This is a genomic window from Arthrobacter senegalensis, from assembly GCF_059091765.1.
Genome location: NZ_JBNHGZ010000001.1, coordinates 285,482 through 342,608, shown reverse-complemented (window position 1 = coordinate 342,608; position 57,127 = coordinate 285,482). Strand labels below are relative to the sequence as shown.

The 57,127-nt window shown below is 68.5% G+C and carries 49 protein-coding genes and 1 tRNA gene (1 of these 50 only partly in view); 26 read left to right on the top strand and 24 right to left on the bottom strand.

The features are described 5' to 3' along the window. Positions 1–92: 92 nt before the first annotated feature. Both AC5RVG_RS01570 and AC5RVG_RS01565 read right to left on the bottom strand, forming a co-directional pair. On the bottom strand, positions 93–464 hold the full coding sequence (locus AC5RVG_RS01570; RefSeq protein ID WP_494012464.1) for a hypothetical protein: 372 nt from the start codon (positions 462–464) through the stop codon (positions 93–95). Positions 465–553: 89 nt separating this feature from the next. Next, entirely contained in the window at positions 554–4,690 is a 4,137-nt protein-coding gene (locus AC5RVG_RS01565; RefSeq protein WP_494012463.1) for a Pls/PosA family non-ribosomal peptide synthetase, read from the bottom strand. A gap of 354 nt (positions 4,691–5,044) precedes the next feature. Here AC5RVG_RS01565 and AC5RVG_RS01560 point away from each other — a divergent pair, with 354 nt between their 5' ends. Next, complete coding sequence (locus AC5RVG_RS01560) at positions 5,045–5,803, top strand: AfsR/SARP family transcriptional regulator (RefSeq protein WP_494012462.1); 759 nt, start codon at positions 5,045–5,047, stop codon at positions 5,801–5,803. 19 nt (positions 5,804–5,822) lie between these two features. On the opposite strand, the gene AC5RVG_RS01555 is transcribed toward AC5RVG_RS01560, so the two are convergent. From AC5RVG_RS01555 to AC5RVG_RS01500, 12 genes are all read right to left on the bottom strand, one after another. Next, complete coding sequence (locus AC5RVG_RS01555; RefSeq protein ID WP_494000171.1) at positions 5,823–6,923, bottom strand: carboxylate-amine ligase; 1,101 nt, start codon at positions 6,921–6,923, stop codon at positions 5,823–5,825. Positions 6,924–7,046: 123 nt separating this feature from the next. Then, complete coding sequence (locus AC5RVG_RS01550) at positions 7,047–7,469, bottom strand: fluoride efflux transporter FluC (RefSeq protein WP_494012461.1); 423 nt, start codon at positions 7,467–7,469, stop codon at positions 7,047–7,049. After that, a complete protein-coding gene (locus tag AC5RVG_RS01545) occupies positions 7,466–7,924 on the bottom strand; it encodes a fluoride efflux transporter FluC (protein ID WP_494000169.1) in 459 nt (152 codons plus the stop codon). The genes AC5RVG_RS01550 and AC5RVG_RS01545 overlap by 4 nt, the downstream gene beginning before the upstream one ends. Continuing rightward, positions 7,921–8,646 carry a metal-dependent transcriptional regulator gene (locus AC5RVG_RS01540; protein ID WP_494000168.1) on the bottom strand — a complete coding sequence of 242 codons (726 nt, stop codon included), beginning with the start codon at positions 8,644–8,646 and terminating at the stop codon, positions 7,921–7,923. Before AC5RVG_RS01540 ends, AC5RVG_RS01545 begins: the two co-directional genes overlap by 4 nt. Positions 8,647–8,671: 25 nt before the next feature. After that, a complete protein-coding gene (locus AC5RVG_RS01535; protein ID WP_494000167.1) occupies positions 8,672–9,571 on the bottom strand; it encodes a metal ABC transporter permease in 900 nt (299 codons plus the stop codon). Continuing rightward, the gene (locus AC5RVG_RS01530) at positions 9,558–10,337 is read right to left on the bottom strand and encodes a metal ABC transporter ATP-binding protein (RefSeq protein WP_494000166.1); all 780 of its coding nucleotides are present in this window, start codon (positions 10,335–10,337) and stop codon (positions 9,558–9,560) included. The genes AC5RVG_RS01535 and AC5RVG_RS01530 overlap by 14 nt, the downstream gene beginning before the upstream one ends. Then, positions 10,334–11,242, bottom strand: coding sequence for a metal ABC transporter substrate-binding protein (locus AC5RVG_RS01525; RefSeq protein ID WP_494012460.1), 909 nt, complete (start codon positions 11,240–11,242; stop codon positions 10,334–10,336). The genes AC5RVG_RS01530 and AC5RVG_RS01525 overlap by 4 nt, the downstream gene beginning before the upstream one ends. 65 nt (positions 11,243–11,307) lie before the next feature. Continuing rightward, positions 11,308–12,066 carry a class I SAM-dependent methyltransferase gene (locus AC5RVG_RS01520; protein ID WP_494012459.1) on the bottom strand — a complete coding sequence of 253 codons (759 nt, stop codon included), beginning with the start codon at positions 12,064–12,066 and terminating at the stop codon, positions 11,308–11,310. Positions 12,067–12,091: 25 nt separating this feature from the next. Next, positions 12,092–12,976 carry a histidinol-phosphatase gene (gene hisN, locus AC5RVG_RS01515; RefSeq protein ID WP_494000163.1) on the bottom strand — a complete coding sequence of 295 codons (885 nt, stop codon included), beginning with the start codon at positions 12,974–12,976 and terminating at the stop codon, positions 12,092–12,094. Between the two features lie 67 nt (positions 12,977–13,043). Then, the gene (rsgA, locus tag AC5RVG_RS01510) at positions 13,044–14,147 is read right to left on the bottom strand and encodes a ribosome small subunit-dependent GTPase A (protein ID WP_494012458.1); all 1,104 of its coding nucleotides are present in this window, start codon (positions 14,145–14,147) and stop codon (positions 13,044–13,046) included. Between the two features lie 2 nt (positions 14,148–14,149). Beyond that, a complete protein-coding gene (gene aroA / locus AC5RVG_RS01505; RefSeq protein ID WP_494012457.1) occupies positions 14,150–15,481 on the bottom strand; it encodes a 3-phosphoshikimate 1-carboxyvinyltransferase in 1,332 nt (443 codons plus the stop codon). Positions 15,482–15,486: 5 nt separating this feature from the next. Continuing rightward, on the bottom strand, positions 15,487–16,068 hold the full coding sequence (locus AC5RVG_RS01500) for a DoxX family protein (RefSeq protein WP_494012456.1): 582 nt from the start codon (positions 16,066–16,068) through the stop codon (positions 15,487–15,489). A gap of 327 nt (positions 16,069–16,395) precedes the next feature. On the opposite strand from AC5RVG_RS01500, the gene AC5RVG_RS01495 reads away from it, so the two are divergent. Both AC5RVG_RS01495 and rsrA read left to right on the top strand, forming a co-directional pair. Continuing rightward, a complete protein-coding gene (locus tag AC5RVG_RS01495; protein ID WP_494012455.1) occupies positions 16,396–17,100 on the top strand; it encodes a sigma-70 family RNA polymerase sigma factor in 705 nt (234 codons plus the stop codon). After that, a complete protein-coding gene (gene rsrA, locus AC5RVG_RS01490) occupies positions 17,097–17,360 on the top strand; it encodes a mycothiol system anti-sigma-R factor (RefSeq protein WP_493979048.1) in 264 nt (87 codons plus the stop codon). The genes AC5RVG_RS01495 and rsrA overlap by 4 nt, the downstream gene beginning before the upstream one ends. 123 nt (positions 17,361–17,483) lie before the next feature. Here the strand turns inward: rsrA and AC5RVG_RS01485 are convergent, their stop codons facing one another. The 5 genes from AC5RVG_RS01485 to AC5RVG_RS01465 all read right to left on the bottom strand — a co-directional run bounded on the left by AC5RVG_RS01485 (position 17,484) and on the right by AC5RVG_RS01465 (position 23,770). After that, a complete protein-coding gene (locus tag AC5RVG_RS01485; protein ID WP_369299106.1) occupies positions 17,484–17,558 on the bottom strand; it encodes a 50S ribosomal protein bL37 in 75 nt (24 codons plus the stop codon). Positions 17,559–17,648: 90 nt separating this feature from the next. Continuing rightward, positions 17,649–18,245 carry a PadR family transcriptional regulator gene (locus AC5RVG_RS01480; RefSeq protein ID WP_494012454.1) on the bottom strand — a complete coding sequence of 199 codons (597 nt, stop codon included), beginning with the start codon at positions 18,243–18,245 and terminating at the stop codon, positions 17,649–17,651. Next, positions 18,245–19,069, bottom strand: coding sequence for a DUF4097 family beta strand repeat-containing protein (locus AC5RVG_RS01475; RefSeq protein WP_494012453.1), 825 nt, complete (start codon positions 19,067–19,069; stop codon positions 18,245–18,247). The genes AC5RVG_RS01480 and AC5RVG_RS01475 overlap by 1 nt, the downstream gene beginning before the upstream one ends. A gap of 196 nt (positions 19,070–19,265) precedes the next feature. Then, entirely contained in the window at positions 19,266–19,865 is a 600-nt protein-coding gene (locus tag AC5RVG_RS01470; RefSeq protein WP_494000156.1) for a GDSL-type esterase/lipase family protein, read from the bottom strand. An 86-nt stretch (positions 19,866–19,951) separates the two neighbouring features. Further along, positions 19,952–23,770 carry a multifunctional oxoglutarate decarboxylase/oxoglutarate dehydrogenase thiamine pyrophosphate-binding subunit/dihydrolipoyllysine-residue succinyltransferase subunit gene (locus tag AC5RVG_RS01465; protein WP_494012452.1) on the bottom strand — a complete coding sequence of 1,273 codons (3,819 nt, stop codon included), beginning with the start codon at positions 23,768–23,770 and terminating at the stop codon, positions 19,952–19,954. A 400-nt stretch (positions 23,771–24,170) separates the two neighbouring features. Here AC5RVG_RS01465 and guaB1 point away from each other — a divergent pair, with 400 nt between their 5' ends. The 6 genes from guaB1 to AC5RVG_RS01435 all read left to right on the top strand — a co-directional run bounded on the left by guaB1 (position 24,171) and on the right by AC5RVG_RS01435 (position 31,502). After that, the gene (guaB1, locus tag AC5RVG_RS01460) at positions 24,171–25,625 is read left to right on the top strand and encodes a GMP reductase (protein ID WP_494012451.1); all 1,455 of its coding nucleotides are present in this window, start codon (positions 24,171–24,173) and stop codon (positions 25,623–25,625) included. 331 nt (positions 25,626–25,956) lie between these two features. Continuing rightward, positions 25,957–27,300 carry a hemolysin family protein gene (locus AC5RVG_RS01455; protein WP_494012450.1) on the top strand — a complete coding sequence of 448 codons (1,344 nt, stop codon included), beginning with the start codon at positions 25,957–25,959 and terminating at the stop codon, positions 27,298–27,300. An 8-nt stretch (positions 27,301–27,308) separates the two neighbouring features. Further along, positions 27,309–28,358 (top strand): hemolysin family protein, encoded by a 1,050-nt coding sequence (locus AC5RVG_RS01450; RefSeq protein WP_494012449.1) that lies wholly within the window; start codon positions 27,309–27,311, stop codon positions 28,356–28,358. 381 nt (positions 28,359–28,739) lie between these two features. After that, positions 28,740–29,699 (top strand): metal ABC transporter solute-binding protein, Zn/Mn family, encoded by a 960-nt coding sequence (locus AC5RVG_RS01445; RefSeq protein WP_494012448.1) that lies wholly within the window; start codon positions 28,740–28,742, stop codon positions 29,697–29,699. Positions 29,700–29,811: 112 nt separating this feature from the next. Beyond that, entirely contained in the window at positions 29,812–30,606 is a 795-nt protein-coding gene (locus tag AC5RVG_RS01440) for a metal ABC transporter ATP-binding protein (protein WP_494012447.1), read from the top strand. Between the two features lie 2 nt (positions 30,607–30,608). Then, entirely contained in the window at positions 30,609–31,502 is an 894-nt protein-coding gene (locus AC5RVG_RS01435) for a metal ABC transporter permease (protein WP_493979038.1), read from the top strand. A 46-nt stretch (positions 31,503–31,548) separates the two neighbouring features. Here AC5RVG_RS01435 and AC5RVG_RS01430 read toward each other — a convergent pair whose 3' ends face one another. Next, the gene (locus AC5RVG_RS01430) at positions 31,549–31,992 is read right to left on the bottom strand and encodes a Fur family transcriptional regulator (protein ID WP_494000149.1); all 444 of its coding nucleotides are present in this window, start codon (positions 31,990–31,992) and stop codon (positions 31,549–31,551) included. A 144-nt stretch (positions 31,993–32,136) separates the two neighbouring features. Here AC5RVG_RS01430 and AC5RVG_RS01425 point away from each other — a divergent pair, with 144 nt between their 5' ends. From AC5RVG_RS01425 to AC5RVG_RS01410, 4 genes are all read left to right on the top strand, one after another. After that, positions 32,137–32,796, top strand: coding sequence for an MBL fold metallo-hydrolase (locus AC5RVG_RS01425; protein ID WP_494012446.1), 660 nt, complete (start codon positions 32,137–32,139; stop codon positions 32,794–32,796). A 109-nt stretch (positions 32,797–32,905) separates the two neighbouring features. Next, positions 32,906–33,739, top strand: a complete 834-nt coding sequence (locus AC5RVG_RS01420; RefSeq protein WP_494012445.1) for a sulfurtransferase — start codon at positions 32,906–32,908, stop codon at positions 33,737–33,739. A gap of 109 nt (positions 33,740–33,848) precedes the next feature. Continuing rightward, positions 33,849–35,009 carry an NAD(P)-dependent alcohol dehydrogenase gene (locus tag AC5RVG_RS01415; protein WP_494012444.1) on the top strand — a complete coding sequence of 387 codons (1,161 nt, stop codon included), beginning with the start codon at positions 33,849–33,851 and terminating at the stop codon, positions 35,007–35,009. Between the two features lie 160 nt (positions 35,010–35,169). Continuing rightward, the gene (locus AC5RVG_RS01410; RefSeq protein ID WP_494012443.1) at positions 35,170–35,598 is read left to right on the top strand and encodes an HIT family protein; all 429 of its coding nucleotides are present in this window, start codon (positions 35,170–35,172) and stop codon (positions 35,596–35,598) included. A 10-nt stretch (positions 35,599–35,608) separates the two neighbouring features. On the opposite strand, the gene hrpA is transcribed toward AC5RVG_RS01410, so the two are convergent. Further along, positions 35,609–39,598, bottom strand: a complete 3,990-nt coding sequence (gene hrpA, locus AC5RVG_RS01405; protein WP_494012442.1) for an ATP-dependent RNA helicase HrpA — start codon at positions 39,596–39,598, stop codon at positions 35,609–35,611. Between the two features lie 370 nt (positions 39,599–39,968). On the opposite strand from hrpA, the gene AC5RVG_RS01400 reads away from it, so the two are divergent. The 3 genes from AC5RVG_RS01400 to AC5RVG_RS01390 all read left to right on the top strand — a co-directional run bounded on the left by AC5RVG_RS01400 (position 39,969) and on the right by AC5RVG_RS01390 (position 42,750). Then, positions 39,969–40,958 carry an ABC transporter substrate-binding protein gene (locus AC5RVG_RS01400; protein ID WP_494012991.1) on the top strand — a complete coding sequence of 330 codons (990 nt, stop codon included), beginning with the start codon at positions 39,969–39,971 and terminating at the stop codon, positions 40,956–40,958. A gap of 102 nt (positions 40,959–41,060) precedes the next feature. Further along, positions 41,061–41,960, top strand: coding sequence for an ABC transporter permease (locus tag AC5RVG_RS01395; RefSeq protein ID WP_494012441.1), 900 nt, complete (start codon positions 41,061–41,063; stop codon positions 41,958–41,960). A gap of 1 nt (position 41,961) precedes the next feature. Next, positions 41,962–42,750 carry an ABC transporter ATP-binding protein gene (locus AC5RVG_RS01390; protein WP_494012440.1) on the top strand — a complete coding sequence of 263 codons (789 nt, stop codon included), beginning with the start codon at positions 41,962–41,964 and terminating at the stop codon, positions 42,748–42,750. A gap of 62 nt (positions 42,751–42,812) precedes the next feature. Here the strand turns inward: AC5RVG_RS01390 and AC5RVG_RS01385 are convergent, their stop codons facing one another. Next, a complete protein-coding gene (locus AC5RVG_RS01385; protein WP_494000142.1) occupies positions 42,813–43,790 on the bottom strand; it encodes a helix-turn-helix transcriptional regulator in 978 nt (325 codons plus the stop codon). Between the two features lie 246 nt (positions 43,791–44,036). Between AC5RVG_RS01385 and AC5RVG_RS01380 the strand changes: the two genes are divergently transcribed. Further along, complete coding sequence (locus tag AC5RVG_RS01380; RefSeq protein WP_494012439.1) at positions 44,037–44,594, top strand: DinB family protein; 558 nt, start codon at positions 44,037–44,039, stop codon at positions 44,592–44,594. A gap of 113 nt (positions 44,595–44,707) precedes the next feature. Here the strand turns inward: AC5RVG_RS01380 and AC5RVG_RS01375 are convergent, their stop codons facing one another. Next, positions 44,708–44,875 (bottom strand): hypothetical protein, encoded by a 168-nt coding sequence (locus AC5RVG_RS01375; protein WP_494000140.1) that lies wholly within the window; start codon positions 44,873–44,875, stop codon positions 44,708–44,710. An 81-nt stretch (positions 44,876–44,956) separates the two neighbouring features. Here AC5RVG_RS01375 and AC5RVG_RS01370 point away from each other — a divergent pair, with 81 nt between their 5' ends. Together AC5RVG_RS01370 and AC5RVG_RS01365 are read left to right on the top strand one after the other, a co-directional pair. Beyond that, the gene (locus AC5RVG_RS01370) at positions 44,957–45,955 is read left to right on the top strand and encodes a GlxA family transcriptional regulator (RefSeq protein WP_494012438.1); all 999 of its coding nucleotides are present in this window, start codon (positions 44,957–44,959) and stop codon (positions 45,953–45,955) included. A 168-nt stretch (positions 45,956–46,123) separates the two neighbouring features. After that, positions 46,124–46,753, top strand: coding sequence for a hypothetical protein (locus AC5RVG_RS01365; protein ID WP_494012437.1), 630 nt, complete (start codon positions 46,124–46,126; stop codon positions 46,751–46,753). 84 nt (positions 46,754–46,837) lie between these two features. Here the strand turns inward: AC5RVG_RS01365 and AC5RVG_RS01360 are convergent. Beyond that, positions 46,838–46,910 (bottom strand) — tRNA-Arg (locus tag AC5RVG_RS01360). A 204-nt stretch (positions 46,911–47,114) separates the two neighbouring features. Between AC5RVG_RS01360 and argS the strand changes: the two genes are divergently transcribed. From argS to prfA, 7 genes are all read left to right on the top strand, one after another. Then, on the top strand, positions 47,115–48,758 hold the full coding sequence (gene argS / locus AC5RVG_RS01355; RefSeq protein WP_494012436.1) for an arginine--tRNA ligase: 1,644 nt from the start codon (positions 47,115–47,117) through the stop codon (positions 48,756–48,758). Then, positions 48,758–50,230: a diaminopimelate decarboxylase gene (gene lysA / locus AC5RVG_RS01350; protein ID WP_494012435.1), complete on the top strand. Its 1,473-nt coding sequence runs from the start codon at positions 48,758–48,760 to the stop codon at positions 50,228–50,230. Before argS ends, lysA begins: the two co-directional genes overlap by 1 nt. Before the next feature lie 56 nt (positions 50,231–50,286). After that, the gene (locus tag AC5RVG_RS01345) at positions 50,287–51,612 is read left to right on the top strand and encodes a homoserine dehydrogenase (RefSeq protein ID WP_494012990.1); all 1,326 of its coding nucleotides are present in this window, start codon (positions 50,287–50,289) and stop codon (positions 51,610–51,612) included. After that, the gene (gene thrC, locus AC5RVG_RS01340; RefSeq protein WP_494012434.1) at positions 51,613–52,713 is read left to right on the top strand and encodes a threonine synthase; all 1,101 of its coding nucleotides are present in this window, start codon (positions 51,613–51,615) and stop codon (positions 52,711–52,713) included. It begins immediately after the preceding gene. After that, the gene (gene thrB, locus AC5RVG_RS01335; protein ID WP_494012433.1) at positions 52,706–53,692 is read left to right on the top strand and encodes a homoserine kinase; all 987 of its coding nucleotides are present in this window, start codon (positions 52,706–52,708) and stop codon (positions 53,690–53,692) included. The genes thrC and thrB overlap by 8 nt, the downstream gene beginning before the upstream one ends. 320 nt (positions 53,693–54,012) lie before the next feature. Beyond that, positions 54,013–56,151 (top strand): transcription termination factor Rho, encoded by a 2,139-nt coding sequence (gene rho, locus AC5RVG_RS01330; protein WP_494012432.1) that lies wholly within the window; start codon positions 54,013–54,015, stop codon positions 56,149–56,151. Positions 56,152–56,356: 205 nt separating this feature from the next. Continuing rightward, positions 56,357–57,127 carry the 5' portion of a peptide chain release factor 1 gene (prfA, locus tag AC5RVG_RS01325; RefSeq protein ID WP_494000132.1) on the top strand. 309 nt of this gene lie beyond the right edge of the window, so 771 of the gene's 1,080 nt are visible here — the first part of the coding sequence; the start codon lies at positions 56,357–56,359; its stop codon lies beyond the right edge, outside the window.

Genomic DNA, 57,127 nt, shown 5'->3' with positions numbered 1-57,127 from the left:
CCGGCCGAGTCCGGCGCAGGGACCGGCGGCGACTCGCCTTGCGATTCGGCTTTCTTCTAAGCCTCTAGCCCAGCAGCGCCCGTCGCCAGGGGTCAGTCTCCGGGAAGCGCCACGTCGACGATTCCGGTGAACCTGGTGCCGATGCCGTCATACTCGCTGCGGACCCATCCCGCGGGCAGCTCGGGCAGCTCCGCGGGATCATGGTGCCGGCAGTAAACATAGGTGAATTCGGGCCACCATTTCTTGGGCCGGGCAGACTCGGTAAAGCCGCAAATGAAGCACCGCAGCGGTGTCCAGACAGGCCTCTTGCCCGTGCGATTGGCACGCGACTGGGCCAGCCAGGCCGGTGGGTCCGCGTCCATCGCGGCGAGTTCCTCCTCGGAGATGCGGGAGGGGATTCCGTGGCGTTTCGCCATCTCCGGTGGGATATCGAGGAACTGGGCTGCTTCGCGTCTGGTAATCATCACCTACCACCATGGACCGGGAGTCCAGCTGCAGCAACTTCGTGCAGTGCGCCCGCGCCGGGCGCACTGCTCCGCGCCCGTTTACTTCATCAACCTTGCGCCGCGCCGGTCAACCGCCTGGGTCTGGCGGTGTCCGTCGTGTCGCGGGCCGGGTTGCCGGCATAGATGGCGTTCTCCGGCACGTCTTCTCCCTTCATGAGCAACGAGTCGGCCTCGAGTGAGACGCCGTCGCCCACCACGGCGCCGTAATTGACGAAGGACTCGACGCCAAAGGAACACCGGTTCCCCACCGCGATGTAGTCCGACTTGAATGTACCGTCTTCCATCGAGTGGCCTTGAAGGGCCGTGCCTTCGTTCAGGGCGCAGTCGTCGCCGATTGAGACAAGTGTTTTCTCGGGGATGTTGCAGCCGGCGTCGTAGAGACGCTTGCCCACCTTAACGCCGAGCATCCTCCAGACGAGTGATTTGAAGGGCGTGCCGTTGAAGGGTGGAGTGGCGAGCATCTTCCACAGACGTTCGTGGTGCCAGAAGTACGGGTCGTAGATCGAGCAGTACTGCGGCTTCAACCTGCGGAAGCCCATCACCAGGCGCTCGACGAGGACGGTCAGCAGGACAAGGTAAATGACGAAGCCCAACGTTCCTACGGCAACAGCCAACGCGCCGAATTCATCGTAGATTGTTACGGAGGCTGCGGCGATGAGCGTCCCGGAGAAAAACAGGAACCAGCGCACACCGAGGAAGATTCCCATGGACGCGACATTGTGGCGGTTCTTGGCCGGCAGCCGCCTGTTCTTCGCCTCTTCGATCTTCAGCTCATCGAACCGGCCGTCCCGCTGAACGGAGCGCGGAATCTCGAACGGAGGGGATCCCAGCAAGCCGGTATTTTTCCGGACCGGGCCGTCGATCGGGATCATGACCTTGGTTGCCAGCAAGACGTTCTCGCCAACCCGTGCCTCGAGCGGGAAGGTGAGGTCGTTTCCCAGAAAGTTGCGGCCCGCGATCCTGACACGGGACAGCCGGAACGAGGTGCTCGAGTAATCGGCGTTCATCATGTTCAGGCCGTCGGAGACCATGGTCCCGTATCCGATGGTATTCAGGTAGGGCGAATCGTGTGACACCTCGGGGCCGAAGTTCGACCCTGTCTGCTCCACCTTCTTGCCGAGGTTGTAGCCCAGTGCCTTCAGGTAATGCACGATGTACGAGCTGTCGCCGAAAACATCCTTGTACAGCTTGACGTTCGTCAGCCCGGCAACCATCCGCTGGAGCGTGAAATGCACGCCGTACAGCGGGTAGACCTTGTCCGGCTTGAGAGCGAGGTTCAGGAGCCGGGGGATGGTCAGGACCGCGATGAGGCCGCCGAAGAAGGAGGCCAGGAACAGGGTCAGGGTGATGAGCAGGGTGTCGAGGTAGAAGAACGGATTGTCCATTTTCAGGTGTTCGCTGTCGAGATAGGGCGGCAGCATCGCTGACAGGGCGATGAGTCCGACCGGCGCGACCAGGACCAGCCGGTTGAAAAGCTGCAGCAGGGTGAAAATGACCCTGCGGCGGGTGCTGCAGCGTACCGGCGGAACCCTGAGGTAGTTCGTTGCCGTAGGGACCGCGGGGGAGCCGTGCCAGCGCTGACCGTCCGGTACCGCCTGGCCCGTTTGCAGCGAAGACGCATGGCCCAGCTGAGCGCCGTCGCCCATGGCCGTGTCGATGTCCAGCGTCGTCTTTTGCGACACCAGGACATCGCGGCCCAGCGTCACCGTGCCCGTTTCGATGACGCCGCTGCGGGCGCGGTAGGCGAGGAAGAATGAATTTTTGTGAATGACCGTGCCGTCGCCGATGCTGACCAGGTCGGTGCACACCGGCACCATGCGCGAGAAAATGGCAACGCCCTTGCCGATTTTTGCCCCAAGCGCCCGGAGGTAGAGAACGTAAAGGGGCGAGCCGACGAACAGAACGAGGGGATTGCTCCGATTGAGCGTCTTGACGACCCAGAACCGGATGTAGGCCCAGCTCCACAGGGGGATGTCCTGACGCTTCCAGCGGCCGACCAGAACCCATTTCAGGACAATAGGGGTGACGGACAGTATCAGGAACATCGCGGCGCCGAATCCGACGGATCGCAGCCACATGTCGATCAAGCCGGTTCCATCGGAAACCCATACGAACGACATGACGAGCAAAGAGGCAGCGTAGGTGGTGTAGCCCAGGAAGAACATCAACTGCGCGACGCCGCACAAGATGTGCCGGAGCGCGCTGGGCGCAGGCCGCAGGGCCGGCTCCGTCTGGCCCGCAGGGGTTCCCGACGGCTCGGCCGCGGCCTGGGCAGCCGAGAGGACGACGGCGAGCCGGCGGACAGTGGGATGCTGGTAGATGTCCTGCATGGCCACCGGCGGCAGCGCAGCCCGGCGCCGGACGGCGGCCGAAAAACCGGCCATGAGCAGCGAATTGGCGCCGAGATCGTTGAAAAAGTGTGCCGTGGCGGAGACTTTCTCCACGCCCAGGACCCCCGCGAGGCAACCGGCCAGTATCTCCTCCGCCTCCGTTGCCGGTGCGCTGTACTCGTGAGTGCCGCCGGTGAGCCGGGGTTTGCCGGGCTGCGGCAGCTTCTTCCGGTCGGCCTTGCCGCTGGGCATGACGGGGATTTCGGTGCAGCGTTCGAGGTAGGCCGGGACCATGTAGCCGGGCAGGGTCTCGCTCAGTTTTTCGGCGATGTCGGCCTCGTCGACCGCCGCGGTGTCCTGGCGCAGTGTGTAGTAGGCGACCAGCTCCACGAGTCCGGGGGATGGCTCGTAGGTGCTCACTACCGCCTGGGCGATGCCGGGCACCTGCAGCAGGACGGACTCGATTTCAGTAAGTTCGATGCGGTAACCACGGACTTTGACCTGCGTATCGATCCGGCCGTGGTACTCGATGGTTCCACTCTCGGTGAACCGCCCCAGGTCGCCCGAGCGGTAGATCCGGCCCGAGGGATTGTTATCGATGCCAAGGAAGTCGTGGATAAAGGCCCGCTCGGTCAGATCGTCACGGTTGATGTATCCGCGGGCCAGCCCGATCCCGGCGATTCCGATTTCGCCCAGTTCCCCCGGTGGCAGCGCTCGCGGTTCATCCGGATCGAGGACCACCACCGAGTACGTGGGCAGGGGAGTGCCCAGGGTCACCGGTTTGTCCGGATGGACCGCGTCCCAGGTCGCAGTGACGGTTGCTTCCGTTGGGCCGTAGACGTTCAGGAACCTGCGGCCCGGCCGGTGCCATCGCGTAATGAGGTCACGCGGGCAGGCCTCGCCGGAGACCAGTAGGAACCGCAGGTCGGGCAGGTCCTCGTCGAGGGTGGCCAGCAGCGTTGGAACGCAGCACATGGCGCTCACCCGCTGGTCCCGCAGGAACTGGCCCAGTTCCATGCCAAGCAGGCTGACGCCGCCGGGCTTGGGCACCAGGGTTGCACCGGCCATCCACGGGACCCAGATCTCCTCCACCGAAAAGTCGAAGGCGATCGTCATCCCTTGGTAGACGCGGTCCGTCGGCTGATAGCCGTAGACTTCGGCTGCCACGAGCACGAAGTTGCAGATGCTGGGATGGTCGATGGCCACACCCTTGGGGCGGCCCGTCGAGCCGGAGGTGTAGATGATGTAAGCCAGGTCGCCCGGCGGCCCCGCCTGTTCTCCCCGGGGCAGGCGCGAGGAATCCTGCGCGGCCACCAGCGGGTCCTCCTCGTCGAGGCAGAGGATGGTCGCACCCGTTTGGGGCATCCGGTCCCGAAGGTGGGACAGCGACAGGACAAGCCTCACGCCGGCATCCTCGACAATGTAGGCCAGACGGTCGGAGGGGTATCCGGCGTCCAGCGGGACATATGCGGCACCGGCCTTCAAGACCGCCAGAATGGCCGTGTAGGACCGGGTTGGCTGGTCAAAGAGCAGCGCGATCCGGTCGCCCGCCCGCGTGCCGCGCGAGATCAGGTACCGCGCCAGCTGGTTCGCCCGGGCGTCGAGCTGATCGTAGGTCAGCGACGACCCAACGCCGTCGACGGCGAGCCGTTCCCCCTCGCCGTCGAGCCGCAGTTCGTCGCAACGGTCCTCGAAGAGCCGTTCCAGCCTGTCCCCATCGTGCCAACGTACCCTTCCGTTGCTGGGGGCGCCGGTGAGGATGGTGCTGGCAGCCTCGGCGCGGCTGGAAGATTTCGGCCGGTGGCCTGTCTCGGTCAGGCGGCGCCGGGCGCTGCGCCCTGCCGGAGCGCTCATGCCGCTCCCCGCTGTCCCCGTTGCCGGACCGCCTGTACCAGGAAGCCGCAGGCGGCGTGCGTCTCCTGGGCGGGCGTGGGGAAGTGCACATGTGCCGCCATGGCAGTCCTCCTAGCCTCGGGAGTCGACGACGTGCCGGGCAGTGCGTCGAGCCATGTGCGACGGTCTAGCCATGTGCGACGACGGGCCCCTAGACGACATTGGACGACGTCCGGTGTTACGGCGGCGTTACCGGCCTGACTGCCGCCGACGAGGGCCGCATTGACAACGTTGAACACGGTGGGAAGCTGTAATCGGGGAGAAGCGGGGCAGTTGCTTGGGGGCTACTTGATGCCCTTGGGGGAGGGCACGGAAATGAATGCAACAGAACGTCCGTGGGAGGTCCAACTCCTGGGGGGATGGCAGATTCGCCAGGGAACACTTCCCGTCAGGGTCACCATCCGGCAGCAGCGCCTGATTGCCGCCCTGGCCCTTCACGGCAGCGAGCCACGCGCGTTCCTGGCCGGCCTGCTGTGGCCGGACAGTTCGGAGAGGCAGGCGGCGGGTAGCCTGCGGGAGGCGATCTGGATGATTTCCCACCAGCTGCCGGGACTGCTGGAGGAGAGCAGGGATCCGCTGGCACTCGCTCCGGACGTCACAGTGGACGTTCACGAAGTCCGCCGGCGGCTGGCCGCCCTCGACGGGGACCGCGGGGTCAGCCAGCGGCCGGCCCTGCTCGACCTGCTGCGCACGGCCGAACTGCTGCCCGGGTGGTATGAGGATTGGGTCATGGCCGAGCAGGAGCGGTGGAGGCAGCTGAGGCTGAAGGCCCTGGAACGCCTCGCCGGCCAGTATCTGGAGCGCGGTGAGATCGACCGGGCTACGGACGCAGCGGGAATCGCCGTCGCCATTGAGCCGCTGCGCGAAAGCGCGCAGCGGCTGTTGCTCCAGGCGCAGATCGCCGAGGGCAATTATGCCCAGGCGCTGCGGGCGTTCGAGGCCTTCAGTTCCCGGCTGCGGAAGGATTATGGGGTGGAGCCTTCGGCCAAGATCATGAACCTCATGGCACCCCTGCTCGCGCCGCCGGCTGCGGCGGACGGCAGATCGGGGCCGGGCAGCCGGCCGCCCGCCTGAAGGACCAGTGCGCCGCGGGCTATGGCTCCGCGGTCAGGGACGAGGCGTACAAATCCATCAGCGCCGGCAGCCCGCCGGATTCCATGGCCCTGCGCTGCCGGTCGGCGCCGGTGCCCGTGGCGAAGAGCCGCTCGATGCTGGCATCCACCCACGCCGAGTCGCCCTCTTCCTCGAGTGCGGGCCGGATGTAGCGCAGCAGCATGCCCACCACATCCCGTGCCGGCAGCAGCACGCCGGACTCAGGATCCACCAGCCGGTCGGACAGGCCCTGCCGTCCGGCCTGCCAGACGGCGGCGTCCAGAAGCTCCGGCTCGGGCTGCAGGAAGGACCGGGAGGAAGCCTCATCGGTCAGCACCGTGGAGATCAGTCCCCGGACAACCGCCGCGATCAGCACGGAGTCCTGGGCCTCGAGCTGCACGTCGGCGGCACGGACTTCAAGGGTGGGGTAGCGGTCGGACAGCCGTGCCAGCCACGTAATGACACCCCGGTCGATGACCACGCCTGAGTCGACCAGGCGCTGGATCCGGCGCTCGTAGTCCGCCGCGTCGCGGAAGACCGGCGCGCAGCCCTGGATGGGCCAGCGGCGGTAGTGGACGATCCGCCAGCTGCCGAAGCCGCTGTCCCGGTCCAGCCAGTACGGTGAGTTGGCGCCCAGCGCCACCACCGCCGGCAGCCACGGCCTGATCCGGTTCAAGGCCTGCACCCCGGCCTCCTTGTCGGGGACGGACACATGCACGTGCTGGCCGTTGACGAACTGGTCGGCCACGATGCCCTTCGCGCTGGCCTTGAGCTGGTGGTAGCGCTCCTTGTCCGTGACCTCGGGGTAGTCGTCCTGGATCCGCGGGGCCGTGCCGGTGGCCGCCGCGCGCACGCCGGTCTTCCGGGCGGCGGTATCGAGCTCGCGGCGGAAGTTGAGCAGCGACTCCTCGGCCTCGGTGAGCGTGGAGCAGACCGCGGTGGCAGTTTCAATCTGGCAAGTGAGCAACTCCCGCTGGATCTCATCCCTGGCTACTTGTACCGAGCCTTCAAGGTTTTCGGCGACCCTGTCCGCCACCGGGGCGGGTAAGCCGGTGGCCGGATCCAGCAGCAGGTATTCTTCCTCAATTCCCAGAGTTGCCATGGGGCACCTTTCTTCTGCCGACGCTCAGACAAGCCGAGCCTAACCGATCTGCGGGCGGTCATGCTCGCGGCCGGGACCGTCCGAACCCTGCCGGACAGCCGTCTAGTGAGGGGCACGGATTGCTCAGGACAGTGGCACGGTCAGGCCAGTTGCCGCGAGCCCGAGCGCCGCGGCGGCGGTGCCCAGCAGCAGATTCGCCGCGAGATTGACGACGGCGGCGCCCGCCCGCCGCTCTGCCCACAGCTTAACCGTGGCGACGGTGAAGGAACTGAAGGTGGTCAGTCCGCCGGCCAGGCCGCTGGCCAGCGCCAGTCGCCAGGGCTCGGCCAGGCGCCACGTTTCCGCCAGGCCCGGCTCCTGGCCCACCACGCCGCCGGCGACGACCCCGAGGATGAACGACCCGGTGACATTGACCAGCAGGGTGGCCCACGGCCAGTGCTGCTCCGGCCGCCGGCGGGCTGCCTGCCGGCGGGCGAGCCAGGTGTCGGCGGCGAAGCGCAGCAGGGCTCCGGCGGCGCCGAACAGCCCGACGAGCAGCGCCGTCACGCGGCGGCCGCCCGGGTGATCCGGCGGCCCAGCGTGCGGCCGGCGTGCAGCCCGGCGACGGCGGCGGCCAGGCCCGCGGCCAGGGACAGGCCCAGATACAGCAGCCAGTCGGCGTGGCGGCCCTGCGCCGCCAACTGGTCGACGGCCAGCGCAACGGCGGAGAACGTCGTGAACGAGGCGAGCAGCCCCGGGCCCAGCGCGGCGCGGAGCCAGAACGCGGTGCCGGGACGTTCGGTCCAGAGCGCCGTGAGGACGCCCAGCAGCAGGCTGCCGGCCACGTTGATGGCCAGCGTGGTCCACGGGATGGAGCCGTCTTCGGGGAAGGCGACGCCCAGCAGGTAGCGCGCCTCGGCGCCCGCGAAGCCGCCGACGGCGACGGCGGCCCAGGCGCCCGGGCCCGGCAGCGCAGACGGCGCCGCCGCGATGCGAAGCCGCCCGCGCGGCGTCGTGCTCACGAAGCGAGCCGGCAGCCGGGGTGCGGATCGCCGTGCACCCACAGGGCGGCGGCGGCCTGGTCGCCCAGGTCCAGCTCCCGGCCCGCCCCGTCCGGGCCGAACCGGACCACCAGCGCACCGCCGAAGGGGCGCCGGCCGACCACTTCCACCCGGTCGTCGAGTCCGATCCGCTCGGCGCTGAAGAAGCGCAGGAGGTCGGCATCGGCGTCGCTGATCCGGGTGATCCGGCCGGTGTGTCCGCCGTCGAGTTCTTCCAGCTGCACCGCGCTGGGGACGTGGACGGTGCCGTCCGCCGCCGGGATGGGGTCGCCGTGCGGATCGCGCTGCGGGTGGCCCAGCTTGGCCGCCATCCGGTCGATGAACATGTCGGAGACGGTGTGTTCGAGCAGCTCGGCTTCGTCGTGGACTTCGTCCCAGGCATAGCCGAGTTCCTGCACCAGGAAGGTCTCCAGGACCCGGTGCCGGCGGACCATGGTCAGGGCCAGCCGGCGGCCGGCGTCGGTCAGTTCGATGGCGCTGTACGGCCGGTGGTCCACCAGCTGCAGTTCCACCAGCTTGCGTACCATCTCTGAGACCGAGGAATTGGCCACTCCGAGCCGGCCGGCCAGCTGCGAGGAGGTGATGGGCTTGTCCTGCCACTCGGTGAAGGCGTAGATGACCTTGACGTAGTCCTGCACGCTGGATGAGCCGCTGCTCAGCGCGGTTTTCCTGGCCGGGGGCATGCGTCTCACTCTCTCGTCGAACGTGTCAGGACGGCAGGTTGGCGGCGGCGGAGCCGGGCTGCGCAGGGGAGCCCCGCCCCGTGCGGCGCCGGGCCAACTGCCAGATTACCCCGGTCCGCGGCGCGCCCAGGTAGACCACGAGGAAGACCAGGGCCTGGGCCAGGACCACCGCCGCGCCGGTGGCGACGTCCAGGTAGTAGCTGGCGTAGATGCCGGCGACCGAGGCGGCGGCGGTGACGGAGGCAGCGATCGCCAGCATGGCATCGAACCTGCGGGTCAGCAGGAACGCGGTCGCCCCCGGCGTGATGAGCATGGCCACCACCAGCACGATGCCGACCGCCTGCAGCCCGACGACGACGGTGATCGCCAGCAGCCCGAGCAGCAGCACCGACAGCCAGCGGGTGCTGAGCCCGATGGCGTGGGCGTGGATGCGGTCGAAGGCGAACAGCGTCAGGTCGCGGCGCTTGAACAGCAGCACGCACAGCGCCACGGCGCCGAGGATGAGCACCTGCAGCAGTTCGCCGTCGCTGACGCCCAGCACGTTGCCGAAGAGGATGTGCTGCAGGTCGGTCTGGCTGGGCGTCTTGGAGATGATGGCCAGCCCGGCCGCGAAGAACGCCGTGAACACCACGCCGATCACGGTGTCGCCCTTCAGGCGGGTGGAGGATCGCACGCCGCCGATCAGCGCCACCGCCGCGGCGCCGAAGATGAAGGCGCCCAGCGAGAACGGCACCCCGACGATGTATGCCAGGGCGACGCCGGGGAGCACCGCGTGGGAGACCGCGTCGCCCATCAGCGACCAACCCATCAGGATCAGCCAGCAGGACAGCACTGCCGACACGACGGAGGCGGCCAGCGTTACCACCAGGGCGCGGGTAAGGAACCCGTACTGCAGGGGTTCCAGCAACCAGTTAAACAGCTCCACTGCGTGTTCCTTCCCCAGGACCGGCCAGCGCGGAGCCGAAGGCCAGGGCCAGGTTTTCGTTGGTGAGCACGTCTGCGGGCCGGCCGTGCGCGAGTATTTTCTGGTGCAGCAGGATGGCCTCGTCGCACAGCTGCGGGATGCCGGCCAGGTCGTGGGTGGAGATCAGGATCGTCCTGCCCTCGTCGCGCAGTTCCTTCAGCAGGGCGATCAGGACCGCCTCGGAGGCCTTGTCCACCCCGGCGAAGGGCTCATCGAGCAGCAGCAGGCCGGCGTGCTGGGCTATGCCGCGGGCCACGAAGGCGCGCTTGCGCTGGCCGCCGGAGAGTTCGCCGATCTGCCGGTGCTGCAGGTGGCTTAGGCCGGTGCGTTCCAGGGCTGCGTCGACCGCCTCGCGGTCCCGGCGGCGGGGGCGGCGCATGGGTCCGAGCCGGCCGTAGCGGCCCATCATCACGACGTCGCGCACGGAGACCGGAAAAGTCCAGTCGACGTCTTCGGACTGCGGCACGTAACTGGCCAGGTTCAGCTTCCGCGACTGCCGGGGCGACAGCCCAAACAGTTCCACCGTGCCCGACGCCGGGTGGACGAGTCCCATCAGCGACTTGAACAGGGTGGACTTCCCGGAGCCGTTGACCCCGATCAGGCCGCAGATGGTTCCCGGTGCCACCGTGGCGGAGACGCGGTCCAGGGCGACGACGTCGTTGTAGGCCACGGTGAGGCCGAGCACGGAGATGGCGGCGGCGCCGGGCGGGAGGTCGGGGGTGCTCACGGGGCCAGTCCTTCCTTGATCAGGGAGATGTCGTGCCGGATCAGCTCCAGGTGGGTGGGCACCGGGCCGTCCGGTCCCGAGAGGGAGTCCACGTACAGCGGCGTGATGAGGCGGGCGCCGGTGGCGGCGGCGACCTGCTGCATCGATTCCGGGTTGACGGTCGATTCGCAGAACACCGCCGGGATCCGGTGCTCGGAGACCTGGCCGATCACGTCCCTGATTTGCCGGGGTGTGCCCTCGGCATCGGAGTTCACCGGCCAGAGATAGGCCTCACGCAACCCGGCGTCGCGGGCCAGGTAGGAGAAGGCGCCTTCACAGCTGACCAAAGCCGGAACGGCCGACGGATCGGCGAAGGCCGACTCCAGGCCGGCCATCAGCACGTCCAGCTCCCGTTGGTATTCCGCGCCGTTGCGGCGAAAGTCGGCGGCGTGTGCGGGCAGCAGGCGGCTGAAGGCGTCCACGATGTTGTCCACATAGACCTTCGCCGCCTTCGGGGACATCCACGCGTGCGGGTTCGGCTTCCCGGCATAATTCCCGGCGGTGATGCCCACCGGCTCCACGCCGTCGCTGAGGACCACGTGCGGGGCCGGGACTGCATTCAGGAAGCGTGCGAACCAGCGTTCGAGGCCCAGCCCGTTGTCCAGGATGAGGTCCGCGTCCTGCGCCCGCACCAGGTCCGACGGCGTGGGCTGGTAGCCGTGGATCTCCGCGCCGACCTTGGTGATGGACGCGACCTCCACGTGGCCGCCGCCGATTGTGTCGGCCATGTCGGCCAGCACGGTGAACGTGGTCAGCACCAGCGGCCGCTCCGACGCGGCGGCGGACTGCGGCGGCGCCGCACAGCCGGTCGCCGCCAGCACGATGGCAACGGCCAGCAGGAACCCCCTCGCCCAAAGTTTCGGCATGCCTAAATTTTGCAGGACGGCCAGCCTAAAAACAACCGCGGGAGAAAAATGTCCGGGGACCGGGGTCAGATCTTCCTGGCCCGCCAGCTATGGGTCAGGTAGGGCAGGTCGATCATTGCCCCGGGGGAGTGGCCCAGATGGTCGTGCAGGTACCAGTCGAGGTTGCCCAGGACTTTCGCCCGGGTGGCCTCCGTCGCGCGCAGGTAGTAGCTGCGGGTTTTGACCAGCTCCATCACGTCGCCGGTGCTGAGCCGGTCCCGCCACCGGGTCTCGTGCCCTTCCGGCGGGTCGAACTCCGGGCCGACTCGGGGGCGGAAACCGGGCTTGAGCACGTCGCCGGCATGCATGATGCGCGAGAGGCGGTGCACCCACGGCACGCCGGTATCCAACTGGTTCCACACCAGGCCCAGGGTCCCGCCGGGCTTGAGGATGCGGGCGGCCTCGGTGCTCGCCCGCAACGGATCGGTCCAGTGCCAGGCCTGGGCCACGGTGACCACGTCCATGCCGGCGTCGGGGAGGCCGGTGTCCTCGGCGGTGCCCACCACGGTGGCCACGCCCGGAAGGTTCCGCTGCAGCTGCGCGAGCATGTCGGCCGAGGGATCCACCGCAACCACCCGCAGTCCGCGTGCGGCCAGGGCGGCGGTGTACTTTCCGGTGCCGGCTCCCACGTCGGCGGCATCCCGTGCGCCGGCCGGCAGCAGCCAGTCGACGGCGTCGTCGGGGTAGCCGGGACGGATGCGGTCGTAGTGTTCGCCGCCCTGCTGGAAGGTGTCGGCGTAGGCGCGCCGCCGCTCATCGTCCATCCGGGGGCCGCTGTGTGCCACGTGGTGCTCCTGGTGCGGCGGCGTGCTACCGGCCCTCGCCGGCGGCCTCGATGCTGCCGGCCGCTTCGTCGTCGTACGCTGCCGCGGCTGACCCGGCGGGGCGCTGTCCGCGCAGTTCGGGGTTCAGGCGGTGCAGGGCCTCGACGTGGAGCAGGCCGTTGGTGGCCAGCGCGTTGCCGCCGAACGGGCCGTCTTCGCCCTCCAGCGAGCTGAACCGCCCGCCGGCTTCGGTCACGATCGGCACCAGGGCGGCCATGTCGTAGAGGTTCAGTTCCGGTTCGCAGGCGATGTCCACGGCGCCCTCGGCCACCAGGCAGTAGGACCAGAAATCGCCGAAGGCCCGCGTGCGCCAGACGGATTCGGTCAGGCCAAGGAAGTCGTCCAGGTTCCCGCGTTCCTTCCAGCCGCCCAGGCTGGAGTAGGACAGCGACGCGTTCTCCAGCCGGTCCACGGCGGAGACCTGGAGCCGGGTCGCGGTGGCCAGCGAACGTCCCGTGTAGGCGCCGGTTCCCTTGGCGGCCCACCAGCGCTTGCCCAATGCCGGCGCGCTGACCAGCCCGACTACCGGCTGCCCCTCGTCCACCAACGCGATCAGGGTGGCCCAGACCGGCACGCCCCGGACAAAGTTCTTGGTGCCGTCAATCGGGTCGATGATCCAGCGGCGGGCGCCGTGGCCGCTGCTGCCGAATTCTTCGCCGAGCACGGCGTCGCGCGGGCGGGAGCGGGAGAGCTGCCCGCGGATTGCCTCTTCGGCGGCGCGGTCGGCGTCCGTGACCGGCGTCAGGTCCGGCTTGGTCTCCACCTTCAGGTCGAGGGCCTTGAAGCGGGCCATGGTCTGCGCGTCGACGGAGTCGGCCATCACATGGGCCAGGCGCAGGTCGTCGTTGTAGCTTTGCGAAGCGTGGGTCATAGGTTTCAACCTATCGGTAAGTGAAGTGCGGACGCGGGAGGCGGAGCTGCAGCCCGGCCGGCGGCCCTTAGACGGTGCCGAGTTCTTTGGCCTCGGGGCGCTCTTCGGCGCCCAGCAGGCGGCGCAGCGACGCAAGCCTCGCCGCCCCGGCGTCGCCGGCCCCGCCGTCAGCGACGTAGGGGTCCAGCCCGCAGCCCACGGCGGCGGCGTCGTGCTTGCAGCCGCGCGGACAGTCGGCGGTGCCGGGCTCCAGGTCGGGGAAGGCGGACAAGATCCGGTCGGGGTCCACATAGGCCAGACCGAAGGAACGGATACCCGGGGTGTCGATGATCCAGGTGCCGGCGGGCGAGTCCTGGACCTTCAGCGCCAGCGCCGACGACGACGTGTGCCGGCCGCGCCCGGTGACGGCGTTGACCCCGCCGGTGGCGCGCTGGGCCCCGGTGAGCGCATTGACCATGGTGGACTTGCCGACGCCCGAGTGGCCGAGAGTGACGGTGACCTTGCCGTCGAGATAACCGCGCAGCGCGGCCACGGCCTCGGTATCGAGCCGCGCGGACAGGCCCTCGTCGGAGCGGGTGTCCACACCGAGGGCGTCGGCAGCGGCGGTGCGGCTGACGATCACCGGCAGCTCCAGGTGCTCGTAATTGGACAGCAGCTCGGCGGGGTCCTTCAGGTCGGCCTTGGTGACGCACAGCAGCGGGCGGATCCCGGCGTCGTACGCGGCCACGAGCGCCCGGTCGATGAACCCGGTGCGGGGTTCGGGGTTCGCCGCCGCCACCACGATGACCAGCTGGTCGGCATTGGCCACCACCGCGCGTTCAACCGGATCGGTGTCGTCGGCGCTGCGGCGCAGCAGGGTGCGCCGTTCCTCCACCCGGACCAGCCGGGCGAGGCTGTCGGGTTCGCCGGAAACATCGCCGACCAGTGCCACGAAGTCTCCCGTGACCACGGGGGTGCGGCGCAACTCGCGGGCCCGGGCCGCGACGACGGTGCGCTCGCGGGGAGTGTCTTCATCGACGACGGCGGTGTAGCGGCCGCGGTCGACGGTGACGATCCGCCCGAGCTCCGCATCCTCGTGGGCCGGGCGGTCCTTGGTGCGCGGACGGGAACCGCGCTTGTTCGGGCGGATGCGCACATCCGATTCGTCCCAGCTGCCGGTGCTGCGCGACACCGTCAGCCCTCGCTGGCCGAGGCCGCCGGGGCAACGGTGAACATGTCCTGCCACAGCTGCGGGAACTCGGGCATCGTCTTCGCCGTGGTGCCGATGTCCTCGACCTCCACGCCGCGCACGGCCAACCCGAGGATGGCGCCGGCGGTCGCCATGCGGTGGTCTTCGTAGGAATGGAACAGGCCGCCGTGCAGCGGCTTGGGCCGGATGAGCAAACCGTCTTCCGTTTCCTCGGCGTCGCCGCCCAGCCGGTTGATTTCCGCCACCAGGGCCGCCAAGCGGTCCGTCTCATGGCCGCGCAGGTGGGCAATGCCGCTCAGGCGGGACTCGCCGTCGGCCAACGCGCACAGCGCCGCCGCGGTCGGCGCCAGCTCGCTGGTGTCGGCGAGGTCGGCGCCGGTGATCGAGGCGCCGCCGGTGACGGTCAGGGTGCCGTCCTCCAGCGTGACCGTGGCGCCCAGCCGCGGCAGGATGTCCCGCCAGGCGTCGCCCACCTGGGTGGTGGCAGTGGGCCAGTTGGGGATCCTGACCCGGCCGCGGGTGGCCAGGGCGGCGGCCAGGAACGGGCCGGCGTTGGAAAGATCCTGCTCGATCCGGGTATCGAAGGCACGGATCGGGCCCGGGGAGACCACCCAGTGGTTGGGGGTGGAGTCGTCGACGCGCACGCCCAGGTCCCGCAGCAGCCGCACCGTCATGGAAATGTGGTCCAGGCTCGGCACGCGGTCGCCGGTGTGCTCGAGGTGCAGTCCGTCGCGGAAACGGGGACCGACCAGCAGGAGGGCGGAAACGAACTGCGAGGAGGCGCTGGCATCGATCGCCAGGTGGCCTCCGGCCACTTCACCCGCGCCGGTGACGCGGAACGGCAGGCTGCCGAGCCCGCGGTCGTCCACGTCCACGTCCACGCCCAGCCGGCGCAGTGCGTCGATGGTGGGGGACATGGGCCGGCGCCGCGCCGCCGGGTCGCCGTCGAACTCCACGGCGCCGCTGCACAGCGCCGCCAGGGGCGGCACGAACCGCATGACCGTGCCTGCCAGTCCGCAGTCGATGCGGGCAGCGCCCAGCGGGCGCGCCGGGTCGATCGGTTCCACCAACAGGTCCGGGCCGAACCGGCCGTCGCCCTCCGTCTCCGTGATGCCGGCCCCCAGGGACCGCAGCGCCTCCACCATCAGAACGGTGTCCCGCGAGTGCAGCGGGGAGCGCAGCCGGGAGGGGCCGTCGGCCAGCGCGGCGAGCACCAGGTAACGGTTGGTGAGGGACTTGGAGGCGGGGACTTCTACTGTTGCATCGATCGGCCGCTCCGCGAAGGGGGCGGGCCAGTGGTTGGCAGCGTGGGGCATTGCGTTCAGGATGCCACCACGTCCGCCGTGGCTTCGCGCACCGCGCGCTCGGCCTTCTTCAGCTGCTTCCGGGCGTCATGGCCGATAGAACCGGCATTGCGGCGGGCGTCTTTGCCGATGGAGCGGACGTTGCGCCGGGCGTCAGCGGCAAGGTGCTCGGCCCGCCACACCAGGCCGGGCCGGCCATTGGTATCCACAGCGGCGAGCAGGACCGCACCGATCAAGGACAGATTCTTCAAGAGTTGGTTGCGGCGGGTGCGCCTGGCTTCCGGCGTTGCGGAATCGGCGGCGCGGTAATCCACCACGGTATTGAGGGCTGTGGTGCCGGCCAGTACGGCAGCCGCGAGCCGCGAGAACTTGCCCATGCCCAAGAGCACACCTGCTCCCACCTGGGCCGCGCCGATAGCGCGGGCCATCAGCTTCTCCTGCCCGGCCAGGGCGCCAGCCGCGGGAAGGACGGATTCTGTCTGCTGGACCAGCGGCCGCAGGGACACCGCGGTTTCGTCGGTGTGGCGCAGACGGTCTATTCCGGTAGCTACAAAGCTTGTGGCCAGCAGCGGGCGGGCGGCAAGGCGGACGATTGACATGGAAGCCTCCTGGCTGTCAGCGTGCGTCGAAGGATCTGCGCCTTTCCCGGAGCCAGGCCCCGGGAAGGTGGCACTGGACACTAGTCTGGCACTTTTGTTGGCACCGCACACCTTGCGGGGCCGTTTACCGCGGCCGGCGGGGAATAGTTGCGGCTCGTCGGCGGTTAGCCATGAGAGGAAGGCCGGTGCGTTGTCTCCGGCCGGCAAGGTGTCGAAACGGAGGGAGATCCTGTGCCTACAGCGCTTGCCGAACGGGGCCGCGCAGGCCCGGTTGCCGGCGCTGCGTCCGCCCCGGCGTCAGGGCAGCCCAGCGTAGACTGGGAGCCAATGACGACTGAGAATTCGGACGCCACCCAGGACCGCGCCAACCCCGCCACGGCGGGGGAGCCGGATCAGGTCGACGTCCAGACGGAAACCGCCGACCAGCGCCGTGCCCGGTTCGAACGCGACGCCATGCAGTATGTGGACCAGCTCTATTCGGCGGCGATGCGGATGGCACGCAATCCCAGCGACGCCGAGGACCTGGTGCAGGAGGCCTACACCAAGGCGTTTTCGGCCTTCCACCAGTACAAGCCGGGCACCAATCTGAAGGCCTGGCTCTACCGGATCCTGACCAATACGTACATCAACCTCTACCGGAAGCGGCAGCGCGAGCCGCAGCAGTCCAACACGGACCAGGTCGAGGACTGGCAGATGTTCCAGGCTGCCGCGCACACCTCCTCCGGGCTCCGCTCGGCGGAAGCGGAGGCGCTGGACCACCTGCCGGACTCGGACGTGAAGAACGCCCTTCAGGCGATCCCGGAGGAATTCCGGCTGGCCGTCTACTTTTCGGACGTGGAGGGCTTCGCGTACAAGGAAATATCGGAAATCATGAACACCCCCATCGGCACCGTGATGTCCCGCCTGCACCGGGGACGCAAATTGCTGCGCGAACTGCTCGCAGATTATGCGCACGAACGTGGCATGTCAGGCACCAAGGACAAGAAAAACGCCGCGGCGGCGGTGGGGACACAACAGGAGAACGGCACATGAGCGACTGCCACGGACTGGGCGACTGCGAAGACGACCGGATGCAGCGGATCTACGAGTACGTCGACGGCGCACTCTCCCGCGATGACCTAGCGGAGATCAAGGCGCATCTGGACAGCTGTCCCGAATGCGCCGAAGAACACAACCTGGAGTGCCTGATCCGCTCGGTGGTGAAGCGCTCCTGCCAGGAGCACGCACCACAGACGCTGAAGGAACGGATCCTGGACAGGATCAGCCACATCAGGGAAACCGACACCGTGTAACGGACCTGCCGCGTCCTGGCTGCAGGGAACGCGCAGGCAACAACGAAAGAACCCCCGCCGCCCAAACCGGGTGCGGGGGTTCTTGTCTCAGCAGCCTCAGCCGCGCGGGCTGTTGGCGACTGCTTAGGTGTTGGGGCGCTTGCCGTGGTTTGCGCCGCCGCGCTTACGGTCGCGGCGCTTGCGTGCTCGCTTGCTCATGGGCTGCCTCCTTTGCTGGACGAAAAAGAACTGCGCACCAGTCTGTCATATGCCTGCCCCACCTCCTAACCGGCGAAGGGTCCGGAGCGGTCAGCGCAGGGCCGCCGTGATGGAGGCCTTGGCCTGCTCCAGCACGGTCCTGATGGTCTGCACGGCGACTTCGTCCACGGTGCCAGCCGCGGTCCGCCGGCGCAGGCGCACCCTCACGTCGTCGCGGAAATCGTTGAGCAGGTGTTCCAGTTCCTTCACCGTGCGCTGCCCGGCGGCCTCGGCCGCCCGAGGCGACTTCCGGGCGTTGGTGCGGGCGGCCTCGGCCGAGGCGGCAAGGTCGGCCCGCAGCCCCTTCATCGAACTGCGCAGTTCCTCCCGCAGTTCGTCCGCGAGCCGCCGCACCGAGGCAGAGATGTCGGCTTCGACTCCGGCCAGCTCTTCCCGGCGGGCAGCCAGCTCCGCCCGCCCGGCGTCGGTGATGCTGTACACCGTGCGCCGGCCATCGGAGGAGGTGATCACCAGCCCTTCCTCCTCAAGTTTGGCCAGCCTGGGGTAGACGGTGCCCGCGCTGGGGGAGTAGGTGCCGCCGAACCGGTCGCTGAGGGCACGGATGATGTCATAACCATGCTTGTCGCCCTCCGCCACCAGCGCGAGCAGGTAGAGCCGCAAGGCGCCGTGCGCGAAGACCGGAGTCATCAGCCGACCTGGCTTCCGGCGATGTCCCGGTGGAAGACAGCCAAGGTGCCCGAAACCGTGGTGGAGCGGATAGTGAGCCCGGGTCCTTCGGGCCCGATCCGGGTTTTCACCTTCTCGGAGAGTCCGAAAAACTTCTGGTCGTTCACCGTGATGCTGCCGGTGGCCGAGGAAGCAGCCACCTCCACCCCGCATTCCTCCGGTACGCGCACGGTAACGTCGCCGGAGACGGAATTGACGGCCAAGTCCTCCGGGGCGCCGTGCAAATCGAAACCCAGGTCGCCGCTGACCGTGCTGGCGCGGACGTGGCCCAGGAAGCCCGAGGCGGTGATTTCGCCGGAGACGCTCTTGGCCACCAGATTCCCGCTGTGCTCGCGGACGATGATTTCGCCGCTGACCGTATTGACGGTGAGCATGCCGGCGGTGTCGTCCGCCATCATGGACCCGGTGACCGTGCTGACATCCGCCCCGGCCGCGGTGCCACACACCAGGCCGTCGCCACTGACAGTGGCGGCCTTGACGGGCAGATCCCGGGGAACGCCAATACTGATCACCGCTTCGTCCCGGGCTCCGGGAAGCACCAGATTGACGCGGCGGGCGAGGAAACCCAGCGGGCCGTCGCCGGCCTTGCCGTGGCTGATCTCCAGCGTGCCGTTGCGCAGGGTCATCTCCAGGGGCGATCCGGCGACCTCGGAGACCTCCACGCGGACCGTCGGCTCCTCATGGACGATGATGTCCAGCCGCCCCTTCACGATGGATGCCCGCAGCGAACGGACATCGTCGACGTCGATCGTCCGGGGACCGTCGATGCTCCACGTATCGTTCATGGCCTGTCCTGCCTTTGGCGATAAACCGCTCTAAACGCGATATATCTTGTGATGCAGGACACGATATATCGCGACCGCCGCGACCGCAAGGGCTGGAACCGCGTCCTTAAAGCGGAATGGCGGGACCGGAGCGTTTCCGGTCCCGCCGAGGCGGTGTTGAGGGCCTGCCCGGCAGGCCCGTTTCCTGCGCGCCCGCTCAGAAAGGCTCGGGGAGGTCCAGCCACGGGTACCACCCGCGGTGCAGCACCAGCCAGGCCAGCAGCCCGTAGCCCGCTTGGCCGGGGGCCCCTCCGTTGCTGGCCAGGTCGGTGCGCCACTGCTCGTGGTTCAGCAGCGGCGTGAACGTGTCGACGAAGACGTGCTTGCGCCGGGTGGTGACATCGCCGAAGGCGGTGGACAGCTCGGCCAGTTGGATGTTGCGGTCCGGGTCCAGTCCCGGCGGCGGGCCGACGACGAAGACCTTGACGCTCAGCTGCGCCGCTCCGTCGAGGATGTTCGCGAGGTTGAGCCGGCTGCGCGCCGTGGACAGTCCGAGCTCGAGATCGCGGCCGGACAGCCCGATGACGAGCCGGTTTTCGAAGCCGTCATCGAAACGCCGTCCGGCTTCCTGCAGCCAGCGGCCGGCCAGTTCCTCCGTTCCTTCGTTGGGCGAGGCCAGCACGAAGGATTCCAGGGTGGCTGGGTCCGGGTTGGTCCGGGCCAAGGTGCGGCCGAGCCAGCCGAGGGCGCGCGGGTCGCCCACACCGGCCAGCAGTTGATCACCCACGGCGGCGATCCTGATTCTGCGTTGCTCCACGGGTAGCTTTCTGGTTCGACGGATGGGAAGCGGGCTTAAACGAAAAGTGGGCGGGGCGCCCTGCGGCACCCCGCCCGCCATCTTACTTAGCGGCGTTCAAAGGCCTTCTTGACCAGGACATCCTGCTCCGCGGCGTGGCGCTTGGCCGAGCCGGTGGAGGTGGCAGCGGAGGCCGGGCGGGAAACCAGGCGCAGCTGACGGTCCAGGGCGTCGGGCAGGTACAGGCCCATGAAGGGCCACGGGCCCTGGTTGGCCGGTTCGTCCTGTGCCCAGACGATTTCCGCGTTCGGGTACTTGGCCAGTTCCGCCTTGATCTCGTCAACCGGCAGCGGGTAGAGCTGTTCCACCCGGACGAGCGCCGTCTTGGTGTCGGAGTTCTTCTGGCGCGCGGCCAGCAGGTCGTAGTAGAGCCGGCCGGAGACCAGCACCACACGGTCGACGTCCTGGCCGTTGAGGTCCTGAACGTCGCCGATGACCGGCTGGAACGTGCCGCTGGTGAAGTCCTCCACCTTGGCCGCGGCAGCCTTCAGCCGCAGCAGCTGCTTCGGGGTGAAGATGATCAGCGGCTTGCGCGGACGGTTGTAGGCCTGGCGGCGCAGCAGGTGGAAGTGCGAGGCCGGGGTGGTCGGGTTGGCCACGATCATGTTGTCCTCGGCGCACATCTGCAGGAACCGCTCGATCCGGGCCGACGAGTGGTCCGGGCCCTGGCCTTCATAGCCGTGCGGCAGCAGCAGCACCAGCGACGACCGCTGGCCCCACTTCTGCTCGGCCGAGGAGAGGAACTCGTCGATCACCGTCTGGGCACCGTTGACGAAGTCGCCGAACTGGGCCTCCCACAGCACCAGTGCGTCCGGGCGCTCGACCGAGTAGCCGTATTCGAAGCCCATGGCCGCGTACTCGGACAGCAGCGAATCGTAGATCCACAGCTTGGCCTGGTCGTCGGACAGGTGGCTCAGCGGCGCCCACTCTTCGCCGGTGACGCGGTCGTGGAAGACCGCGTGACGCTGCACGAAGGTGCCGCGGCGGGAGTCCTGGCCGGCAAGGCGTACCGGCACCCCTTCCATCAGCAGCGAGCCGAAGGCCGCGAGTTCGCCGAAGCCCCAATCGATGTTGCCCTCGCGGGACATCTGCTCGCGGCGCTCCAGCAGCGCCTTCAGTTTCGGGTGGACGGAGAAGCCCTCCGGTACTTCCACGTGCGCCTTGCCGATCCGGGCCATCATCTCGGCGGAGACGGCGGTGCCGGCGGGCACATCGGCCCTGTCCTCGGTCTGCTGGGAGAGCGGGCGCTCCAGGTCGGACACGGCGGCGGTGTCCTTGGTGATGACCGGGATCGGCGAGGTTTGCGCCGCATGCGTCTCGGCGAAGACGCGCTCCAGCCGTTCCTGGTAGTCGCGCAGGGCCTGGTCGGCTTCGTCCTGAGTGATGTCGCCGCGGCCCACCAGGGCCTCCGTGTACAGCTTGCGGGTGGAGCGCTTGGCTTCGATGAGGTTGTACATCATCGGCTGCGTCATCGAGGGATCGTCGCCCTCGTTGTGTCCGCGACGGCGGTAGCAGACCATGTCGATGACGACGTCCTTGTGGAAGCGCTGGCGGTACTCGTAGGCCAGCTGCCCCACGCGGACCACGGCCTCGGGGTCGTCGCCGTTCACGTGGAAGACCGGCGCCTGGATCATCTTTGCCACGTCGGTGGAGTACACCGAGGACCGCGAGGCGTGCGGCGACGTGGTGAAGCCGACCTGGTTATTGACCACGATGTGCACGGTCCCGCCGGTGCGGTAGCCGCGCAGCTGCGACAGGTTCAGGGTCTCTGCCACTACGCCCTGGCCGGCGAAGGCCGCGTCTCCGTGGATGATGATCGGCAGCACCGGGAACTCGTCGCCCTTGTCCAGGCGGTCCTGCTTGGCGCGGGCAATGCCCTCGAGCACCGGGTCGACGGCCTCCAGGTGGGAAGGGTTGGCGGCCAGGTAGACCTTGGTCTCGTTGCCGTTGTCGGAGGTGAACTTCCCTTCCGTGCCCAGGTGGTACTTCACGTCGCCGGAGCCTTGGACGCTGCGGGGGTCCTGGGTGCCCTCGAACTCGCGGAAGACCTGTGCGTAGGTCTTGCCGGCGATGTTGGTGAGCACGTTCAGCCGGCCGCGGTGGGCCATGCCGATGGCCACTTCGTCCAGGCCGTCGTCGGCGGCGTCGGAGATCACGGCATCAAGCAGCGGAATCAGGGATTCCCCGCCTTCCAGCGAGAAGCGTTTCTGGCCCACGAACTTGGTCTGCAGGAAGGTCTCGAACGCCTCGGCGGCGTTGAGCTTGCCCAGGATGCGCAACTGCTCCTCGCGGCTGGGCTTGGCGTACTCGCGCTCCAGTTCGTTCTGGAACCACTCCCGCTCGGCCGGGTTCTGGATGTGCATGTATTCGATGCCGGTGGTGCGGCAGTAGGCATCACGCAGCACGCCCAGAATGTCGCGCAGCTTCAGGCGGTCCTTGCCGCCGAATCCGCCGGTGACCCATTCGCGGTCCAGGTCCCAGAGGGTCAGCCCGTACGTGTTGATGTCCAGGTCCGGGTGCTTGCGCTGGACGTACTCCAGCGGGTTGGTGTCCGCCATCAAGTGGCCGCGGACGCGGTAGGCGTGCACCAGTTGCTGGATGCGGGCCACCTTGTTGACCTGCAGGTCGACGTCCACCTGGTTGTCCGGGCGCCAGCGGACCGGCTCGTACGGGATGCGCAGCGCTTCGAAGATCTCGTCGTAGAAGCCCTGTTCGCCCAGCAACAGCGATTCGATCAGGCGCAGGAACTCGCCCGAGCCGGCGCCCTGGATGACCCGGTGGTCGTAGGTAGAGGTGAGCGTGATGATCTTGCCGACGCCCTGCGCGGCGATCGTCCGTTCGCTGGCGCCGCGGAACTCGGCGGGGTACTCGAGGGCACCGACGCCCACGATGGTGGCCTGGCCCTTGGACAGCCGGGGGACGGAGTGCACCGTGCCGATGCCGCCCGGGTTGGTCAGCGAAACCGTGGTGCCGGCGTAGTCGTCGGCGGTGAGCTTCCCGGCGCGGGCCCGCTTGATCAGGTCCTCGTAGGTGTGCCAGAACTCGGAGAAGTTCATGGTTTCGGCGCGCTTGATGTTCGGCACCACCAGCAGGCGGGTTCCGTCCGGCTTGGGCATGTCGATCGCGATGCCGAAGTTGACGTGGGCCGGCTGGACGGCGGCGGGCTTGCCGTCGATCTCGGCGTAGTGGACGTTCTGGCTGGGGAACTGGCCCAGCGCCTTGACCACGGCGTAGCCGATGAGGTGGGTGAAGGAGACCTTGCCGCCGCGGGCGCGGGCCAGGTTGGAATTGATGACCAGGCGGTTGTCGATCAGCAGCTTGGCGGGAACCGCGCGCACCGTCGTCGCGGTTGGCACGCTCAGGCTGGCGTCCATGTTGGTGGCAATGGCCTTGGCCGGGCCGCGCAGCACGGAGACGGTGTCTTCTTCGGCCAGTGCGCTGGGCGCGGATTTGGGCAACTGGGCGGGGATCGGGGCAGGCTTGGCCTCGGCCTTCTCGGCCTTCTCGGCCGGCTCGGCCTTCGCCGCAGGCTTGGCGGGGGCGGCGGAGCTGTTGGTGGAGGTGTTGGGGGCCGGCTCATTGTCGGCGGGAATCGGCTTGGTTCCGGCCTGCTCCGTGGCCGTGCTCTCGCCCGAGGCCTGGGGTGCGGTGTTAGCCGCGGCGGGGCGGGAAGGCGCGGGTGCGCCCGCCGGGGAAGCTGCAGTGTCTTTCGGGCTGCCGTCGCCGCCGTTGGCCGCCTCGAAGATGCTCCACCATTTCTTGTCCACGGAATTCTTGTCTTGGAGGTACTGCTCGTAGATTTCGTCAACGAGCCATTCGTTACCGCCGAATTCTTCGGGTAGACGAAGGTTGGGATGCTCTGGCACTTGTGATACGCCTCTTCCGTGAATTGCCGCTTGCCCTGCAGATCACGCGCTTCCCTTGGCTGCCTTCCGAACCTGCCGGCCAGCAGCGGAATTGCGAGTGCGCATCTGCCGCGCACTAGATCTGGACCAGTTGCCAGTCTAATGACACTTTCCCAACGCAGGCTAATCTTTAGCGTTTAAGCGGGGGAACTTCGTGCCGATTCGTCCCGCGGCCGGACGGCCCTAGACTTTCAGGGGAGCCGGGAAGTATGCAGGCGGCCGGGCCGCCCTCCGTGCGCGGCCCCGGCAGCGCGCGGACACAACGGATCCGGACCCCCTGGCCCGCAGCCCCACCTACCCGACCGGCCGCCGTGCCACCTGGCCGCCCCGGCCTGCACGGCGACGAGGAAAGAGAGCAGCCATGCGCCTGATCAACGAGCCGATGACCGACCTGACCTACTCGGACGTTTTCCTGGTGCCGTCGCGCTCGGATATCACGTCGAGGCTGGATGTGGACCTGTCAGCCGGCGACGGCACCGGGAGCACCATTCCCCTGGTCGTGGCGAACATGACCGCCGTCAGCGGCCGCCGCATGGCGGAGACGATGGCGCGGCGCGGCGGGCTGGCCGTGCTGCCGCAGGACGTCCCGCTGAGCGTGCTGTCAGAGGTCACCGGGTGGATCAAGGACCGCCACATCGTCTTCGAAACGCCGTTGGAGCTGACCGCGGGCAACACCGTGATCGATGCCGTGCACCTGATGGACAAACGCGCGCACGGCGCGGTTGCGGTGGTGGACGACGCCGGCAAGTGCGTGGGCGTGGTGCGCGCCGAGGACTGTGAGGGCGTGGACCGCTACGCGTCGCTGGAGTCGGTGATGGCGGCCCACCCGCTGCTGCTGGATGCCTCCATGTTCGACGCCGGGGCGGACACTGCGCTGCGGCAGGCCTTCGACCTGTTCGACTCGGCCTCGGCGTCCTTTGCGCCGGTCGTGGACGACGACGGCGTGCTGGTCGGCGCGCTCACCCGTGCCGGCGCGCTGCGTTCGACCATCTACACCCCCGCGCTGGATCCGCAGGGCCGCCTGAAGGTAGCCGCCGCCGTCGGGATCAACGGCGACGTCCGCGCCAAGGCCGAGGCGCTGCTGCAGGCCGGGGTGGACGTCCTGGTGGTTGATACAGCCCACGGACACCAGCGCAAGATGTTCGACGCCCTCGAAGCGGTCCGCAGCCTGGACCCGCAGGTTCCGGTGGTCGCCGGCAACGTGGTCAGCGCCGACGGCGTGCGCGACCTGGTCGAAGCCGGCGCGGACATCGTCAAGGTCGGCGTGGGACCCGGCGCCATGTGCACCACGCGCATGATGACGGCCGTGGGCCGGCCGCAGTTCTCCGCCGTGCAGGAATGCGCGGAGGCGGCCCGGGAGCTCGGCGCCCACGTGTGGGCCGACGGCGGGGTCCGCTATCCGCGGGATGTCGCCCTGGCGCTGGCGGCCGGGGCCAGCCAGGTGATGATCGGTTCCTGGTTCGCCGGAACGCACGAAAGCCCGGGAGACCTGCTCACGGACAGCAACGGCCGCAAGTACAAGGAAAGCTTTGGCATGGCGTCGGCCCGCGCCGTCCAAAACCGGACCCGGCGGGAGGACGCCTTTGAACGGGCCCGCAAGGCGCTCTTCGAAGAAGGCATTTCGTCCTCCAAGATGTATCTGGACCCGCTGCGCCCCGGCGTCGAGGACCTGCTGGACGGGATCACCGCCGGCCTGCGCAGCTCGCTGACCTACGCCGGCGCACAGAACCTGGTGCAGTTCCGCGAACGCGCCATCGTGGGCGTGCAGTCGGCCGCCGGTTACGAGGAAGGCCGTCCGCTGCCGGAGAGCTGGTAGGACTGCCGCCGGTACGCCGGCGGCAGAACGGCCGCCTGGGACTGCCCCCGGCGTAACCCCGCCTGCTACGCTATTGCCCATAATGGACAGCTATTCTAGGAGCCGGTCCGTGACGCACCCCGCAGGGCAGGCAGCATGCCGGACCGCGGGAGCACAGGCAGCCCAACAGGGCGCCGCGTGCGAGGCGTCACCCAGCACCGGCAAATCCCGTGCACGCGCCCGTCACACACTTGCCGCCCGCGCGGCCGGTCAGGAGCCTCCTAGTCCGGGCTCGGACGACCCCCCTCCGTTTCCCTCCGACCGCCTGAAGTTTGGGGCGGTGGCGCACTAAATGGAATGGATCCAAATCACCGCCGGCATGCTGCTGATCCTCGGCACCGGCTTTTTTGTCGCCGTGGAATTCGCCCTGGTGGCCCTTGACCAGCCCACCGTGCAGCGCGCCATCGACAACGGCGACCGCGGTGCAGTGCCGCTGATGAAATGCCTGAAGTCCCTCTCCACGCAACTCTCCAGCTGCCAGCTCGGCATCACCCTCACCACGCTGCTGACCGGTTTCCTGATGGAACCGGCCATCAGTTCGCTGCTGCGTCCGCCGCTGACCGCGCTGGGCCTGGCCGAGGCCGTCATCCAGCCGGTGGGCGCGGTGATCGCCATGGTGATCGCCACCCTCCTGTCCATGCTGCTGGGCGAACTCGTGCCGAAGAACGCGTCCATCGCCTTGCCCATGGCGGTCGGCAAGCTGGTGGCCCGGCCGCAACTGATCTTCACCGCGGTGTTCAAGCCGTTCGTGCTGCTGCTCAACGGCTTCGCCAACAAGGTGCTGCACCTGTTCGGGCTGGAGGCCAAAGAAGAGCTGTCCGGCGCCCGCACGCCCTCCGAGCTGGCATCGCTGGTACGCCGCTCCGCGGAAATGGGCACCCTGGATGCCGGGACCGCGAACTTCCTCGCCAAGACCTTGTCTTTCTCCGGCAGGACCGCGGCGGACGTGATGACGCCGCGCATCCGGGTGGAGTTCATCGACGCGGACCAGACCGTTGCCGACCTCATCGCCGCGGCCCGCCGCACCGGCTACTCCCGGTTCCCGGTGCTCGGCGATTCCCCCGACGACGTCCGCGGCGTCGCGCACATCAAGAAGGCGATCGGGGTGCCGCGCAAGAAGCGTCCCCACCTGCCCGTGGGCGCCATCATGGCCGACGTGCTGCGGGTGCCCGAGACGGTGCACCTGGATTCGCTGCTGTCGGAGCTGCGGGCCGCAAACCTTCAGTTCGCCGTGGTGCTCGACGAGTACGGCGGCACCGCCGGCGTGGTGACGCTGGAGGACCTGGTGGAAGAGATCGTGGGCGAAGTCGCCGACGAGCACGACCGGGTGAAGCCCGGCGTGCTGCAGAGCGCCGCCGGAAACTGGTATTTCCCCGGCCTGATGCGTCCGGACGAGGTCAGCGAGCAAATCCCGCAGCTGACCGTGCCCGACGGGGCCAGCTACGAAACGGTCGGCGGCTTCATCATGGCGCAGCTGGGCAGGATTGCGGTGGTGGGGGACACCGTGGCCGTGGACGGGGGCGCGCTGGAAGTCGAGCGATTGGACGGACGGCGGGTGGACCGCGTCCGTTTCATCCCGAGTCCGGCAACCGGTGCGGTGCTGCCTGAGGCCGGCGCCGCGGGCGGTGCGCTCTGATGGCCGCCATGGGAATTTTCTGGCTGGTGGTGCTGCTGTTCGCCAACGCGTTCTTCGTCGGCGCCGAATTCGCCGTCATGTCCGCCCGCCGCAGCCAGATCGAGCCGCTGGCCGACAGCGGCTCCAAGCGCGCCAAGACCACGCTCTGGGCCATGGAGCACGTCTCCCTGATGCTGGCCTGCGCGCAGCTGGGCATCACCGTGTGTTCGCTGCTGATCCTGAACGTGGCCGAGCCGGCGATCAAGGAACTGCTGTTGCTGCCGCTGGAGGGCTGGCTGGGCATTCCGCACGAGATCTCCTACGGCATTTCGTTCGCCGTGGCGCTGCTGCTGGTGACGTTCCTGCACGTGACCTTCGGCGAAATGGTGCCGAAGAACATGTCCGTGTCCATGGCAGACAAGGCCGCGCTGCTGCTGGCTCCGCCGCTGGTGGCGGTCTCCAAGGTGGTGCGGCCGGTGATCTCCACCCTGAACTGGACCGCGAACCACTTGCTGCGGGCCGTGCGGATCGAGCCGAAGGACGAGGTCTCTTCCACCTTCACGCTGGAGGAAGTCCAGTCCATTGTGCAGGAATCCACCAGGCACGGGCTGGTCGACGACGACGCCGGACTGATCTCCAGTTCGCTGGAGTTCTCTGCCGTGACCGCCGCCGCCGTCATGGTGCCGCTTGATGAACTGGTCACCATCGGCGTCGACACCACGCCGGAGCAGTTCGAGCGCGCGGTGGGGCGGACCGGGTTCTCCCGGTTTGCCGTGGCCGATGCCAACGACAACCTCACCGGGTACCTGCACCTCAAGGACGTGATGACCATCCCGGAGGACCGGCTCAACAAGACGATTCCGGTCACCAAGGTCCGCACCCTGGCCAACCTGGCGCTCGATGACGAAATCGAGGACGCGCTCGCCGTCATGCAGCGCACCGGCTCGCACCTTGCCCGCGTGCTGGGGTCCGACGGCACCACGCACGGCGTGCTGTTCCTCGAGGACGTGCTGGAAGTGCTGGTGGGCGAGATCCGCGACGAAACGCAGGCCCAAGGACTGCGCCGGACCGGCGAATAGCCCTCGCGTGGCGCGGGGCGGCAGGACTGACCGGCGCCACGCGCCGGTCCCGGGCCGGGTCAGCCCACGCGCCGCGCGCCAGTCCCGGGGCGGGCGCGGCCGCCCCGTGCGCACCCCCAAGTCCGGCGCCGGGCGCGGCCGCTCCGTGCCGCACCGCCAGTCCCGCGCCGGGGCGCGTCCGCCGCGCGCGCCGGAGGCCTTCTCCTGGCCGGGCGAGTCTGCCCGGGGCTGCCCGGCCTGCCGCGCTTGCCTGTGCGCCCCGGACAGTGCGCCTCCCACTGGCCGCGCCCGCCAGGGCGAATGCGAACGATTCGCAACTGCGCTAAGCTGAAAACTCTTATTGTTACTGATTCTCATTATGAGTAGAACCGAGGTTTGCCCGTGAGGCACTCACGAACCGTTCCTGCACTGGCCGGGCTGGCCGCCGCCGCCCTGCTGCTGTCCGGCTGCGCCGCTGCAGGGGGAGAGACCGAGGGTGACGGCAAGCTGAGCGTGGTCGCTTCCACCAATGTCTACGGTGATGTCGCCCAAACCATCGGCGGCGAGCACGTCGAGGTCACCTCGATCATCGACCGGATGGCCCAGGATCCACACTCCTATGAGGCAACGGCGCGGGACAAACTTGCGATCTCCCAGGCCGACCTGCTGCTGGAAAACGGTGGGGGCTATGACACCTTCATGCACACGCTGGCGGACGAGACCGGCGTCGACCACGAGTACCTCATCACTGCGGTGGAGCTGTCGCCGCTGTCCGGTGCAGAAGGCGCCGACACAGGACACACGGAGGACGGCGGCCACGCGGATCACACCCACGGCGGCCTCAATGAACACGTCTGGTACGACCTGCCCACCATGGCCGCGATTGCAGACGCCATTGCGGAGAAGCTCTCGGCCCTTGACCCGGAGCAGGCCGAAACGTTCCGGGCCAATGCCGAGCAGTTCCGCGCCGGAATCGACGGCCTCCAGAGTGACATGGACGAACTCGCCGCCACGGCGAGCGGGGAAGCCGTCGCGGCCACCGATCCGGTGCCGTTGCACTTCTTCGATGCGCTGGGACTCGAGAACAAGACCCCGGCAGGTTTCATGGAGGCGGCCGAGGAAGGCAGCGACGCCGCGCCGGCAGCCCTGAGGGAGGCCGAGGCGTTGATCACCGAGGGATCGGTACGGTTTGTCGCCTATAACGAACAGACCGAAGGCCCGCAGACCCAAGGCTTGCGCAAATTGGCGGAAAAAGCGGGCATTGACGTCCTCAACTTCACCGAGACGCTGCCGCCTGACCAGGACTACCTGACCTGGATGGCGGAGAACCTGGAATCCGTGGACCAGGCGCTGGGCGCGTGACCGGTCAGAAAGCCGGGCCGTGGTTAACTGAGGCTGTCCAAGGCGGAAGCCGCAATAGCCCGCGCATCCCCTTCGCGCCCCGCGCGTCACGGAAACTTCAAGGAACACTACCATGACCCCCGCCGTCCGCCTGCAGGGTGCCTCGCTGTCCTTTGGCCAGCGCGTGCTGTGGCATGACCTCGACCTGACCATCAACCCGGGCGAGTTCTTCGCGGTGCTGGGTCCCAACGGCTCCGGCAAGACGAGCTTCCTGCGCGTATTGCTTGGCCTGCAGCCGCTGAGCAGTGGGACGGCCGAGGTCAACGGGCGGCCGCTGGAGCGCGGCAGCCGGGACATCGGCTATATCCCCCAGCAAAAGACCTTCGCCCCGGAGACCCCGCTGCGTGCGCGCGACCTGGTGGGCCTGGGCCTGGACGGGCACCGGTGGGGCATTAGGCTGAACGGCCGCAGGCATCGCCGGCGCGTGGACGAACTGCTTGAGATGGTGGGCGCCTCCGGTTACGCGGAAGCCCCGGTCGGGCAGCTGTCCGGCGGCGAGCAACAGCGTCTGCGGGCGGCCCAAGCGCTGGCCTCCGACCCCCGGGTGCTGCTCTGTGACGAGCCTTTGCTCTCGCTGGACCTGCACCACCAGCAGGCCGTGAGCTCCATGATCAACAGGCAATGCCATGAAAGGAACAGCGCGGTCGTCTTCGTCACGCACGAAATCAACCCGATCATCGACTATGTGGACCGGGTGCTCTACCTGGCCGGCGGCCAGTTCCGGGTTGGCACGCCGAAAGAAGTGATGACCACCGAGGTGCTGTCGCACATGTACAACAGTCACGTCGAGGTCATCCACAACCAGGGACGGATCATCGTGGTGGGGCTTCCCGACGCGACCACCCACCACCACAGCGAGGTGGTGTAGGCATGGATGCATCGGAACTGCTGAATGCGGTCTTCAACTTCAACGACTACGGCGACCTGCTCCCGCTGGTGCGCAACTCGCTGATTGCCGGCGCCGTCCTGGGCCTGGTCGGCGGCCTGATCGGCGTGTTCGTGATGATGCGGGACCTCGCCTTTGCCGTGCACGGCATCGCCGAGCTGTCCTTCGCCGGGGCGGCATTCGCACTGCTGATCGGCGCGAACGTGGTGTTCGGCTCGCTGGTGGGCTCGGTGATCGCCGCCGTCGTCCTGGGCATGCTGGGGATGCGGGCCCGGGACCGGAACTCGATCACGGGCGTGATCATGTCCTTCGGGCTGGGCCTGGGGATCCTGTTCCTCTCGCTCTACGAGGGCCGCTCGGCGAACAAGTTCGGCCTGCTGACCGGGCAGATCGTGTCCGTGGACACCGTGCAGCTGAACCTTCTGACCGCGGGTTCGGCCGTGGTGGTGCTCGGGCTTGTGGCCATCTGGCGTCCGCTGGCCTTCGCCAGCGCCGATCCGGACCTGGCCGAGGCCCGCGGCGTGCCGGTGGGTGCCCTCGCGATCGTGTTCATGTTCCTGCTGGGACTGGCCGTGGCGCTGTCCATCCAGGTGGTCGGCGCCTTGCTGGTGCTGTCCCTGGTCATTACCCCGGCGGCCGCGGCGCTCCGGGTAAGCAGTTCGCCGCGCGTGGTCGTGCTGCTGAGCGTGGTATTCGCGGTGACCGCCGTAGTGGGCGGCATCCTGCTGGCCCTGGGCGGCAGCCTGCCGATCAGCCCCTACGTGACGACGATTTCGTTCCTGATCTACGTGGTCTGCCGGTTGGCCGGGGCGCGGCGGCAACGGCGCGGCAAGGTGGGGCGGCGTGACGTCGCCGCGGTACGGGTGACCGCGGGTTAAGCCCCGGCCGGGGCCGTGCCGTCGCCGCGGTACGGGTGACCGCCGGTTAAGCGCTGGCGGGGGCGGCGCTGCAGTCCGGGCACAGCCCGTACATTTCCACGGTGTGTGCAACCTGTGTGAAGCCGTGCTCCGCCGCCATCCGGGCGGCCCATTGCTCCACAGCCGGAGCCTCAATCTCCACGGTCTTGCCGCAGGTGCGGCAGAGCAAGTGGTGGTGGTGATGTTCGACGGCGCAGCGCCGGTACACGGCCTCGCCCTCGCCACTGCGCATCACGTCCACTTGGCCGTCGTCGGCCATGGCCTGCAGGATCCGGTACGTGGTGGCCAGCGAGACCGAGTCGCCGCGGTCCTGCAGCAAGCGGTGCAGTTCCTGCGTGCTGACGAAGTCCTCCAGGCTGTCCAGGGCGGCAGCCACGGCCACCCGCTGGCGGGTCACCCGCTGTTCCGAACCGCGGCGCTGCGCCTGCGGTTTCGCTGAAGGAACGGACATGTCCGCTTCGGCTCCTCGCTGTTGTTACTGGCACCCGTGGGGTGCATCCCAGCCTACCAGCAGGCCTGATCAGCGGGGCCCGCCGGCCCGCTCACAGGCCGAACTGCCGGCATACCGGCCGGCCCCGCCGCTAGGGTGTGATCCATGAAGCTGACAAAATACACCCACGCGTGCGTAAGGCTTGAGCAGGACGGACATGTCCTGGTGATCGACCCCGGTAACTTCTCGGAAGTGGAGCAGGCCCTCGATGGGGCTACCGCCGTCCTGGTCACCCACGAGCATGCGGACCACATCGACCAGGACCGGGTTCCCGGCCTGCTCGCGGCGGCGGACGACATGCAGTTGTATGCCCCGGCCTCCGTGGCCGCCGACCTCCGGGCGCTGGTCCCGGCGGCAGCGGGACGGATCCATACTGCCGAACCGGAGACGGAGTTCGAGGTGCCCGGGTTCCGCATCCGCACCTTCGGCGGCCAGCACGCCCTGATTCATCCGCACATCCCGGTGGTCGCCAACATCGGCTACGTCATCAATGACAGCCTGTACCACCCGGGCGATTCCTTCATCGTTCCGCACGGACTGGACGTCAGGACCGTTTTGGTGCCCATCCACGCGCCGTGGTCGAAGACGGCCGAGGTGATCGACTTCGTCACCGCCATGCGCGCCGAGAACGCCTACCCGATCCACGACGCCGGGCTCAGCGACCGCGGCCTGTCGTTGGTGGAGAAGCACGTGACCTTCTTTGGCGGCCACTACGGCACCAGCTACCGGCACCTGTCGCCGGGGGAGAGCGTGGAGCTGGCCTGACCGTCGGGGACGGCACGGGCGGGGCTGCTTGGCCCAATACGTGCTGCTGTGATGGACTGTCGGGACACCGGCGGGCAACGACGCCCGCCAGCAGTCAGGAGGAGATCTCATGAGGACTCTGATGGACGTGCAGACACTGCGTGAACGGATGATCTCCGGACAGCGCACCGTACTGCTCGATGTTCGCTGGAAACTGGGCGACGACGCCGGCCACAGCCACTACCGCCAGGCCCACATTCCCGGCGCCGTCTACGTTGACCTGCCGTCGCAGCTTGCGTCGGCGCCGTCAGCGAAGGGCGGACGCCACCCGCTGCCGGAGCCGGAGGCCTTCCGCGAGGCCGCACGCGATTGGGGCATCAACAACGACGACGTCGTGGTGGCCTACGACGACAACGGCGGCATGGCCGCGGCCCGGGTGTGGTGGCTGCTGAAAGACGGCGGATTCGACTCCGTCTACCTGCTCGACGGCGGGCTCGCCGCCTGGCGGGACGAGGGGTTTGAACTGGACAGCGGCGACGAGCTGGCGTGCCTGGGCAACGTCGAACTGGGCAGCGGCAGGATGCCCAGGCTTGAGCTCGAGGACGTGCTGGATTTCGCGGGTACCTCGCTGTTGCTGGATGCCCGCGCCGCGGAACGTTACCGCGGCGAGTTCGAGCCGGTGGACCCCCGCGCCGGACATATCCCCGGCGCCGTCAGCGCACCGACCACGGCCAACCTGGCCCCGGACGGTCGCTTCCTGCCGCCCGCGGAACTCGCGGCACGATTCAAGGAACTGGGGGCGGAAGGACGGAAGGTGGCCGTCTATTGCGGCTCGGGCATTACCGCCGCCCACCAGGTCGCGGCGTTGGCCGAGGCCGGCATGGATGCGGCGCTCTTCCCCGGCTCCTGGTCGCAGTGGTGCGGACATCCGGAGCTGCCGGTAGCCACGGGGAGCGCGCCGTAACCAGCCGCCTGGTCAGCCCCGTGCCCGCGCCCTGCAGCACGTCGCCGAAAGCGTCACAGAGGGTGTGCCGTGGTGGCATGGCGAAGCAGCAAACGGTAGCGTCAGGCCCATGACACTTGGCCGTCCGGCACCGCCGCCGCTGGGGAAACCGCTTACACCTGACCAGGAGCAGCAGGCCCTTGCGGCAGCCGACCTGCAGACACCGAGGAGCAGTATGAGGACGGCCGCGGCCTACGGAGTGACTGGCCCCGGATCCGGAATGGTTGCGCTGCAGATCGAACGCCGCGCCGCCGGGCCGCACGACGTGGAGATCGCCATTGCCTTCTGCGGCCTCTGCCACTCGGATGTCCACACGGTCCGCGGCGAGTGGCGCGAGATCGAGTATCCGCTGGTGCCCGGCCACGAGATCGTTGGGCGGGTCACGGCCATCGGCCAGGACGTCACCCTGCATGCCGTCGGCGACCTGGTGGGGGTGGGCTGCATGGTGGATTCCTGCGGCGACTGCTCCGCCTGCGGGGAAGGACTTGAACAGTACTGCGACAAGGGTGCGGTGGGCACCTACGGCGCCCGCGACCGCCGCCACGGCGGGGAGATGACGCAGGGCGGGTACGCAACGTCCGTCGTCGTCGATGAAAACTTCGTGCTGCGCGTGCCCCCGGAACTGGACCCCGCCGCCGCGGCCCCCCTGCTCTGCGCCGGCATTACCACTTACTCGCCCATGCGCTACTTCGGCGTCGAAGCCGGCGACTCCGTCGGCGTGGTGGGCCTGGGCGGGTTGGGACACATGGCGGTCAAACTGGCCAAGGCCATGGGAGCGTCGGTGACCGCCTTCACGAGCACTGCGGACAAGGCCGATTCGGCCCGCGCGCTCGGCGCCGACCACGTGGTGGTGACCGGAGACGCCGAGGCGCTCGCCGCCGCCCGCCGCAGTGTCGATTTGGTCATCGATACCGTGGCCGCGGCCCACGACCTGGCCCCGTACCTGCGGGCCATCCGCCGCGACGGTGCGCTGATCCAACTGGGCGTGCCGCCCGAGCCGATGCCTCCGGTGCCGGTCAACCTGCTGATGCGCGAGCGCGTCGCCTACGGCGCCTCGAAGATCGGCGGCATAGCCGAGACCCAGGAGATGCTGGACTTTTGCGCCGAACACGGGATCACGGCCGACATCGAACTGGTGGGCGCACCGGACCTCGACCAAGCCTATGACCGCATGGTGGCCGGGGATGTTGCCTACCGGTTTGTCCTGGACATCGCATCGCTGAACCGCTGAGCAGGGGCCGAAACCGTGGCGACCGACCGGTGTGGACCTGCCTGCACCGAAGCCGAGGCCGAACCTTCGCTGTCACCCGACCGGACCCCCATCACCCCGACTGGAACCTGCCCGACTCTTACCGACCCCCGAGTGACCCCAACCGACAAGGACTGCGTACATGAGCACCCTCTTCACCAAAATCATCGACGGCGAGATCCCCGGCCGCTTCGTCTGGAAGGACGACGACGTGGTGGCGTTCCTGAGCATCGGCCCGCTCGCGGACGGGCACACCTTGGTGGTGCCGCGGCAGGAGGTGGATCGCTGGACCGACGCCCCCGCCGACCTGCTGCAGAAACTCACGGCGGTCGCCCAGACCATCGGCAAGGCCCAAGTGGAAGCCTTTGGCGCCGCCCGCGCCGGTTTGATCATCGCTGGCTTCGAGGTGAACCACCTGCATCTGCACGTCTGGCCCTCCAACTCGGAGGCCGAGTTCGATTTCAAGAGGGCGCAGCAGGACCCGGACCCGGCCGTGATGGATGAGTCAGCCAAGCGCCTCCGGGCGGCGCTGCGCGAGGCCGGACACGGGGACGTCGTCCCCGCCGACTGACGCGCATGCCTCAGCGGGCGAGGGCCTCGTTCAGGGCAGTTCGGACGCGCTTTTCGGATACCGAATACGCGGTGCCGAGTTCCTGCGCGAAGAAGCTGATCCGCAGTTCTTCCAGCATCCAGCGAACCCTGTCCAGCCCGGAGCCGTCCAGGTTGCCGGGCTTCAGCGCCGCCCTCGCGTCGTCGTACTCGTCTTCGAGCCGCTGCACCACCGCCATGTGCTGCACGTCCCGGCCCACGGCGGTCGGCAGTTTTTGCAGCCGGCGCTCAATCCCCTCGAGGTAGCGCGGCAACTGGCTGAGCTGCGCATAACCCGTGGCCGCCACGAACCCGGGATAGACCAGCTGCTCCAGCTGGCTCTTGATGTCGGAGAGCGGACTGATCAGGGCCAGGCTGGCGTTGGACTTCAGCTCCTTCTGAATCCGCCGGGTGCTGGAGAGGATCTTCTCCACGATGGCGGTCACGGTGAAGACGGTGTCGATCAGTTCCGCGCGGACCTGCTCGTACAGCGCGTCGAAGCCGGCCCGGGTGAAGGGCAGCTCGGCCGGCACCAGCTTGTCCACCGCGGCCTGCGTGCAGTCGTCGATCAGCGACGCCACCGAACCGTGCGGGTTCTGCGTGAACGACAGCTTCTCCGTGTTGTTCAGGTGGTCCAGCACGTACCGCTGCGGCGAGGGCACCCGCAGCACCAGCAGCCGGATGATGCCCGAGCGCATCGCCGCCTGCTGGCCGGAAGGTGTCTGGTAGACGCGCACACCGACGGTGCCGCCTTCGTCCACCAGGGCCGGATAGCCGGTCACGGTGTGCCCGGCCACCTCGCGCCTGACCTCGCGGGGGAGATCACCGTCCGGCCAGGCGGTCAGGCCGCTGCGTTCCTGCAGGCCCGCGGCGGCATGTGCAGCAGTCCCCGACGCCGGTGTCCCGGCAACGGGGGCTGTGCCCGGAGCGGCGCCCTGGCCGCCGCCGCGCTTCTTGCCGGTGGCGCCGCGGCGTTGACCCGCCGGCGACGGCTGCGCGGTCTTCGGGGTCGCTCCCAGCGACTCGGCGATGGCCCGGCGGTTCGCCGGCGCGAGTTCCTGCTGCAGCCGGTCCAGGTCCTTGTCCTCGCCCAGCACCTTGCCGGTGCCGTCGAGCACGCGGAATGTCATGCGCAGGTGCGGCGGAACGGTCTCCCAGTTCCATGAGCCGGGCGGGATGATGTGTCCCTTCAGCCGGCGCAGGACCAGCTCCAGCGACGGCTCCAGGTCATCTTCGGCCGGATCGAAGTCCGCAGCCAGGGCCGCCGCCGCGCTCCGGGCAACGTCCGGGGCGGGAACGAAGTTCTTCCGGATCTGCTTGGGCAACGACTTGATCAGCGCGGTCACCAGCTCCACCCGCAGGCCCGGGATCTGCCAGCGGAACGGAGCCGCGTCCAGCTGGTTGAGGAACAGCACCGGCACGTGCACCGTTACGCCGTCCGACGGATCCGGGGTTGCCCCCGGTGCCACGGGCGAGAATTCATAACTCAGCGGGAGCTCGAAGGTCCCCTGCCGCCAGGTCTTCGGGAACGCCGAGGTGTCGAGTTCCTCGGCGTCGGCGGCCAGCACGGCATCCGGATCGAAATCCAGCAGCGTGGGATTCTCCGCCCGCGCATCCTTCCACCACTTGTCGAAGTGCCGTTCGGAGACCACCTCGGGGCCGATCCGTTCGTCGTAGAACTCGAACAGCGTTTCGTCGTCCACGCGCAGGTCGCGGCGGCGCATCCGCGTCTCCAGTTCCTCGACCTCGGCCAGCAGCTTGCGGTTGCGGTGGAAGAACTTGTGGTGCGTGCGCCAGTCGCCCTCCACCAGGGCATGGCGGATGAACAGCTCGCGGCTGAGTTCCCGGTCGATCCTGCCGTATTGGATGCGGCGCTGCGGGACGATCGGCACCCCGTAGAGGGTGACCTTCTCGTAGGCCATCACGGAGCCCATCTTCTTGGACCAGTGCGGCTCCGAATACGTGCGTTTGCACAGCTGCGGGGCAATCTCTTCGGCCCAGGCGGGATCGAATTTCGCCGCCACCCTGGCCCACAGCCGTGAGGTTTCCACGAGCTCGGCGGCCATCACCCAGTCCGGCGACTTCTTGAACAGCGCCGATCCGGGGAAGATGGCGAACCGGGTGCCTCGCGCGCCGGCATATTCGCGCTTGCGCTCCTCGTACACGCCGATGTGGCTCAGCAGGCCGGCGAGCAGGGACTTGTGGATGTCATCGTGCCTGCCCACGGGGTCGACCTCGTGTCCCGACTCCAGCGAGATGCCCAGCGGCTTGGCCAACTGGCGCAGCTGCGCGAACAGGTCCTGCCACTCCCGGACCCGCAGGTAGTTGATGAATTCCGTGCGGCACAGTTTGCGGAACTGGGTGGAGGAGAGCTCCTGCTGCCGCTCCTGCAGATAGCGCCACAAATTCAGGATGCCGGTGAAGTCGGACTTCTCGTCCACGAAGCGCTTGTGCTTCTCGTTGGCCTGCTGCTGCTTGGCCGCATTGTCCCCATGGGACCGTTCCCGGGGGTCCTGGATGGTCAGCGCCGCCGCCAGGACCATCACCTCGCGCACGCAGCCGCGCTGGCCGGCTTCCACGATCATGCGGCCCAAGCGCGGGTCCACCGGCAGTTGCGCCAGTTTGCGCCCGACGGCCGTGAGGCCCGACTTCGGCGCGGGCCCTCCCTTGGCGCCGGGCTCGGGCAGGGCGCCGAGTTCGCGCAGGAGGGTGACGCCGTCGTTGATGGCACGGGACTCGGGCGGCTCCACGAACGGGAAGGCTTCGATGTCCTTGGGACCGCGGGCCACGCCCATCGCGGTCATCTGCAGGATGACCGCGGCCAGGTTGGTGCGCAGGATCTCGGGGTCGGTAAACTCGGGCCGGGACTCGTAGTCCTCTTCGGAGTAGAGCCGGATGGCGATGCCGTCGCTCACGCGGCCGCAGCGGCCCGAGCGCTGGTTGGCCGAGGCCTGCGAGATGCGCTCGATCGGCAGCCGCTGGACCTTGGTCCGGTGCGAGTAGCGGGAGATGCGCGCGGTGCCGGTGTCGATGACGTACTTGATGCCCGGAACCGTCAGCGACGTCTCGGCCACGTTGGTGGCCAGCACTATCCTGCGCTGGCTGCCGGGGGAGAAGACCCGGTGCTGTTCCGCCAACGACAGCCGGGCGTACAGCGGCAGGATCTGGGTGCCGGCCAGCCGGCGGTTGGTCTTGATCCTGGCCGTGAGGGCGTCGGCGGCATCGCGGATCTCGCGCTCGCCGGAGAAGAAGACCAGGATGTCGCCGGGAGCCTCCAGGGACAGCTCGTCCACTGCGTCACAGACGGCGTCAAGCGGGTCGCGGTCTTCCTCCAGCTCGTCCACGTCCGGGTTGTCGGGATCGGTGGCCGCCGGCTGGTTCAGCGGGCGGTAGCGGATTTCCACCGGGTAGGTCCGGCCGGAAACCTCGATCACCGGCGCCGGTGCGTCGTCGCTGCCGAAGTGCCGGGCAAAGCGGTCCGGGTCGATCGTCGCGGAGGTGATGATGACCTTCAGGTCCGGACGCTTGGGCAGGATCTGCTTGAGATAGCCCAGGATGAAGTCGATGTTGAGGCTGCGTTCGTGGGCCTCGTCGATGATGATCGTGCTGTACTTTTTCAGGAGTTTGTCGTGCTGGATTTCGGCCAGCAGGATGCCGTCCGTCATCAGCTTGATCCGGGTATCCCGGCCGACCTCGCCGGTGAAGCGGACCTGGAAGCCGACCTCCTGGCCAATCTTCACGTCCAGTTCCTCGGCGATGCGTTCGGCCACGGTCCGGGCGGCCAGCCGCCGGGGCTGGGTGTGGCCGATCAGCCCCTTCTCGCCCAGGCCCAGCTCCAGGCACATCTTCGGGATTTGTGTTGTCTTGCCGGAGCCGGTTTCGCCGGCGATGACGGTCACCTGGTTCGCGGCGATGGCCGCCATGATGTCCTCGCGCCGCTCCGAAACCGGCAGGGCCGCGGGATACGTGATGTTCACAGCCATGATTGACCACAGTCTAGTCGCTGGGCCCGCTGCCCCGGACCGTCCGCACAGCGCGCACGGCAAGGCGTGCGTCCGTGGACATAAATAACTATCCGGCGACAAACGGATGCAATTTGTCCGGCGGGGGAGACGTATCTCATATGGTTGTCCTGACCCCGCGGTTCTGATTAGACAATGTGACTCGGTTCACAGGTAAGATCTTCAGGACGCTTCCGCAGGGTTGCCTGCCATAACCGCCGGCGCCGATGACGACGCCGCGTGTGGCGGACCGCTTCAGCCGCGCCGGGGAGGGGCGGCAAGGCGGAAAAGTGCCGGGCTATCCGGCACGTGACGGACATTTGAAAGGAACATCGTGAAGAAACGTTCGACCATGTTCGGCCTGGGGTCAGGCCTGCTGGCCACCGCCCTGCTTGTTTCCGCGTGCGGCAACGCGGGATCCTCCGAGGGCAATGCCGCCGAAGGCAGCACCGAATCGGTGGAAATCGGCATCAGCCAGATCGTCTCGCATCCGTCCCTGGACGCGGCCCGCGAAGGGTTCAAGAAGGCGCTGGCCGACAACGGCTACGTCGAGGGCGAGACCGTGACCTACGACGAGCAGAACGCGCAGGGCGACCAGGGCACCGCGACCTCCATCGCCGGCAAGTTCGCCAGCGACCAGAAGGACCTCATCCTGGCCATCGCGACGCCCACCGCGCAGGCGGCCGTGCAGGCCATCGCCGACACCCCGATCCTGTTCACCGCGGTCACCGACCCGGAGTCCGCCTCGCTGGTGGAAAGCATGGACGCTCCGGGATCGAACGTCAGCGGTACTTCGGACCGCAACCCGGTCGAGGAGCAGCTGGCCCTGGTCAAGGAGCTGAACCCGGACGCGAAGTCCGTGGGCATCGTCTACTCCTCGGGCGAGGTCAACTCCACCGTCCAGGTGGAATGGGCCAAGGAAGCGGCCAAGGAACTGGGCCTGGAGATCAAGGAAGCAGCAATCTCCAACTCCGGTGAAGTCCAGCAGGCCGCCGAGTCGCTCGACGTCGACGCGTTCTACGTGCCGACCGACAACAACGTGGTGTCCGCCCTCGAGTCCCTGATCCAGGTGGCCGAGTCCAAGAAGATCCTGACGATCGCCGCCGAGGGCGACTCGGTGAAGCGCGGCACGGTGGCCACCTACGGCATCAACTACGAAAAGCTGGGCTACCAGACCGGCGAGATGGCCGTGAAGATCCTCAAGGGCGAGGCTGAACCGGCATCCATGCCGGTGGAGACCCAGACCGAGCTGGAACTCTACGTCAACCCGGCCGCCGCCAAGCGCATGGGTGTGACCCTGCCGAACGGCTACGCCGACACGGCCGACCACGTCTTCGAGTAAGCCCGACCTTCCAGCTCGAGCCGAAGAAGTCCGCAGTCCCTCCGGCGGCCGGCCAGCCCGGCCGCCGGATCGACGCCACGAGAGAACCAAGGTCCACTACCTATGATTACCGCGGTTGAGCTTGGGCTGATCTACGCGATCATGGCCCTGGGGGTCTACCTGACCTTCCGCATCCTCGATTTTCCCGACCTGACGGTCGACGGCAGTTTCACCACCGGCGCCGGAGTCGCCGCCATCAGCATCATCAACGGCATGCCGCCGGTCATGGCCACCATCCTGGCCTTCATCGCCGGCATGGCTGCCGGCACCGTCACCGGCCTGCTGCACACCAAGGGCAAGATCAACGGCCTGCTGGCCGGCATCCTGACGATGATCGCCCTCTATTCCATCAACCTGCGCATCATGGGCCGGGCGAACCTGCCGCTGTTGCGCGAAGAAACCCTGATCACCCCGCTGCGCGAGTCGGGGATGCTCGGCGGCCTCGGCGCCATCGCCATCTTCCTGCTGGTCGCGCTGGTGGTGAAGGTGATCATGGACTGGTTCCTGCACACCGACATCGGACTGGCCATGCAGGCGACCGGCGACAACGAACAGATGATCCGCAGTTTCGGCGTCAGCACTGACAGCCAGAAGATCCTGGGCCTCGCCCTGTCCAACGGGCTCGTGGCCGTCTGCGGCGCGTTCATCGCCCAGTACCAGGGGTTCGCCGACATCGGCATGGGCATCGGCCTGATCCTCGCCGGCCTGGCCTCGGTGATCATCGGCCAGGCGATCTTCGGAACCCGGCTGATCTGGATCGCCACCCTGGCCGTGGTGCTCGGTTCCGTACTGTACCGCGTGGTCATCCAGCTGGCCCTCCAGGCCGGCCTGCAGCCGAACGACATGAAGCTGGTCTCGGCCGTGCTGGTGGTCATCGCGCTGGTGCTGCCGCAGTGGAAGGTCTTTCGCCGCGTCGGCGGGCTCGGAAAGATGAAGAAGTCCCTGACGGGAGCGAAGGGCTGACATGCTGGATATCAAGAACGTTCACAAGACCTTCTTCGCGGGTACCGTCAACGAGCGCGTCGCCCTGCAGGAGATCAACCTGTCCCTGGCCGCCGGCGAATTCGTCACGGTGATCGGCAGCAACGGTGCCGGCAAATCGACCATCCTGAACATCACCTCCGGCAAGCTGCGCCCGGACGTCGGCACGGTGAGCATCGACGGCAACGACGTCACCAGGCTGGCCGACCACCAGCGTGCCCGCTTCGTCGGCCGCGTCTTCCAGGACCCGATGGCGGGAACGTCACCGGAGATGACCATCGAACAGAACCTGGCCATCGCCTACGAACGCGGCAAGCGCCGCGGATTGCGCCCCGGCGTGACCCGCAGGAAGCGCGAATTCTTCAAGGAAGAGCTGCGTTCGCTGGAGCTCGGGCTGGAGAACCGGCTCAAGGCCAAGGTGGGCCTGCTCTCGGGCGGCCAGCGGCAGGCGCTGTCGCTGCTGATGGCCACGTTCAGCAGCCCGAAGATCCTGCTGCTGGACGAGCACACCGCCGCCCTCGACCCGCAGCGTGCGGAGCTGGTCAGCCGCCTGACCGCCGAGGTGGTGGACCGGCACCGCCTGACCACGCTGATGGTGACCCACAATATGGAGCAGGCGCTCCGGCTGGGCACGCGGCTGATCATGATGCACGAGGGCCGGATCATCCTGGACCTGGACCAGGAACAGAAGCAGAAGGCCACCGTGCCGGACCTGCTGCATGAGTTCGAGAAGATCAAGGGCGTGGTCGACGACCGCACCATGCTCCAGTAGCGTCCGCGCTGCAGGAGCCACCGGCATCGGACCGGGTCGACGTACGACGGCGGCTGTCCCACCTAGGCGGTAGGGGCGGCCGCCGTTCCCGTGCCGGCCGCGGCAGCCAGCCGGCCCGCGAGCTCCGCGGCGCGCTGCCGGAATTCCGCCGGCTCCAGGATCTCGAACGCAAAGCCGGTGGCGGCCAGCTCGACCAGGGGGTAGTCCAGCGAATCGTAACCGGCGCGCAGCACGGTGGCCCCGCCGTCGTCGGACAGGACGGCGATGTTCGGCGGGATCCGCTCGGCGACGGCCTGCAGGGGAGCGTCGATCCGGACCACCACGTCGAACCGGTACGGGGACCTGGTGATCGACTGCTGGACGTAGGCGGCCAGGTCCGGCTGCGGCAACTTCCGCGGGGCAAAGCGTTCACGCGTCGTGGGAACCGACTCGAACCGGTCCACCCGGAAGGTGCGCCAGTCCTGCCGGCCGGTATCGTAGGCCACCAGGTACCAGCGCCGGCCGGTGTCCACCAGCCGGTACGGTTCGGCCAGGCGGCGGCCGGACTCGCCGTCCGCCTTGGCGTAGCGGAAGCCGACCACGCGCCGTTCGGCGATGGCGGTGGAGATCCCGGTCAGCACCTCGGGGTCAACGGCCGCGGTGGGGCCGGCCAGGGTGACCACGGCGTTCTTCAGCGTGGAAAACTTGGGCCGGAGCCGCGCCGGCAGCACCTGCTCCAGCTTGGTCAGCGCCCGGAGCGACGCCTCGCCGACGCCGGCCACCGGGCTGGCGGTCACCGCCCCAAGACCCAGCGCGACGGCGAGGGCTTCGTCGTCGTCGAGCAGCAGCGGCGGAAGCTGCGCGCCCGCGCCCAGCTGGTAGCCGCCGGCCACGCCGGGGGACGCATTGATGGGATACCCGAGGCTGCGGAGTTTGCCGATGTCGCGGCGCACCGTCCGTTCGGTGACACCCATCCGCTCGGCCAGGGCGGACCCGGTCCACTCCCGGCGCATCTGAAGCAGGGAGAGCAACTGCAGCAGCCGCGCGGATGTTTCGAGCATGGCCCACCTGACTTCAGCAGCCGGAGCGTGCCGAATCGTGCAGCACGCGCGGGTGCCGGTCGTTCCGGCAATAGGGCCACTCTAGTCCCGATTCAGGACAGGAACGGTCCGTAATGCAGGGGGCCCGGCGTCGGCAACCTGCCCGGTTGCAGGGGGTGCGTCCCGACTATGGGCAAACAGCCGGCCGCCCGGCATGATGGATTCCCGGGCTCCCCAGGCGGGGAGCCGCCGTTGGGAGGAGCCGGCATGTCTTTCAATGCAGCCGAGGAGTTGCTCGAGCAGCTGACGTGGCATTGGGACGCCCAGGCCCGGCCGCGGCTGGAGGGGCTCACCGACGAAGAGTACTTCTGGGAGCCCGCCGAGGGCTGCTGGAACGTGCGGCACCGCGGGACCAGCACCGCCCCGATGGCGGTGGGCGCCGGCATTTTCACGATCGACTTCGGACTTCCGGAGCCGGTGCCGCCGCCGGTGACCACCGTCGCCTGGCGGCTGGGCCACATTCTGGTGGGCGTGCTGGGCAGCCGTAACGCCTCGCACTTCGGCGGGCCGCCGGTCAGCTACGAATCGTTCGACTATCCGGGCACGGCGTCGGGCGCGTTGGAACTGCTGGACGAATACTATGCGCACTGGACCGCGGGGGTCCGGGGACTCGGCGTCGAGGGGCTGGTGGCGCCCTGCGGGCCGGCCGAAGGCCCCTATGCCGATCGCTCCATGGGGACGCTGGTGCTGCACATCAACCGGGAAATGATTCATCACTTGGCCGAGATCGCGCTGTTGCGCGACCTGTTCGCCCACCGCCAGTAGCGCGACCTGTCCGCCCACCGCCGGCAGTCGGGCGCAGGGGGGACCCGCGGGGCCGTGGAAAAGCTCGGGTCCCGCGGGTCCCTTCGTCAGGAACCCGCGGAGGGGTGGCCGGGTCAGGCCAGCCGGGCGAGGTCGGTGTAGGGGCGGCTCGGGGTGGAGCCGGCCGTCCAGTCGGCCTGTGAGCGTTCCGGCGGGGTGTTGCCCCGTCCGTCACGCAGGATCAGCCGGAGGGTTTCGATGATGACGAGGAGTGCCAGTGCGGTAATCAGGAGGAGTTCCATGCCTCCATGGTGGTCCTGCGGCCGGCAAAAAAAGAGTGGCAGAAACGACCATAAAGCATAAAAAACTGCCATACTGGGGGCATGCTGAAAAAGGTGGCCGTGGTGGTGCTTCCGGGAGCTGCGCCGTTCGAATTCGGGGTGGTCTGCGAAGTCTTCGGCATCGACCGTTCCGACCGGGGGACCGGCGTTCCGGTGTTCGACTTCCGGATCTGCACTCCCGAGCCCGGGGTCGTCAGCAGCAAGCTGGGATTCTCCCTCAATGTCCCCCTCGGGCTGGAGGCCGCCGACGACGCGGACCTCGTGGTGGTGGCGCCGTACCAGCGGATGGACCAGGCCCCCGAAGCACTTCTGCAGGCCCTGCGGGCGGCCCACGCCCGCGGGGCCTGGGTCTTGTCCGTGTGCTCGGCGGCCTTTGTGCTGGCTGAAGCTGGGCTGTTGGACGGCCGGCGCGCCACCACCCACTGGCAGTACTCGCACCAGCTGGCCGCCGAATATCCGCAGGTCGACGTCGACGAAAACGTGCTGTACGTGGAGGACGAGCGCATCATCACCAGCGCCGGCACCGCCGCCGGAATCGACGCCTGCCTGCACCTGGTCCGGACCGAACTCGGGGCATCCGTGGCGTCGGCCATCGCCCGGGACATGGTGGTGCCGCCGCATCGGGCCGGGGGCCAGTCGCAATATATTGACCGGCCCATGTCGCTGGCCGGCTGCCACACCCTCAAGGACCTGCTGGCCTGGCTGTCCGAAAACCTGGCCCAGGACGTCAGCGTTGCCCAGCTGGCCGCGCGGGTCCACATGTCCGAGCGCACCTTCGCCCGCCGGTTCCGGGCCGAGACCGGCGCGACGCCGGCGGCATGGATCAACGCCCAGCGGGTGCTGCGTGCGCAGGAACTGCTTGAGGAATCGGACCTGAACATCGAGGAGATCGCCCGGATCACCGGGTTCGGCCAGGCGGTGCTGCTGCGCCACCATTTCGCCAGGTCCGTTGGCGTGAGCCCGGCGTCCTACCGCCGCACCTTCCGCGGCGGTGGCGCCGCCGCCGGCGCGCGGCAGCCGGCAGGCAGCGCGGCCCGCTAGGGGGCCGTTTCCCTCCGCGGCACGCCGGGGGTTGTCCTTGTACCGCGGCCCGCGTGCAGGCACACTCATAAGTGTGCTTAGTAGTCCGGCGGGCGATGCGCGGCGGATGAGCAGGGTGCATGCGCCTGCCGGGTGCGCGCACCCCAAGCGAATAAAGGAGAACCGGTGATGAGTTCAGCTGCAGAAGGGGCCAGAAACCCGAAACAACGACGCAATGACGTGGTAGCGGCGGAGAGGCGCCAATTCGGCGGCATCAAGTGGGGCTCCGCGTTCTTCGGCTGGCTCGCGGCCACCGGGATCGGAGTCATCCTGACGGCGCTGATGGCCGCCATCGGCGCCGCCGTGGGGATCGCCGAGAGCGCCGATCCCGCGCAGGTCGCCGAGCAGGCGTCCCGGAACCTGGGGACGGTCGGCATAGTGGGCGGGATCATCCTGGCCGTCATCTTGTTCATTTCGTATTTCTGCGGCGGGTACGTGGCCGGCCGGATGGCCCGCTTCGACGGCGTCAAGCAGGGGCTGGCCGTGTGGCTGTGGGCGATCGTGGTTGCCATTGTGCTCGCCATCCTGGGGCTGATCGCCGGCAGCCAGTTCAATGTGCTGAGCAGCTTGAACAGTTTCCCCCGCGTGCCCCTAGGCGAAGGGGAGCTGACGACCGGCGGCATCGTATTCCTGGTCGTCGCCGCGCTGGTCTCGCTCGCCGGTGCCATTCTTGGTGGCAGGTCCGGCATGCATTTCCACCGCAAGGTGGACCAGGTGGGCGTCGACCGCCGCTTCGACGGGCCGGGAGACGGCGAGTGAGGTGACTCCGGCGCAGGCCGGCTGCCGTTAACGGGAGAATCCCCGGCTCTTGAGCCGGGGATTCTCCCTTGTCCTGCGCTTCAGTGCCCTCGATAGGATTCGAACCTACGGCCTTCTGCTCCGGAGGCAGACGCTCTATCCCCTGAGCTACGAGGGCGCGGCACCGGCTGGAAACCCGGTGCCCTGCGGGACCTATTGAGCTTATCAGTATCTGCGCCGCCAGAAGAAATGCGCCCGGACCGGCCCCGACGGCGGCCGCATGCAAGGTGGCCGGTCCGGCCGGCACAGTGCGCCTGCGAGCCCGGTCACAGCCAGCCCGCCGAAAGCCGGTCGGATCAAGGGATTGCCCTATGCTTGTGGGGTGACTCCTGAAGAACTTTCCGCTGCCATTGCCGCCTGCCTGCAGGCCGCCGTCGACGCCGGCGACTTCGCCGTCGAAATGCCCAGCGAGGTCCGGGTGGAGCGCCCCAAGAACCGCGAGCACGGGGACTGGGCCACCAACATCGCCATGCAGCTGGGCAAGAAGGCCGGCATGAGCCCGCGCCAGTTCGCCGAAATCCTCAGCGCGCGGCTGGAGAAGATCGACGGCGTCAGCCGGGTGGACATCGCCGGACCCGGATTCCTGAACATCACCGTGGACGCCGCCGCAGCCGGAACGCTGGCCCGCAGCATCGTGGAGGCCGGCAGCGCCTTCGGCACCGCCGGCGACCTGGCGGGCCAGCGGATCAACCTCGAATTCGTCTCCGCCAACCCGACCGGTCCGATCCACCTGGGCGGGACCCGCTGGGCGGCACTCGGCGACGCCCTGGCCCGCATCCTGGCCGCCCAGGGTGCCGACGTCACGCGCGAGTACTACTTCAACGACCACGGGTCGCAGATCGACCGCTTCGCCCGCTCGCTGCTGGCGAAGGCAAAGGGCGAACCCGCCCCCGAGGATGGCTACGGCGGTGACTACATCGCGGACATCGCCCAGGCGGTGCTGCGGCAGAATCCGGATGCGCTGTCGGCGGCCGACCCGCAGGAAGAGTTCCGCAGCCGCGGCGTCGAACTGATGTTTGGCGCCATCAAGGAATCGCTGCATGAGTTCGGGGTGGACTTCGACGTCTACTTCCACGAAAACTCCCTGTTCGAGGACGGCGCGGTTGAAAAGCTGCTGGAGCAGCTCAAAGCCTCCGGCAGCCTCTACTTCCAGGACGGTGCCTGGTGGCTGAAGTCCACCGACTTCGGTGACGACAAGGACCGCGTCGTCATCAAGTCCGACGGCAATGCCGCCTATATTGCCGGCGACATCGCCTACTTCAAGAACAAGCGGGACCGCGGCTTTGACCTGTGCATCTACATGCTCGGCGCAGACCACCACGGTTACGTCGCCCGGCTGAAAGCCGCCGCGGCCGCCATCGGCGACGACGCCGACCGGGTGGAAGTGCTGATCGGGCAGATGGTCAACCTGGTCAAGGACGGCAAGCCCCTGCGCATGTCGAAGCGGGCCGGCACGGTGGTGACCATGGAGGACCTGGTCGACGCCGTGGGGGTGGATGCCGCCCGCTATGCCCTCACCCGCTCGCACGCCGATTCCAACATCGACATCGACCTGGACCTGCTGGTCAAGCACAGCAACGACAACCCGGTCTTCTACGTGCAGTACGCCCACGCGCGCACCTGCGCCGTCGCGCGCAACGCGGCCTCGTCCGGCGTGGACCGCAGCGCCTTCAATGCCTCGCTGCTGGACCACGCCACGGAGAACGAGCTGCTGGCCGTGCTCGGCGCCTACCCGTCGGTGGTCGCCACCGCCGCGAAGCTGCGCGAACCGCACCGCGTCGCCCGGCACCTGGAAGTCATCGCCGGCGCGTACCACCGCTGGTACGATGCCTGCCGCGTGACGCCGATCGGCGACGGCGAAGTCACCGACACGCACCGTACCCGCCTGTGGTTGAATGCCGCCGTCACCCAAGTCCTGGCCAACGGCCTTGGCCTGCTGGGCGTCAGCGCGCCGGAGAGGATGTAATGCCCGCAGCACACGAAACCGCCGCCGCGTCCGACCTGGCTCCGGACTGGCTCTCCTGCCCGCAGGACGTCAACCGGCTGGACACCAAGCTCTGGGCCCGGGACGTGTCCCGCGGCGCGGCGGGCGAACTGGAAATTTCCGGCCTCGGCGTCGCCCGGCTCAAGGAGCAGTTCGGCACGCCGCTGTTCGTGGTGTCCGAGGACGACTTCCGGGCCCGCGCGCGCGAGTTCAAGCAGGCCTTCGACGAGGCCTTCAGCACGCTCTGCGGCGGTGTGGACGTGTACTACGCCGGCAAGGCGTTCCTCAGCGTGGAAATCGCCCGCTGGGTGGCGCAAGAGGGGCTGCGGCTGGACACCTGCAGCGGCGGGGAGCTGGCCGTGGCCGCCCGCGCAGGCATCCCGGGGGAGGACCTGGGCCTGCACGGCAACAACAAGTCCGACGCCGAACTCCACCGCGCGCTGGACATGGGGCTGGGCCGCATCGTGGTGGACAGCCTCGACGAACTGGCGCGCCTGGGAGCCATCGCCGCCGCCCGCGGCGAGATGGCCAACGTGATGCTGCGGCTGACCCCCGGCGTGCACGCGCACACCCACGAGTTCATTGCCACGGCGCACGAAGACCAGAAGTTCGGGCTCTCGATGGCCGGCGCCGACGACGGCGCGGGGCACGACGGCGCGCAGCCCCGCCCGGCCGGCTCGCCGGCCGCGCAGGCCGTGGCGGCGGCGCTGGAGCACGAGTCCATCAACCTGCTGGGCCTGCACTGCCACATCGGATCGCAGATCTTCGAGCCCGAGGGGTTCGCGCTGGCGGCCGAGCGGCTGCTCACGTTCGTGGCCGAGGTGCAGCGGGTCCACGGCGTGGACCTGCACGAACTGGATCTGGGCGGCGGCTACGGCATTGCCTACACCGAGGCCGACAGCCCCCGCCCGCCGGCGGAACTCGCCCAGGCGATGGCCGCCGTCGTGCGTTCCGTCACGGAGCGGCTGGGCATCCCGGTGCCGCGGATCTCGATCGAACCGGGCCGGGCCATCGCCGGGCCCAGCACGTTCACGCTCTACTCGGCCGGTACCCGCAAGACCGTCCAGGTGGACACGGAGGGCGGCGGCAGCAGCCCGCGGCGCTACGTGTCCGTGGACGGAGGCATGAGCGACAACGCCCGGCCGGTGCTCTACGACGCCGACTACTCGGCGGCGCTGGCCTCCCGTGTGACGGACGCGGCCCCGATTATTTCCCGCGTGGTTGGTAAACACTGCGAGAGCGGTGACATTGTAGTCAGGAACGTTTACCTGCCCGAGGACATCGAGGCGGGGGACCTGCTGGCGGTGCCGGCGACCGGGGCCTATTGCTGGGCGCTCTCCAGCAACTACAACTACGTTGCCCGGCCACCTGTGGTTGCCGTGCGCGGCGGCGAGGCACGGTTGATCATTCGAGGCGAGACCGAAGCCGACCTGCTGGCCCGTGACCTGGGCTGACCGCCGGCCGGGCAGCAGTTATTGCGAGTAAGACTAAGACTGAGAGTTTGGGCAGCATGAAAACGCTGAAGGTAGCACTGTTGGGATGCGGAAATGTCGGCGCCCAGGTGGCCCGCATCCTGCTTGACGACGCCGACGTGCTGGCCGCACGGACCGGCGCGCGGCTGGAACTGACCGGCATCGCGGTGCGCAATGCCGCCGCCAAACGGGCCGTGGAACTGCCCGCAGAGCTGTTCACCACCGACGCCGCGACGCTGGTCAAGGACGCCGACATCGTGATCGAACTGCTGGGCGGACTGGAACCGGCCCGGACGCTGATCCGCACCGCAATCGACAACGGCGCCGCCGTCGTCACCGGTAACAAGGCCCTGCTGGCCGCCGACGGCCAGGAGCTGTACGCCCAGGCCGACGACGCCGGCGTCGAACTCTCCTTCGAGGCGGCCGTGGCCGGGGCCATCCCCATCCTGCGGCCGATCCGCGAGTCGCTGGCGGGGGACCGCGTCACCAAGGTGATGGGCATCGTCAACGGAACCACCAACTACATCCTGGACCAGATGGACTCCACCGGCGCCCAGTTCGGCGAGGCGCTGGCCGCCGCGCAGGAGCTCGGCTACGCCGAAGCCGACCCGACCGCCGACATCGAAGGGCATGACGCCGCCGCCAAGGGCGCGATCCTGGCCGGGCTGGCCTTCCACACCGCGGTCAACCTGGCCGACGTCCAGTGCCAGGGCATCAGCTCCGTCTCCGCCGACGACATCGCCGCGGCCCGGGACGCCGGCTACGTGATCAAGCTGCTGGCGATCGCCGAGCGGCTGAGCGGCGCCGACGGCCGCGAGGGCGTGTCCGTGCGCGTCCACCCGACCCTGCTGCCGCGCCAGCACCCGCTGGCCGCCGTGCACGGGGCGTTCAACGCCGTCTTCGTGGAAGCGGAAAACGCCGGCGAACTGATGTTCTACGGCCAGGGTGCCGGCGGCGCGCCGACCGCCTCGGCCGTGGTCGGCGACGTGGTCAGCGCCGCCCGGCGCATGGTCGGCGGCGGCCCGGGCCGGACCGAAACGGCGACCGTGGACCTGCCCGCCGTCGGGCTGGACTCGGTGCGGACCAGCTACTACATCGGCCTGGACGTGGCCGACCGGCCCGGCGTGCTGGCCCAGATTGCCGGCGTTTTCGCCGAGCACGGGGTCTCCATCGAGACCATGCGCCAGACCATCCACACCGAGGGCCCGCTGGATCCCGCCCACGACGGCGCCGAGGTGACCGCCGAACTGCGCTTCGTCACCCACCGGGCCTCCGAGGCGTCGCTGGCCGCTACGGTCGAGGCCGTGCGCGGGCTCGACATCGTCAACGCTGTTACCTCTGTCCTGCGAGTAGAAGGAATCTAAGTGGCCCACCAATGGCGCGGCGTCATCCGTGAATACGCGGACCGGCTGCCGGTATCGGAGCAGACCGAGATCATCACCCTCGGCGAAGGCGGCACACCGCTGGTGCAGGCCAAGGCCCTCTCCGAACTGACCGGATCCGAGGTCTACCTCAAGGTGGAGGGGATGAACCCCACCGGCTCCTTCAAGGACCGCGGCATGACCATGGCCATCACCGCGGCCGTGGAGGCCGGCGCCAAGGCGGTGGTCTGCGCGTCCACCGGCAACACCTCCGCCTCCGCTGCCGCCTATGCCACCCAGGCCGGGCTGAAGTGCGCGGTGCTCGTGCCGGCCGGCAAGATCGCCATGGGCAAGATGAGCCAGGCGATCGCGCACGGCGCCGAGATCATCCAGATCAACGGCAACTTCGACAACTGCCTGGAAGTGGCCCGCAAGCTCTCCGAGGCCTATCCGGTGTTCCTGGTCAACTCGGTGAACCCGGCACGCATCCAAGGCCAGAAGACGGCGGCCTTCGAGACCGTCGACTATCTTGGCGACGCCCCGGACATCCACGTGATGCCGGTCGGCAACGCGGGAAACATCACCGCGTACTGGAAGGGGTACCAGGAGTACGCCGCGCCGTACGAATCGGCCATTGCCGGCATGCTCCCGCCGGTCGCCACCAAGACCCCCGTGCTGTGGGGCTTCCAGGCCGCCGGCGCGGCGCCGCTGGTGCTGGGACACCCGGTGACCGAACCGGAGACCATCGCCACCGCCATCCGGATCGGCAATCCGGCCTCCTGGGACACCGCCATCGCCGCGCGTGACGAGTCCGGCGGCCTGATCGACTCGGTGACCGACGACGAGATCCTGGCCGCGCACCGCTGGCTCTCCTCCCGCGAGGGCGTCTTCGTGGAGCCCGGCTCCGCGGCAGGCGTCGCCGGCCTGCTCAAGAAGCACGCGGCCGGCGAGGTGCCCGCGGGCAAGACCATCGTCATCACGGTCACCGGCCACGGGCTGAAGGACCCGCAGTGGGCCCTGCAGACCGAGGACGGCAGCGAGGCGGCGCCGGTCAAGGTGGACTTCGACGTGGTCAGCGTGGCCAGCGCCCTGGGTCTTGAGTAGCAGCACCTTGCCGGGGGAGGGCACCGCCGTGGCCGGCCGCATCGCGCCCGGCCAGCGCGTCACCGTGCGGGTTCCGGCCACCAGCGCCAATCTGGGCCCGGGCTTCGACAGCCTGGGCCTGGCCCTGGCCTACTACGACACGGTCACGGTGGAATCGACCGACGACGGCGTCTTCCACGCCTCCGTGAGCGGCGAGGGCGCGGCGGGGCTGCCCGCCGATGAAAGCCACCTGATCATCCGCACCCTGCGCGGCACGCTGCGTGAGTCCGGGTACGACGCCGGCGGGCTGCGCCTGCGGGCCCGGAACCTCATTCCGCACGGCCGCGGCATGGGATCCTCGGCCGCCGCCGTAGTCTCCGCCGTGCTGTTGGCCAACGCGCTGCTGCCGGAGCGGGAACGGCTGGGGGCGGGAGACATCCTGCAGGTTTGCTCGGCGCTGGAGGGCCACCCCGACAACGTGGCTCCGGCCCTGGGCGGACAGCTGGCCATCTCCTGGGAAGAGGCCGGCGCGTTCGCCAGCACCTGCGTGCCGATCTGCCCGGACATCGTGCCCGTGCTGGCCATCCCGGCCTACGAGCTTTCCACGGAAACCGCGCGCAACCTCCTGCCCGCGTCCGTGCCGCACCACGTGGCCGCCGCCAATTCCGGCCGCGCCGCCCTGCTGGTCCACGCGCTGACCCGCGATCCGTCCCTGCTGCGGTCCGGAACCGAAGACTGGCTGCACCAGCGGCACCGGGCACCGGCCATGGAACCCAGCGCCGCGCTGATCGCGGCGCTGCGCAGCCAGGGCCACGCCGCCGTCGTCTCCGGCGCCGGACCCACCGTGCTGACACTCGCCGCCAACGAGGCCGAAGCGGAGCAGGTCCAGCGGGCCATCGCCGCGCACTTGGAACGCCGCGACTCGCCGGGAAACTGGCGGGTGCTGAAACTGGCAGTGGACACAGATGGTGCTAAAGTGGAAGTGCACCCCCGGGATTAACCGGCGAGGACACCTGCCGGATGCTCCGGATCAAGCAAGCCGAGTAGCCGTTTGGGCAGGATCCCCGTTCCAGGTGCAGCCTTTCAGGAGCCTTCCGCGGCACTCAACGGCGTTGCTGCCGGCCATCGGCCGGACAGGACCTCACTCGTTCCATCCGGACGGCTTGTTTCAAGGTTTTTCATCTCTGATCACCCGGACTTGTTTCGGCACGACGCCGCAGGCAATACCGGACCCAGCCGGGCTTCTCATGCAACGGCCGGGTAGCAAACAACGCGGTGCGCTTCATATGCACACCGCCCGACGAGGGGGAAGGATCCTTCGTGACCGAAACCACTGACCTGACCGCAGGTGTGGAAACAATAGACTCTCCTGCACCGAAGAGTGCAGGCCTTGCCGGCCTGAAGCTGGCCCAACTGCAGGTGCTCGCCGGGCAGCTCGGCATCACCGGCGGCTCGCGGATGCGCAAGGGCGACCTGGTCGCCGCGATCTCCGACCACCAGCGTGGCTCCTCTGTGGCCGACCGCACAGCCAAGAAGGCCGAGCAGCCGGTGCGCACCGAAACTCCGGCGGCCAAGGAAGAGGCCACCGGCGCTGCAAGCGACGGCGCGACCGGCGGCACCGCCGGCGGCGACCTGACCAAGGCGGCAGAGCGGGTCAGCCGTACCCGCAACCGCAACCGCCGGGCCAGCAGCGACGGCACCGTGGCTGCCGCCGACGCGGAAGCAACCGCCGCCACCACCGAGGCCCCGGCCGACACCGCGCCGGCCCAGGCCCCCGCGGCGGACAACGCACCGGGCGACGGCGACGGACGTCAGGAGCGCCGCAGCCGCGGACGCAACCGCCGCTCCGAATCCGGCCAGCAGGACGCGGCCGAGACCAAGGCCGACGCGCCGCAGGAAGCTGCGGACGGCAAGCCGGCCGAGGCTCAGCAGGAAGAGAAGAGGGACGGCCAGGACGCCGCCGGCCAGCAGCAGCAGTCCGGCCGCGGAGACGGCCAGTCCGACCGCCGCAGCCGCAACCGCAACCGCAGCGACGCCGACCGCGACACCCGGGACAACCGGGACAACCGCGATTCCCGCGACACCCGGGAGCGCGACACCCGGGAGCGCGACACCCGGGAGCGCGACACCCGCGATACCCGCCAGGATGACGGCGACGAGGGCGGCCGCGGCCGCAACCGCAACCGCCGCAACCGCCGCGACAACGACAGCAACAACACCCGCTACCGCGACCGCAACGAGCGTCGCCGCGGCCGCGACCGCGGTCCCGAAGTCGACGACACCGAGATTTCCGACGACGACGTGCTGCTGCCCGTTGCCGGCATCCTGGACGTGCTGGAGAACTACGCCTTCGTGCGCACCTCGGGCTACCTGCCCGGACCGAACGACGTTTACGTCTCGCTGGCCCAGGTCAAGAAGCACAACCTGCGCAAGGGCGACGCCGTCGTCGGCGCCATCCGCGCCCCGCGTGACGGCGATTCCGGCGGCCAGGGCAACCGGCAGAAGTTCAACGCATTGGTCAAGCTCACCTCCGTCAACGGCAAGCCGGTGGAGGAGAACAAGGACCGCGTGGACTTCACCAAGCTGGTCCCGCTGTACCCGTCCGAGCGGCTGCGCCTGGAGACCGAGCCGAAGAAGATCGGCCCCCGCGTCATCGACCTGGTGGCTCCGATCGGCAAGGGCCAGCGCGGCCTGATCGTCTCCCCGCCGAAGGCCGGCAAGACGTTGATCCTGCAGTCCATCGCCAACGCGATCACCACCAACAATCCCGAGGTCCACCTCATGATGGTGCTGGTCGATGAGCGGCCCGAAGAGGTCACGGACATGCAGCGCACGGTCAAGGGCGAGGTCATCGCCTCGACCTTCGACCGTCCCGCCGACGACCATACCACCGTGGCCGAACTGGCCATCGAGCGCGCCAAGCGGCTGGTGGAGATGGGCATGGACGTGGTCGTCCTGCTGGACTCGATGACCCGCCTGGGCCGCGCCTACAACCTGGCCGCCCCGGCCTCGGGCCGCATCCTCTCCGGCGGCGTGGACTCCTCGGCGCTGTACCCGCCGAAGCGTTTCTTCGGCGCAGCCCGGAACATCGAAAACGGCGGCTCCCTGACCATCCTCGCCACCGCACTGGTGGAGACCGGGTCCAAGATGGACGAGGTCATCTTCGAGGAGTTCAAGGGCACCGGCAACATGGAACTGCGACTGTCCCGCTCGCTGGCGGACAAGCGCATCTTCCCGGCCGTCGACGTCAACGCCTCGGGCACCCGCCGCGAGGAGAACCTGCTCTCGCCCGAAGAGGTCAAGATCATGTGGCGCCTGCGCCGCGTCCTCTCCGGTCTGGACACCCAGCAGGCGCTGGAACTGCTCACCGGCAAGATCCGGGAGACGCAGTCCAACGTCGAGTTCCTGATGCAGGTCCAGAAGACGACGCTCGGCTCGAAGGCCGAAAACGACAAGTAGCTGCTTTACAGCCGCTGATTTTTTGCCGGCCCCGCCCCTACGCCGGGCGGCCCAGGATCTGCGATCCTGAGCCGCCCGGCTCCGGTAGGCCCGATGCCACTCCCTGGCCGGCAAAAAACTCAGCGGCTGTTGCTGTTAAGTCACCTTTACCTGCCGTTCCTTTCGTTGCTATTTAGACTTGTTGTGAGTCGAAAGAGGTTTGAAGATGTTTGAGTCCGTTCAGGGGCTTCTTGACGAGCACGCCGAGCTCCAGAAGGAATTGAGCGACCCTGCCGTCTATTCCGACCAGGCGCGGGCCCGGAAGCTGGGGCGGCGGTCGGCGGAGCTGAACGGCATCGTCGAGGCGTACAAGCGCTGGTCGCACCTGGCGGACGACCTCGAAGCGACACGCGAGCTCGCCGACGAGGATCCCGAACTGGCGGCCGAGGTGCCCGGACTCGAAGCCGAACTCGAAATCGCCCAGGAACGGCTCCGCCGCCTGCTGATCCCGCGCGATCCGGACGACGCGCGCAACGTGATCATTGAGGTCAAGGGCGGCGAAGGCGGCGACGAGGCGGCCCTGTTCGCGGGCGACCTGCTCCGGATGTACATGCGCTACGCCGAATCCCGCGGCTGGAAGACCGAGATCATCTCCGCGACGGAGTCCGACCTGGGCGGCTACAAGGACGTCCAGATGGCCATCAAGGGCAACTCCAACGACCCGTCCGAAGGCGTCTGGGCCAGGCTGAAGTTCGAGGGCGGCGTGCACCGCGTCCAGCGCGTCCCGGTGACCGAATCGCAGGGCCGCATCCACACCTCCGCCGCAGGCGTACTGGTGCTTCCGGAAGTGGACGAGCCGGAAGAAGTGGATATCCATCAGAACGACCTGAAGATCGACGTTTACCGTTCCTCGGGTCCGGGCGGCCAGTCGGTGAACACCACCGACTCGGCGGTGCGCATCACCCACCTGCCCACCGGCATCGTGGTCGCGATGCAG

Excerpts from the sequence above, each read along its gene's own strand:
- AC5RVG_RS01435 (WP_493979038.1), top strand. The coding sequence starts at position 30,609 with ATGGATGCATCGGAACTGCTGAATGCGGTCTTCAACTTCAACGACTAC.
- AC5RVG_RS01390 (WP_494012440.1), top strand. The coding sequence starts at position 41,962 with ATGCTGGATATCAAGAACGTTCACAAGACCTTCTTCGCGGGTACCGTC.
- AC5RVG_RS01525 (WP_494012460.1), bottom strand. The coding sequence starts at position 11,242 with ATGCCGAAACTTTGGGCGAGGGGGTTCCTGCTGGCCGTTGCCATCGTG.
- hisN (WP_494000163.1), bottom strand. The coding sequence starts at position 12,976 with ATGACCCACGCTTCGCAAAGCTACAACGACGACCTGCGCCTGGCCCAT.
- AC5RVG_RS01455 (WP_494012450.1), top strand. The coding sequence starts at position 25,957 with ATGGAATGGATCCAAATCACCGCCGGCATGCTGCTGATCCTCGGCACC.
- AC5RVG_RS01410 (WP_494012443.1), top strand. The coding sequence starts at position 35,170 with ATGAGCACCCTCTTCACCAAAATCATCGACGGCGAGATCCCCGGCCGC.
- AC5RVG_RS01560 (WP_494012462.1), top strand. The coding sequence starts at position 5,045 with ATGAATGCAACAGAACGTCCGTGGGAGGTCCAACTCCTGGGGGGATGG.
- AC5RVG_RS01475 (WP_494012453.1), bottom strand. The coding sequence starts at position 19,069 with ATGAACGATACGTGGAGCATCGACGGTCCCCGGACGATCGACGTCGAC.
- AC5RVG_RS01420 (WP_494012445.1), top strand. The coding sequence starts at position 32,906 with ATGAGGACTCTGATGGACGTGCAGACACTGCGTGAACGGATGATCTCC.
- hrpA (WP_494012442.1), bottom strand. The coding sequence starts at position 39,598 with ATGGCTGTGAACATCACGTATCCCGCGGCCCTGCCGGTTTCGGAGCGG.
- AC5RVG_RS01555 (WP_494000171.1), bottom strand. The coding sequence starts at position 6,923 with ATGGCAACTCTGGGAATTGAGGAAGAATACCTGCTGCTGGATCCGGCC.
- lysA (WP_494012435.1), top strand. The coding sequence starts at position 48,758 with ATGCCCGCAGCACACGAAACCGCCGCCGCGTCCGACCTGGCTCCGGAC.
- AC5RVG_RS01380 (WP_494012439.1), top strand. The coding sequence starts at position 44,037 with ATGTCTTTCAATGCAGCCGAGGAGTTGCTCGAGCAGCTGACGTGGCAT.
- rsrA (WP_493979048.1), top strand. The coding sequence starts at position 17,097 with ATGAGCGACTGCCACGGACTGGGCGACTGCGAAGACGACCGGATGCAG.
- AC5RVG_RS01440 (WP_494012447.1), top strand. The coding sequence starts at position 29,812 with ATGACCCCCGCCGTCCGCCTGCAGGGTGCCTCGCTGTCCTTTGGCCAG.
- AC5RVG_RS01540 (WP_494000168.1), bottom strand. The coding sequence starts at position 8,646 with ATGCCCCCGGCCAGGAAAACCGCGCTGAGCAGCGGCTCATCCAGCGTG.
- AC5RVG_RS01500 (WP_494012456.1), bottom strand. The coding sequence starts at position 16,068 with ATGTCAATCGTCCGCCTTGCCGCCCGCCCGCTGCTGGCCACAAGCTTT.
- AC5RVG_RS01395 (WP_494012441.1), top strand. The coding sequence starts at position 41,061 with ATGATTACCGCGGTTGAGCTTGGGCTGATCTACGCGATCATGGCCCTG.
- AC5RVG_RS01425 (WP_494012446.1), top strand. The coding sequence starts at position 32,137 with ATGAAGCTGACAAAATACACCCACGCGTGCGTAAGGCTTGAGCAGGAC.
- AC5RVG_RS01480 (WP_494012454.1), bottom strand. The coding sequence starts at position 18,245 with ATGACTCCGGTCTTCGCGCACGGCGCCTTGCGGCTCTACCTGCTCGCG.
- AC5RVG_RS01400 (WP_494012991.1), top strand. The coding sequence starts at position 39,969 with ATGTTCGGCCTGGGGTCAGGCCTGCTGGCCACCGCCCTGCTTGTTTCC.
- AC5RVG_RS01345 (WP_494012990.1), top strand. The coding sequence starts at position 50,287 with ATGAAAACGCTGAAGGTAGCACTGTTGGGATGCGGAAATGTCGGCGCC.
- AC5RVG_RS01385 (WP_494000142.1), bottom strand. The coding sequence starts at position 43,790 with ATGCTCGAAACATCCGCGCGGCTGCTGCAGTTGCTCTCCCTGCTTCAG.
- AC5RVG_RS01495 (WP_494012455.1), top strand. The coding sequence starts at position 16,396 with ATGACGACTGAGAATTCGGACGCCACCCAGGACCGCGCCAACCCCGCC.
- AC5RVG_RS01370 (WP_494012438.1), top strand. The coding sequence starts at position 44,957 with ATGCTGAAAAAGGTGGCCGTGGTGGTGCTTCCGGGAGCTGCGCCGTTC.
- AC5RVG_RS01375 (WP_494000140.1), bottom strand. The coding sequence starts at position 44,875 with ATGGAACTCCTCCTGATTACCGCACTGGCACTCCTCGTCATCATCGAA.
- AC5RVG_RS01415 (WP_494012444.1), top strand. The coding sequence starts at position 33,849 with ATGACACTTGGCCGTCCGGCACCGCCGCCGCTGGGGAAACCGCTTACA.
- AC5RVG_RS01430 (WP_494000149.1), bottom strand. The coding sequence starts at position 31,992 with ATGTCCGTTCCTTCAGCGAAACCGCAGGCGCAGCGCCGCGGTTCGGAA.
- aroA (WP_494012457.1), bottom strand. The coding sequence starts at position 15,481 with ATGCCCCACGCTGCCAACCACTGGCCCGCCCCCTTCGCGGAGCGGCCG.
- guaB1 (WP_494012451.1), top strand. The coding sequence starts at position 24,171 with ATGCGCCTGATCAACGAGCCGATGACCGACCTGACCTACTCGGACGTT.
- AC5RVG_RS01565 (WP_494012463.1), bottom strand. The coding sequence starts at position 4,690 with ATGAGCGCTCCGGCAGGGCGCAGCGCCCGGCGCCGCCTGACCGAGACA.
- AC5RVG_RS01570 (WP_494012464.1), bottom strand. The coding sequence starts at position 464 with ATGATTACCAGACGCGAAGCAGCCCAGTTCCTCGATATCCCACCGGAG.
- AC5RVG_RS01450 (WP_494012449.1), top strand. The coding sequence starts at position 27,309 with ATGGGAATTTTCTGGCTGGTGGTGCTGCTGTTCGCCAACGCGTTCTTC.
- AC5RVG_RS01365 (WP_494012437.1), top strand. The coding sequence starts at position 46,124 with ATGAGTTCAGCTGCAGAAGGGGCCAGAAACCCGAAACAACGACGCAAT.